Source organism: Streptomyces sp. NPDC026301, assembly GCF_055567935.1.
Window position 1 is genome coordinate 509,937 of sequence record NZ_JBVHPN010000001.1, and the last position, 57,671, is coordinate 567,607.

The 57,671-nt window shown below is 70.4% G+C and carries 45 protein-coding genes and 3 pseudogenes (2 of these 48 cut by a window edge); 15 read left to right on the plus strand and 33 right to left on the minus strand.

Features of this window, described 5'->3' with window-relative positions; all coding sequences use genetic code 11:
• From ACZ4MH_RS02250 to lnt, 3 genes are all read left to right on the plus strand, one after another.
• Positions 1-76 carry the end of an ABC transporter ATP-binding protein gene (locus tag ACZ4MH_RS02250; RefSeq protein ID WP_351602061.1) on the plus strand. Its footprint begins 1,817 nt before the window's first position, so the window shows 76 of its 1,893 coding nt (coding positions 1,818-1,893); the start codon falls outside the window, past its left edge; it ends in the stop codon at positions 74-76.
• Positions 77-138: 62 nt separating this feature from the next.
• On the plus strand, positions 139-630 hold the full coding sequence (locus tag ACZ4MH_RS02255; RefSeq protein ID WP_351602058.1) for a nuclear transport factor 2 family protein: 492 nt from the start codon (positions 139-141) through the stop codon (positions 628-630).
• 131 nt (positions 631-761) lie between these two features.
• Entirely contained in the window at positions 762-2,381 is a 1,620-nt protein-coding gene (gene lnt / locus ACZ4MH_RS02260) for an apolipoprotein N-acyltransferase (RefSeq protein ID WP_467753813.1), read from the plus strand.
• On the opposite strand, the gene ACZ4MH_RS02265 is transcribed toward lnt, so the two are convergent.
• Positions 2,353-3,258, minus strand: coding sequence for a Gfo/Idh/MocA family protein (locus tag ACZ4MH_RS02265; RefSeq protein ID WP_351586925.1), 906 nt, complete (start codon positions 3,256-3,258; stop codon positions 2,353-2,355). The genes lnt and ACZ4MH_RS02265 overlap by 29 nt on opposite strands.
• A gap of 98 nt (positions 3,259-3,356) precedes the next feature.
• Complete coding sequence (locus tag ACZ4MH_RS02270; RefSeq protein ID WP_351586927.1) at positions 3,357-4,601, minus strand: FAD-dependent monooxygenase; 1,245 nt, start codon at positions 4,599-4,601, stop codon at positions 3,357-3,359.
• Positions 4,602-4,707: 106 nt separating this feature from the next.
• On the opposite strand from ACZ4MH_RS02270, the gene ACZ4MH_RS02275 reads away from it, so the two are divergent.
• Positions 4,708-5,337, plus strand: coding sequence for a TetR/AcrR family transcriptional regulator (locus ACZ4MH_RS02275; protein WP_351586929.1), 630 nt, complete (start codon positions 4,708-4,710; stop codon positions 5,335-5,337).
• A 98-nt stretch (positions 5,338-5,435) separates the two neighbouring features.
• Positions 5,436-5,951: a DinB family protein gene (locus tag ACZ4MH_RS02280; RefSeq protein ID WP_351586931.1), complete on the plus strand. Its 516-nt coding sequence runs from the start codon at positions 5,436-5,438 to the stop codon at positions 5,949-5,951.
• Between the two features lie 110 nt (positions 5,952-6,061).
• Here ACZ4MH_RS02280 and ACZ4MH_RS02285 read toward each other — a convergent pair whose 3' ends face one another.
• The 6 genes from ACZ4MH_RS02285 to ACZ4MH_RS02310 all read right to left on the minus strand — a co-directional run bounded on the left by ACZ4MH_RS02285 (position 6,062) and on the right by ACZ4MH_RS02310 (position 10,955).
• Positions 6,062-6,547, minus strand: a complete 486-nt coding sequence (locus ACZ4MH_RS02285) for a hypothetical protein (protein ID WP_351586933.1) — start codon at positions 6,545-6,547, stop codon at positions 6,062-6,064.
• Positions 6,548-6,971: 424 nt separating this feature from the next.
• The gene (locus ACZ4MH_RS02290) at positions 6,972-7,649 is read right to left on the minus strand and encodes a uracil-DNA glycosylase (protein ID WP_030263453.1); all 678 of its coding nucleotides are present in this window, start codon (positions 7,647-7,649) and stop codon (positions 6,972-6,974) included.
• Positions 7,650-7,880: 231 nt separating this feature from the next.
• Positions 7,881-8,639 carry an SDR family oxidoreductase gene (locus ACZ4MH_RS02295; RefSeq protein ID WP_351586935.1) on the minus strand — a complete coding sequence of 253 codons (759 nt, stop codon included), beginning with the start codon at positions 8,637-8,639 and terminating at the stop codon, positions 7,881-7,883.
• Between the two features lie 73 nt (positions 8,640-8,712).
• Positions 8,713-9,474: a 3-oxoacyl-ACP reductase FabG gene (gene fabG, locus ACZ4MH_RS02300; RefSeq protein WP_351586937.1), complete on the minus strand. Its 762-nt coding sequence runs from the start codon at positions 9,472-9,474 to the stop codon at positions 8,713-8,715.
• Positions 9,475-9,738: 264 nt separating this feature from the next.
• Complete coding sequence (locus tag ACZ4MH_RS02305) at positions 9,739-10,134, minus strand: DUF3037 domain-containing protein (RefSeq protein ID WP_351586939.1); 396 nt, start codon at positions 10,132-10,134, stop codon at positions 9,739-9,741.
• Complete coding sequence (locus tag ACZ4MH_RS02310) at positions 10,131-10,955, minus strand: HipA family kinase (RefSeq protein WP_351586941.1); 825 nt, start codon at positions 10,953-10,955, stop codon at positions 10,131-10,133. The genes ACZ4MH_RS02305 and ACZ4MH_RS02310 overlap by 4 nt, the downstream gene beginning before the upstream one ends.
• 135 nt (positions 10,956-11,090) lie before the next feature.
• Here ACZ4MH_RS02310 and ACZ4MH_RS02315 point away from each other — a divergent pair, with 135 nt between their 5' ends.
• Positions 11,091-11,870, plus strand: coding sequence for an aminotransferase class IV family protein (locus ACZ4MH_RS02315; protein ID WP_351586943.1), 780 nt, complete (start codon positions 11,091-11,093; stop codon positions 11,868-11,870).
• A 36-nt stretch (positions 11,871-11,906) separates the two neighbouring features.
• On the opposite strand, the gene ACZ4MH_RS02320 is transcribed toward ACZ4MH_RS02315, so the two are convergent.
• From ACZ4MH_RS02320 to ACZ4MH_RS02330, 3 genes are all read right to left on the minus strand, one after another.
• Entirely contained in the window at positions 11,907-13,151 is a 1,245-nt protein-coding gene (locus tag ACZ4MH_RS02320; RefSeq protein ID WP_351586945.1) for an FAD-dependent monooxygenase, read from the minus strand.
• Positions 13,148-14,794 carry a (2,3-dihydroxybenzoyl)adenylate synthase gene (locus ACZ4MH_RS02325; RefSeq protein ID WP_351586947.1) on the minus strand — a complete coding sequence of 549 codons (1,647 nt, stop codon included), beginning with the start codon at positions 14,792-14,794 and terminating at the stop codon, positions 13,148-13,150. Before ACZ4MH_RS02325 ends, ACZ4MH_RS02320 begins: the two co-directional genes overlap by 4 nt.
• An 85-nt stretch (positions 14,795-14,879) precedes the next feature.
• The gene (locus ACZ4MH_RS02330; protein WP_351586949.1) at positions 14,880-15,329 is read right to left on the minus strand and encodes a hypothetical protein; all 450 of its coding nucleotides are present in this window, start codon (positions 15,327-15,329) and stop codon (positions 14,880-14,882) included.
• A 366-nt stretch (positions 15,330-15,695) separates the two neighbouring features.
• On the opposite strand from ACZ4MH_RS02330, the gene ACZ4MH_RS02335 reads away from it, so the two are divergent.
• The 3 genes from ACZ4MH_RS02335 (at position 15,696) to ACZ4MH_RS02345 (ending at position 18,623) form a co-directional block, all read left to right on the plus strand.
• A complete protein-coding gene (locus ACZ4MH_RS02335) occupies positions 15,696-16,400 on the plus strand; it encodes a methyltransferase (protein WP_351586951.1) in 705 nt (234 codons plus the stop codon).
• Between the two features lie 36 nt (positions 16,401-16,436).
• Positions 16,437-17,909 carry an AMP-binding protein gene (locus tag ACZ4MH_RS02340; RefSeq protein WP_351586953.1) on the plus strand — a complete coding sequence of 491 codons (1,473 nt, stop codon included), beginning with the start codon at positions 16,437-16,439 and terminating at the stop codon, positions 17,907-17,909.
• 99 nt (positions 17,910-18,008) lie between these two features.
• A complete protein-coding gene (locus ACZ4MH_RS02345; RefSeq protein WP_351586955.1) occupies positions 18,009-18,623 on the plus strand; it encodes a TetR/AcrR family transcriptional regulator in 615 nt (204 codons plus the stop codon).
• A gap of 54 nt (positions 18,624-18,677) precedes the next feature.
• On the opposite strand, the gene pabB is transcribed toward ACZ4MH_RS02345, so the two are convergent.
• The 8 genes and pseudogenes from pabB to ACZ4MH_RS02385 all read right to left on the minus strand — a co-directional run.
• Entirely contained in the window at positions 18,678-20,801 is a 2,124-nt protein-coding gene (pabB, locus tag ACZ4MH_RS02350; RefSeq protein WP_351586957.1) for an aminodeoxychorismate synthase component I, read from the minus strand.
• 40 nt (positions 20,802-20,841) lie between these two features.
• The gene (locus tag ACZ4MH_RS02355; protein ID WP_351586959.1) at positions 20,842-21,924 is read right to left on the minus strand and encodes a 3-deoxy-7-phosphoheptulonate synthase; all 1,083 of its coding nucleotides are present in this window, start codon (positions 21,922-21,924) and stop codon (positions 20,842-20,844) included.
• A gap of 6 nt (positions 21,925-21,930) precedes the next feature.
• Complete coding sequence (locus tag ACZ4MH_RS02360) at positions 21,931-23,019, minus strand: class I SAM-dependent methyltransferase (protein ID WP_351586961.1); 1,089 nt, start codon at positions 23,017-23,019, stop codon at positions 21,931-21,933.
• Positions 23,016-23,825: a thioesterase II family protein gene (locus ACZ4MH_RS02365; RefSeq protein ID WP_351586963.1), complete on the minus strand. Its 810-nt coding sequence runs from the start codon at positions 23,823-23,825 to the stop codon at positions 23,016-23,018. The genes ACZ4MH_RS02360 and ACZ4MH_RS02365 overlap by 4 nt, the downstream gene beginning before the upstream one ends.
• Entirely contained in the window at positions 23,818-24,972 is a 1,155-nt protein-coding gene (locus tag ACZ4MH_RS02370; RefSeq protein WP_351586965.1) for a Gfo/Idh/MocA family oxidoreductase, read from the minus strand. Before ACZ4MH_RS02370 ends, ACZ4MH_RS02365 begins: the two co-directional genes overlap by 8 nt.
• 52 nt (positions 24,973-25,024) lie before the next feature.
• A complete protein-coding gene (locus ACZ4MH_RS02375; protein ID WP_467753907.1) occupies positions 25,025-27,442 on the minus strand; it encodes a thioesterase domain-containing protein in 2,418 nt (805 codons plus the stop codon).
• A gap of 270 nt (positions 27,443-27,712) precedes the next feature.
• Positions 27,713-29,332: pseudogene (locus tag ACZ4MH_RS02380) on the minus strand (amino acid adenylation domain-containing protein); the annotation flags it as partial.
• Positions 29,321-30,526: pseudogene (locus tag ACZ4MH_RS02385) on the minus strand (condensation domain-containing protein); the annotation flags it as partial. The pseudogenes ACZ4MH_RS02380 and ACZ4MH_RS02385, both read right to left, overlap by 12 nt.
• Positions 30,527-30,785: 259 nt before the next feature.
• On the opposite strand from ACZ4MH_RS02385, the gene ACZ4MH_RS02390 reads away from it, so the two are divergent.
• Entirely contained in the window at positions 30,786-32,348 is a 1,563-nt protein-coding gene (locus ACZ4MH_RS02390) for an MFS transporter (protein WP_351586969.1), read from the plus strand.
• Positions 32,349-32,418: 70 nt separating this feature from the next.
• On the opposite strand, the gene ACZ4MH_RS02395 is transcribed toward ACZ4MH_RS02390, so the two are convergent.
• From ACZ4MH_RS02395 to ACZ4MH_RS02405, 3 genes and pseudogenes are all read right to left on the minus strand, one after another.
• The gene (locus ACZ4MH_RS02395) at positions 32,419-32,850 is read right to left on the minus strand and encodes an ester cyclase (protein WP_351586971.1); all 432 of its coding nucleotides are present in this window, start codon (positions 32,848-32,850) and stop codon (positions 32,419-32,421) included.
• A 59-nt stretch (positions 32,851-32,909) separates the two neighbouring features.
• On the minus strand, positions 32,910-39,650 hold the full coding sequence (locus tag ACZ4MH_RS02400; RefSeq protein WP_351586973.1) for an amino acid adenylation domain-containing protein: 6,741 nt from the start codon (positions 39,648-39,650) through the stop codon (positions 32,910-32,912).
• A gap of 1,267 nt (positions 39,651-40,917) precedes the next feature.
• Positions 40,918-41,031: pseudogene (locus ACZ4MH_RS02405) on the minus strand (HipA family kinase); the annotation flags it as partial.
• Positions 41,032-41,456: 425 nt separating this feature from the next.
• Here ACZ4MH_RS02405 and ACZ4MH_RS02410 point away from each other — a divergent pair.
• Positions 41,457-41,780, plus strand: coding sequence for a hypothetical protein (locus ACZ4MH_RS02410; protein WP_351586975.1), 324 nt, complete (start codon positions 41,457-41,459; stop codon positions 41,778-41,780).
• A gap of 162 nt (positions 41,781-41,942) precedes the next feature.
• Here ACZ4MH_RS02410 and ACZ4MH_RS02415 read toward each other — a convergent pair whose 3' ends face one another.
• Complete coding sequence (locus tag ACZ4MH_RS02415) at positions 41,943-42,602, minus strand: hypothetical protein (protein WP_351586977.1); 660 nt, start codon at positions 42,600-42,602, stop codon at positions 41,943-41,945.
• A gap of 1,101 nt (positions 42,603-43,703) precedes the next feature.
• Between ACZ4MH_RS02415 and ACZ4MH_RS02420 the strand changes: the two genes are divergently transcribed.
• On the plus strand, positions 43,704-44,921 hold the full coding sequence (locus ACZ4MH_RS02420; RefSeq protein ID WP_351586979.1) for a competence protein CoiA family protein: 1,218 nt from the start codon (positions 43,704-43,706) through the stop codon (positions 44,919-44,921).
• Positions 44,922-45,007: 86 nt separating this feature from the next.
• Here ACZ4MH_RS02420 and ACZ4MH_RS02425 read toward each other — a convergent pair whose 3' ends face one another.
• Together ACZ4MH_RS02425 and ACZ4MH_RS02430 are read right to left on the minus strand one after the other, a co-directional pair.
• On the minus strand, positions 45,008-45,502 hold the full coding sequence (locus ACZ4MH_RS02425; protein ID WP_351586981.1) for a hypothetical protein: 495 nt from the start codon (positions 45,500-45,502) through the stop codon (positions 45,008-45,010).
• 310 nt (positions 45,503-45,812) lie between these two features.
• On the minus strand, positions 45,813-46,253 hold the full coding sequence (locus ACZ4MH_RS02430; protein WP_351586983.1) for a recombination directionality factor: 441 nt from the start codon (positions 46,251-46,253) through the stop codon (positions 45,813-45,815).
• 263 nt (positions 46,254-46,516) lie between these two features.
• Here ACZ4MH_RS02430 and ACZ4MH_RS02435 point away from each other — a divergent pair, with 263 nt between their 5' ends.
• The gene (locus ACZ4MH_RS02435; protein ID WP_351586985.1) at positions 46,517-47,113 is read left to right on the plus strand and encodes a dihydrofolate reductase family protein; all 597 of its coding nucleotides are present in this window, start codon (positions 46,517-46,519) and stop codon (positions 47,111-47,113) included.
• A gap of 948 nt (positions 47,114-48,061) precedes the next feature.
• On the opposite strand, the gene ACZ4MH_RS02440 is transcribed toward ACZ4MH_RS02435, so the two are convergent.
• The 7 genes from ACZ4MH_RS02440 to ACZ4MH_RS02470 form a co-directional block, all read right to left on the minus strand.
• A complete protein-coding gene (locus ACZ4MH_RS02440) occupies positions 48,062-48,853 on the minus strand; it encodes an SDR family NAD(P)-dependent oxidoreductase (protein ID WP_351586989.1) in 792 nt (263 codons plus the stop codon).
• A complete protein-coding gene (locus ACZ4MH_RS02445) occupies positions 48,850-49,821 on the minus strand; it encodes a fumarylacetoacetate hydrolase family protein (RefSeq protein WP_351586991.1) in 972 nt (323 codons plus the stop codon). The genes ACZ4MH_RS02440 and ACZ4MH_RS02445 overlap by 4 nt, the downstream gene beginning before the upstream one ends.
• Positions 49,822-49,917: 96 nt before the next feature.
• A complete protein-coding gene (locus ACZ4MH_RS02450) occupies positions 49,918-50,856 on the minus strand; it encodes a VOC family protein (RefSeq protein ID WP_351586993.1) in 939 nt (312 codons plus the stop codon).
• 6 nt (positions 50,857-50,862) lie between these two features.
• Positions 50,863-51,879, minus strand: a complete 1,017-nt coding sequence (locus ACZ4MH_RS02455; RefSeq protein ID WP_351586995.1) for an amidohydrolase family protein — start codon at positions 51,877-51,879, stop codon at positions 50,863-50,865.
• Positions 51,876-53,006, minus strand: a complete 1,131-nt coding sequence (locus tag ACZ4MH_RS02460; protein WP_351586997.1) for an FAD-dependent oxidoreductase — start codon at positions 53,004-53,006, stop codon at positions 51,876-51,878. Before ACZ4MH_RS02460 ends, ACZ4MH_RS02455 begins: the two co-directional genes overlap by 4 nt.
• Before the next feature lie 29 nt (positions 53,007-53,035).
• Positions 53,036-53,992: a cyclase family protein gene (locus ACZ4MH_RS02465; protein WP_351587108.1), complete on the minus strand. Its 957-nt coding sequence runs from the start codon at positions 53,990-53,992 to the stop codon at positions 53,036-53,038.
• Between the two features lie 5 nt (positions 53,993-53,997).
• On the minus strand, positions 53,998-54,999 hold the full coding sequence (locus tag ACZ4MH_RS02470) for a fumarylacetoacetate hydrolase family protein (RefSeq protein ID WP_351586999.1): 1,002 nt from the start codon (positions 54,997-54,999) through the stop codon (positions 53,998-54,000).
• Between the two features lie 171 nt (positions 55,000-55,170).
• Here ACZ4MH_RS02470 and ACZ4MH_RS02475 point away from each other — a divergent pair, with 171 nt between their 5' ends.
• Complete coding sequence (locus tag ACZ4MH_RS02475; protein WP_351587001.1) at positions 55,171-56,082, plus strand: LysR family transcriptional regulator; 912 nt, start codon at positions 55,171-55,173, stop codon at positions 56,080-56,082.
• 362 nt (positions 56,083-56,444) lie between these two features.
• Here ACZ4MH_RS02475 and ACZ4MH_RS02480 read toward each other — a convergent pair whose 3' ends face one another.
• The gene (locus tag ACZ4MH_RS02480; protein ID WP_351587003.1) at positions 56,445-57,398 is read right to left on the minus strand and encodes a LysR family transcriptional regulator; all 954 of its coding nucleotides are present in this window, start codon (positions 57,396-57,398) and stop codon (positions 56,445-56,447) included.
• 169 nt (positions 57,399-57,567) lie between these two features.
• Here ACZ4MH_RS02480 and ACZ4MH_RS02485 point away from each other — a divergent pair, with 169 nt between their 5' ends.
• Positions 57,568-57,671: the 5' end (the start) of a PrpF domain-containing protein gene (locus ACZ4MH_RS02485; RefSeq protein WP_351587005.1), read on the plus strand. 1,018 nt of this gene lie beyond the right edge of the window; only the first 104 of its 1,122 coding nucleotides appear in the window; it begins with the start codon at positions 57,568-57,570; the stop codon falls past the right edge of the window.

Sequence of the window (57,671 nt, forward strand, 5' to 3'; positions counted from 1 at the left end):
CGGGCGTTACGAAGAGCTGTACCGCACCCAGTTCGACCAGTCCCCGGCCCCGCAGCAGGCGGCAACGGTCAACTGATTCGCCGTCACCGGCCGGTCCCGCCCCTTGGCGGCGACCGGCCGATGCCGAACACTCGGAGGGTGACTCAGCGCGCTGAACACTCGACCGTCATGGACCGCCTCGCGATCGACGACCTCATCACCTGTTACGCCCACGCCGTGGACGACGGCGACTGGCCCGCGTACCGGGAGCTCTTCACTAAGGACGGCCGGGCGGACTACCGCTCGGCCGGCGGCATCGAGGGCAGCGGCGAGGAGATCGCCGGCTGGCTCGCGGAGATGATGCGCCACTTCCCCGTCCGCCAGCATCTGATCGTCAACCGCCGGATCATCCAGGCCACCCGGGACGGCGCCCCCGGCGACACCGCCACCGTACGCGCCGACTACCTCAACCCGATGCGGCTCGCGGACCCGGCCGGCGCCGTCCCCGTCGACCACGGCGCGGTGGCACCGAACTACACCTGCGGCGGCCGTTACGCCTTCACCGTCCACCGCACCCCGGAGGGCTGGCGGCTGGCGGAGGTCGTCGTCCACGAGAAGTGGCGCCAGGTGGTGCCGAAGGGCAAGGAATGAGGCCCGGACGGGGACGTCCCCGGTGAGGTCTCCCCCGCACGGCTTGCTCCGGAGACCGCCTCGCCGCGCCCCCTGTGCATGATCGCCCTCGTGGCGCACACTGGGCGTCCGACCCGAGAGGGGGACACGGCATGCGCCGCCCGGCAGGCGAGAAGGACCCGAGCCCCGGCTCCCCCTGGTGGCGCGCCGTCGCCGCCGTGGTGGCCGGCGCGCTGCCGGCCCTGTGCTTCCCGGCGCCCGGGCTGTGGTGGCTCGCGTACGTCGTCCTGGTCCCCTGGCTGGCACTGCCGGCCACCGCCCGCACGCCCCGGCGCGCCGCCCTGGAGGGCTGGCTGGGCGGCACCGGCTTCATGCTGGCGGTGCACCACTGGCTGCTGCCGAGCCTGCACGTCTTCCTGCTCGTACTGGCCGCGCTGCTCGGCGCGCTGTGGGCGCCGTGGGGCGTGCTCGTCCGCGATCTGCTGCGCGGGCGGCCGGGACCCGCGCGGTGCGCGGCCGCGCTGCTGCTCGTGCCGTGCGGCTGGCTGCTGGTCGAACTGGTGCGGTCCTGGGAGTACTTGGGCGGGCCGTGGGGCGTGCTCGGCGCGAGCCAGTGGCAGGTGGCGCCCGCGCTGCGGCTCGCCTCGCTCGGCGGCGTCTGGCTGCTGACGCTGCTGCTCGTCGCCGTGAACACCGCGCTGACCGTGCTGCTGCTGTCCCCCGCCGCCCGCCGGGCCGCGCTCGGCGGGCTGCTGGCGATCGCCGTGGTCGCGGGCGCCGCCTGGGCGTGGGCGCCGCGCCCCGAGCCCGCCGGCACGGCCCGGATCGCGGTGGTACAGGCGGGCGTGGTGGCCGGTCCCGACGCCCGGTTCGCGCGGGGCGAGCGGCTGACCCGCACCCTCAAGGGCCGCGGCGTCGACCTGGTGGTCTGGGGTGAGAGCAGCGTCGGCACGGACCTGACCCGGCGCGCCGACCTGCGCGCCCGGCTGGCCGCGCTCTCCCGCGAGGTGGGCGCCGACCTGCTGGTGAACGTCGACGCGCGGCGCACCGGCCGCCCCGGCATCTACAAGTCGTCCGTACTGATCGGCCCGGACGGCCCGACCGGCGACCGCTACGACAAGATGCGGCTGGTGCCGTTCGGCGAGTACGTACCGGCCCGCGCGCTGCTCGGCTGGGCCACCAGCGTCGGCAAGGCCGCCACCGAGGACCGTCGGCGCGGTACCCGCCAGGTCGTGATGGAGACGGCCTCGGAGTCGTCACCGGGCCTGCGGTTCGGCCCGCTGGTCTGCTTCGAGACGGCGTTCCCCGACATGAGCCGACGGCTGGTCCGCGACGGCGCGGGGCTGCTGGTCGCGCAGTCCTCGACCTCGACCTTCCAGGACAGCTGGGCGCCCGGGCAGCACGCGTCGCTGGCCGCACTGCGCGCGGCGGAGACCTGGCGCCCGATGGTGCACGCGACGCTGACCGGGGTCAGCGCGGTGTACGGGCCGGACGGCGCACCGATCGGCGGGCAGCTGGCCACCGACCGGGCCACCGCCGCGGTCTACGAGCTGCCGCTGGCGCACGGCACCAGCCCGTACGTCCGCTTCGGTGACTGGCCGCTCTACGCGGCCCTCCTCGCGCTCGCCGCGTACTGCCTGCGGACCGGCGTACGGGCGCTGCGGCCGCCGTCGGCGCAGGCGCCGGACGACCGGAGCACCGAGCTGCCCGCCCACCAGCCCGTCACGCGCACGGTCCGGTTCCTCAGGCGGCCCCGCCCAGCACCTCGGTGAGCACCCGCTCGCACAGCTCGTGCGTAAGCAGCGCGTCCTCGGCGGTCAGCAACGTCCCGGCCCGTACCGCGTCCAGGAAGGCCAGCACCGCCTGCTCGATGCCGCGCTGCCGGGCGACCGGCACCCAGTCACCGCGCCGCCGCACGCTCGGCTGCCCCTTGTGGTCGATCACCTCGGAGAGGTTGACCACCTGGCGCTTGGTGTCCTGCCCGGAGACGTCGAGGATCTCCTCGGCCGAGCCGCTGAGCCGGTTCATCGTGCCGATCGCGGAGAACCCGTCGCCGGACAGATGCAGGACGACATGGTGCAGCAGCCCGTCCCGCATCCGCGCCCGTACATGCACGTCCTCGATGGTCCCCGGCGCCAGGAAGCGCAGCGTGTCGACGACGTGGATGAAGTCGTCCAGCACGAGGGTGCGCGGGTCCTCGGGCAGCCCGACCCGGTTCTTCTGCAGCAGGATCAGCTCGCGCGGGTGCTCCAGGCACTGCGCGTACCCGGGCGCGTAGCGGCGGTTGAACCCGACGGCCAGGCCGACCCCGCGGTCCGCCGCCCGCCGCACGAGCCGCTCGCTCTCGGCGTAGTGGTAAGAAATCGGCTTGTCGACATAGGTCGGCACGCCGGCTTCTATCAGGCGGCCGACGATCTCGGGGTGGGCGACGGTCGGCGCGTGCACGAACGCCGCGTCCAGCCCCGCCGCGAGCAGCGAGTCCAGGTCGGCGTGGCGCTGCCGCGCGGGCAGGTGGAGGGTGTCGGCGACCCGGTCGAGGGTGGCCGGAGTACGGGTCTGCACGTGCAGTTCGACTCCGGGCTGCACCCCGAGCACGGGGAGGTACGCCTTCCGCGCGATGTCGCCGAGGCCGATGCAGCCTACCTTCACGGGTGTCACCTCTGGTGTGTTGATCCAATGCCCCGTTCCGGCCCGTCGGGCGGCAGCGGGCGGGTGTGTACGAAAGGAGCGTACGTGGCCCTTCGGGGTTACGGGCGGCCGGGCGGGGACCAGTCGGCGATGCCGTCCAGGGCGCGCAGCGCCAGGTCGGGAGCGAGGCGGGCGGTGCCGGCGAGGAGCGCGGCCCGCAGCGCGCGGGCGGGGGCCGAACGCCAGGTCGTGAGGCGGGCGATGCGGGCGGAGCGGCGTACGACCTCCGTCGTACGGGGCAGCCGTACCCGGGTGTACTCGGCTAGCGCCGCCGCCAGGTCGGCATCCGGCCCGGCGAGCAGCCCGAGCACGATGGCGTCCTCGATGGCCTGGCCGCCGCCCTGGCCCAGATGGGGCGCCATCGGATGCACGGCGTCGCCGAGCAGCGCAACCCGGCCGCGGTGATAAGCGGGCAGCGGGCGGTCCACCGCGTACACGTCGTTGCGCAGCACGTCGGCGGGGGCCACGGCGGCGAGCAGGTCGGGCACGGGACGGTGCCAGCCGCCGAAACGGCGCAGCAGCTCGGCGCGTTCGTCGTCGGGCGCCCGGCCGCCGGCCGGCGCGACGGCGGCCGCGTACGCGTACACCCGCCCGTCGTGCAGCGGCTGACTCCCCCACAGCGCTCCCGGCCCCCACGTCTCGTGCGGGTCGACGCCGCAGGGCGCGGGCACGACGAAGCGCCAGGTGGTGAGGCCGACGTAACGGGGCGCGGGGTGACCGGGGAAGAGGGCGCGGCGGGCGGCGGAGTGGATGCCGTCGGCGGCGATGACGAGGTCGGTGGTCAGGTTGGTGGTCAGGTCGTCGGTCAGGTCCGTGGCCAGCTCGGCCGGGTGATCTTCCGAACCGATCAGGCGTACGCGCGCGGGGCGGTCCGGGTCGGCCGGGTCGCCCGGGTCGGTCACGGTGGCGGCGGTCGCGGTGCGGACGGCCCCGGCCGGCAGCCGGGCAGCGAGCAGGCCGATCAGATCGGCGCGGTGGGCGACCACGACGGGGCCGCCGAAGCGCCGCACGGCCGCGCGATCGTCCGTACGAGCCAGGACACGGCCGCCCGGGAGCCGCAACGCCCCCTCGGACTGCCAGGCGGCCATGGCCCGTACCGCGTCGCCCACCCCGATCGCGTCGAGCGCACGCTGCGCGTTGGGGGCCAGGGCGATGCCCGCGCCGACGGGTTCGAGCGCGGGGGCGCGCTCCAGGACGGTGACCCGCCACCCGGCCTGATGCAGCGCGACGGCCGCGGTGAGCCCGCCGATGCCGCCGCCGATGACGAGGGCGGTGGATTGATCACTCGTATCGCTGCTGCTCATGCCTACTCCTGCCGACCTACCGCCTGACTACCCCTGCACTACACCTGTAGTGGCGTACTCCTCACAAGCTACCACACCCGTAGTCCGGCCGGTAGGCTCACCTCCCATGAACGACCGCACTCCGGACCGCTCCTCCCGCCCCGCCGCCGCCCGCCGTCGCGAGCTGATCGCCGATACCGCGCTCGCCCTGCTCGCCGAGCGCGGCATGCGCGGGCTGACGCACCGCGCCGTCGACGAGACGGCCGGGCTGCCGCAGGGCTCCACGTCGAACCTGGCCCGCACCCGCGCGGCGCTGCTGGAGACGGCGGTCGGCCGGCTGGCGGAGCGGGAGGCCGCACTGCTCTCCCCGGCCGAGCCTGCCCCCGGTACGTCGACCCCGGACGCGTTGGCCGAACTGCTCGCGCTCGCCCTGCACCGCTCGCTGACCCGCCACCGCGAGCTGCTGATCGCCCGGTACGAACTGGCGCTGGAGGCCACCCGGCGGCCGGAGCTGCGGGCCGTCTACGACCGGGCGGGCAGCGCCTTCCGCGAGGCGCTGGCCGGCCTGCTCACGGCGGCCGGTTCGGCCGATCCGCAGCGGCACGCGCGCTCGCTGGTGGCGTGGTGCGACGGGGTGCTGTTCTCCGGTACGGCGGGCCAGTTGCAGGCCGCCGCCCCCAGCCGCGCGGAGCTGCGGACGGGCTGTGCCGAACTGCTCGGCGGCATGCTGGGCCCGGGCGCCGCCCAGCGCCCCTAGAACCCGCGCCCGCGCGCTATGGCGCAAAATTGCGGGCCATGCACACCGAACCGGGAAAAACCGGGTCGGCACGCGCCGCAACGGCCATGCTTGGCGGCATGACAACATCCGATCCAGCACGCACCATCCCCTCCGGCACCGGCGACGAACTCACGCAAATGGTGCGCTGGCTGGACTACCACCGCGCGACCCTGGCGACCAAGTGCGCGGGCCTCACCGAAGAAGAGCTGCGCACCGCCTCCGTACCGCCCTCCGAGCTGACCCTGCTCGGCCTGCTGCGCCACATGGCGGAGGTCGAGCGGCACTGGTTCCGGCGGATCATGACCGGCGAGGACCTCCCGTGGATCTACTGCGACGAGGAGGACTGGGACCGCGACTGGCACTTCGGCGAGGAGGACACCGCGGCAGAGGCGCTGGCCACCTGGCAGGCGGAGACGGAGCTGGCCGTCAAGGCCGCCGAGGGCCGCACGCTGGACGAGCCTGCGCCGGGGCGGCTGCCGGGCAAGGAACTGACGCTGCGCTGGATCTACCTGCACATGATCGAGGAGTACGCCCGGCACAACGGCCACGCGGACTTCCTGCGCGAGCGCCTGGACGGCGACACGGGCGCCTGACGCGCCACGTCCGGCACGAGCGCCTGACGCGCCACGTCCGACACGGGCGTCCGACGCGCCACGTCGCCCGTCAGGAGCGGTGGCCGCCCGCTGAGCGCGGTGACCGCCCCCTAGGAGCGGTGGCCGCCCGCGCGGTCCAGGCGTCGCTGGAGGCGTTCGATGTCGGCCCGGATGCCCTGGCGGTGCGGGTCGTCCTCCAGGGCGTCCAATGCCGTACGGGCCCGGCCCAGCTCCCAGCGGGCCTCGGAGTGCCGGGCGAGCCGGGCGTAATCGGCGGCGAGGTCGAGATGGAGCGCGGGCAGCAGCGCCCGCAGCTCGGTCCGGCCGGCCTCCGCGTGGCCCCGGCTGCCCTGAGCCGCACTCAGCGCCCGCAGGTCCCAGCGCAGTTCCTCCAAAGGGCTGTCCTGGGTGTCGGCCAGATAGTGCGCGAGCGTGCAGCGGTGATAGGCGTCGGCGCGCGGGCCGAGCTCCTGCCACAGGGCGGTCATCCGCCGGCGGGCCTCCTCGCGGTCGCCGCCGCGGTGCAGCATGACGGCCTGTCCGATCCTGGTCAGGACGCCGTGCCCGGCCGTCGCCCCGTGCCGCCTCTGTGCCACTGCGCTCTCCCGCGTCCGTACGCCGCCTCACCGCCTGCTCCCCCGACGCTAACCGCGCCCGCGGCACCCGGCACGGCGAGCCGCCCGGACGGCCCCGAGCCGCCCGCGACCCGCCGGAACCGCACCCACGACCGGCGAGGCCCCGCTCAGCCGAGGCCTTACTCGGTACGGGCCTCAGCTCGGCCGAGCTCGCACCCGGTACGGACCCCGACTCGGCCGAGCTCGCACCCAGTACGGGCGCCGGCTCACCCAAGACCGCACCCGCTACGGGCCCCGGCTCGGCCGAGCCCGCATCCAGTACATTCCCCGGCTCAGCCAAGGCCGCCCCCGATACGGGCCCTGGCTCGGCCAGCACCGCCCCTGGTCACCCGGTACAGGCCCGGCTCAGCCAGGACCGCCCCCGGTCACCCGGTACAGGCCCGACTCAGCCCAGGTCGGGAATGCGCCAGTCGATCGGCGTGTGCCCCTGGGCCGCGACCGCGTCGTTTATCTGCGTGAAGGGGCGCGAGCCGAAGAACTTCTTCGCGGACAGCGGCGACGGGTGCGCACCCTGCACGACCACGTGCCGCTGCCCGTCGATCAGCGGCAGCTTCTTCTTCGCGTAGTTCCCCCACAGCACGAACACCGCCGGGTCGGGCCGGCTCGCCACCGCCCTGATCACCGCGTCGGTGAACTTCTCCCAGCCCTTGCCCTTGTGGGAGTTGGCCTCACCGGCCCGCACGGTCAGTACGGCGTTCAACAGGAGCACGCCCTGCTGGGCCCAGGGCATCAGATAGCCGTTGTCGGGGATCGGAGTGCCGAGCTCGTCGTGCATCTCCTTGAAGATGTTGCGCAGGGAGGGCGGGGTCCTGACGCCGGGGCGCACCGAGAAGCACAGGCCGTGGCCCTGGCCCGCGCCGTGGTACGGATCCTGGCCGAGGACGAGCACCTTCACCTGGTCGTACGGCGTGGCGTCCAGCGCGGCGAAGACCTCCTCGCGCGGCGGGTAGACGGGCCCCCGGGCGCGCTCCTCCTCGACGAAGGCCGTCAGCTCCTGGAAATAGGGCTTGGTCAGCTCCTCGCCGAGTACGCCGCGCCAGGACTCGGGCAGCATGTCGGGCATCACGTCAACGACCTCCGGGTGGGTTCCGCATCTCTCACTGGAGAACCTACCGGCGACCACTGACAACGCCCCCCGCCGGGCCCCCGGCCTGTGGATAACCCGCCAAAGCCGGGAACAGAACTGCCGGTGGCGGCGGCCCCTCGGACCACCGCCACCGGCAGCAGAACTCACTCCGCGCCCGGCGGAGCGCAACGTACGGGCCCTCAGACCCCGACGTTCAGACCCCGACGTTCAGACCCCGGCGTTCAGGAAGCGCCCGCCGTCGATGACGAGGTTCTGCCCGGTGATCCAGCCGGCGTCGTCGGACAGCAGGAACGCCGCGGCGCCGCCGATGTCCTGCGGTACGCCCAGCCGCGCCATCGGGTACTGCGCCGCCGCCTCCGCCTCGCGGTCCTCGTACAGCGCGGCCGCGAACTTCGTCTTGATCACGGCGGGCGAGATGGAGTTCACCCGCACGACGGGCGCGAACTCGTGCGCGAGCTGCTGCGTGAGGTTGATCATCGCGGCCTTGCTCATGCCGTACGCGCCGATGAACGGCGAGGCCGAGACGCCCGCGATGGAGGCGATGTTGACGATCGCCCCGCCGTTGTCCTTCTGCCACGCCTTCCACGTCTGCTGGGCGAAGCCGAGCGCGGAGACCACGTTGGTCTCGTAGACCTTGCGGGCGACCGCGAGGTCCATCTCGGCCATCGGCCCGAACACCGGGTTCGTACCGGCGTTGTTGACGAGGTAGTCGACCCGGCCGAAGGCTTCCATGGCCTGCTCGACGGCGGCCGCCTGGTGGGCCTCGTCGTGCGCCTTCCCGGCCACGCCGATCACCCGGTCGGCGCCGAGCTTCTCGACGGCCTCCTTGAGGGCTTCCTCGTTGCGGCCGGTGATCACGGCGCGGTGGCCGCGCGCGAGCACGGCCTCGGCGACGCCGTACCCAATGCCGCGGCTGGCGCCCGTGATGAGGGTGACCTTGGCGTTGGCGTTGTCCTGCTCAGTCATGTGTGGTTTCCCGATCCTTGGCGTCGGTGGCGTCGATGGCGGCGGTGGGCGGTACCGGTCGGCCGGCGCCGCGTCAGTTGAGCGGGCCGCCGGCCACGTACATGACCTGGCCGGAGACGAAGCCGGCCTGCTCGCCGGTGAAGAAGGCGATGGCGTTGGCGATGTCCTCGGGCCTGCCGACGCGCTGGACGGGGATCTGGGTGGCGGCCGCGGCCTGGAAGTCCTCGAAGCCCATGCCGACCCGCTCGGCGGTCGCCGCGGTCATGTCGGTGACGATGAAGCCGGGGGCGACCGAGTTGGCGGTGATGCCGAACTTGCCGAGCTCCTTGGCGAGGGTCTTGGTGAAGCCCTGCAGGCCGGCCTTGGCGGCCGAGTAGTTGACCTGGCCGCGGTTGCCGAGCGCGGAGCTGGAGGAGAGGTTGACGATCCGGCCGAACTTGGCGTCCACCATGTGCTTCTGGCAGGCGCGGGACATCAGGAACGCGCCGCGCAGGTGCACATTCATGACCGTGTCCCAGTCGCTGTCGCTCATCTTGAACAGCAGGTTGTCGCGGAGCACGCCGGCGTTGTTGACCAGCACGGTCGGCGCACCCAGCTCGTCGGCGACGCGCGCGACGGCGGCCTCCACCTGCGCCGAGTCCGACACGTCGCAGCCCACGGCGATGGCCTTGCCGCCGGCCGCGGTGATCTTCTCGACGGTGTCCTTGCAGGCCGCCTCGTCCAGGTCGAGTACGGCGACGGCGCGGCCCTCGGCGGCCAGGCGCACGGCGGTGGCGGCGCCGATGCCGCGGGCGGCGCCGGTCACGATGGCTACGCGCTGCTCGGTGGTGGACATGCGGGGTTCTCCTCACCTCGAAAGCGGCTCACCGCTTCCGGAAGGCGGGTGAGCAACCGCTTAGTCGCTTCAGCAGAGCTGACGCTAGAAGCCGGGGCACTCCGTGTCAACGCCCCACAGCCCGCCGTTACACACCTCACCTGCGGCATCGAACGCCCACGGGCGAACACGCACAGCCCCGCGCCCGCCCGCACTCCCCCGTATGCGCGCCGCCATCGCCCCCTTATGCGCATCACCGCCGCCCCCGTGTGCGCATCACCGTCATCACCGCACCAACAGGTCCAGCAGTCGCTCCGCCTCCTTGGCGGGGTCGGCCGTCAGCCCGGTGTGCACGGGTCCCGGCTGCACGATCGTGCTGCGCGGCGCGATCAGCCAGCGGAAACGCCGGCCCACGTCGTCCCCCGCCGCCTGCCCGGCCCGCTCGCCGCCATGGCAGATTCCCTCGACGGCGCTCAGCGCCGCCCGTACGCCCTCCACGTCCACCGAAGGGTCCAGGGCCCGCAGCCGCGCCTCGTCCAGATGCGTACGCGCCTCCACGAAGCGCCGCGCGTGGCAGTAGACGACCACGCCCGCGTTGATCATCTCGCCGCGCTCGACCCGGGGCACGACCCGCAGCAGCGCGTACTCGAAGACGTCCCGTCCGTTGTGCAGTCCGCTCACTTCACTGCCCTCCGCGAAAGCCTGCCGGCCAGCCAGCCCGGCGCCTGCGAAGGCTTGTCCTCCGTGCGCTCACCGATCCTGATGTGGTCACTGATCACTCCGGCCCGTGCCAGCAGCGTCTTCACGTACGCCCGCCGTACTTCCTCGGCCGAATCGAACCCCGGCTCGTCCACCAGCCACTCGTCCGGCACATCCGCGACGACCTCGGTCAGCAGCTCCTCGGTCACCCGGGGCGCGAACTCCTCGGCCGCGGCCGCCACGTCCGGCCCGAACGTCGCCAGCACGTGATCGGAGGCGTCGTACGGCTTCAGCGCCGCCTTCTCCGCGCCCGCCCAGTTGTGCTGCCAGATCATCGTCGCACCGTGGTCGATGAGCCACAGCTCCCCGTGCCACACGAGCAGGTTCGGATTGCGCCAGGACCGGTCGACGTTGTTGATCAGCGCGTCGAACCACACCACGCGCCCGGCCTCGCGTGCACTCACCTCAAAGGCGAGCGGATCGAACCCCAGCGACCCGGGCAGGTAATCCATGCCCAGGTTCAGCCCCCCACTGGCCTTCAGCAGCTCCTGCACCTCCTGATCGGGCTCACCCAGCCCGATCACGGGATCCAGCTGCATCCGCACCAGCTCCGGCACCCGCAGCCCCAGCCGCCGCCCCAACTGCCCGCAGACAACCTCGGCAACAAGCGTCTTCCGCCCCTGCCCAGCACCGGTGAACTTCATGACATAAGTACCGAGGTCGTCCCCTTCAACGATCCCGGGGAGCGACCCACCCTCCCTCAAGGGAGTCACATAACGAGTCGCAATGACTTCTGTAAGCATTTGCCCAGGCTATCGGGCCTTCCCGCCTCCCCAGTGACTTTGGAACCACGATGGGCCGCCAAGCGTCCCCGCAGCCGCAGGTGCGTCGAGCGGCGCATTGCCGGAGGCAGGGCCGGTCGATGTCAGACTGCCGTGATGGACCTCCTCGATGGCAACCCGGTCGAAGCCGACAGCCTGAAGGCGCTCGCACTCACCAACTTCGGGCACTTCACCTCGCTGCGCGTCGACGACGGGCTGGTCAAAGGCCTGTCCCTGCACCTCGACCGCCTCGTCCGTGACTGCCGGACGGTGTTCGACGTGGAGTTGGACCGTGCCCGCGTCCTCTCGTATGTGAGACACGCCGCGGCGCGACAGGAGGGAACATTCATCGTCCGCGTGACGGTCTTCGACCCGGCGTTGGGGATGGCGCACCCCGGCGCCGACGCTCGGCCACAGGTCCTGGTCACCTGCCGACCGGTGGCGCACAGTCAGCCTCCTCTGCGCGTTTCGACGAGGGCATATCAGCGGGACATGCCGGAGGTGAAACACACCGGTCTTTTCGGTCAGTTGGCTGTCCGGCGTGCCGCGCAACGGGCGGGCTACGACGATGTACTGTTCACCGATCCGAAGACCGGGGTCATCTCCGAGGGCGGAACGTGGAACGTCGGCTTCGTCGATGACCAGGAACGTGTGGTGTGGCCCGAAGCCCGCGTGCTGCCGGGCGTGACCATGCATTTGCTGCAGGAGGTGCACGCATCGGTGAGCCGTCCTGTCACTCCCGACGACGTGCCGCAGATGCGCGCAGCATTCGCCGCCAACACGTCGGTCGGCGTCCGCCCCCTCTCCGCCATCGGTGACGTCCCGCTGGACGCGAAGCATCCCGTACTCGCCGACCTGAGGCAGCGGTACGAGAAGATTCCGGGAGACCGCGTCTGACACCGGAGGAGGCCGGGCCGGACGCGGACCCGGTGCTCAGTAGCCAGGGCCGGAGCGTCTCCGGTCGGTCGTGCGCGGCCCGTACGGGGCGCGCTCCAGCCACTCACCGAGGCGCGGGACCCAGGGCGCCAGGCGTCCGGCGGTTTCGAGTTTCGCCCGGGCGAGTTTCCCGGCAGGCCGCAGGTGTGAGAGGGCCGCACCGACCGCCGCACTGTTGTCGACAGCGGCGGCACGACGGTCACGCGCGTACGCTTCCACAGCGGCGCGCCCCCGTTCCGCGGATACCGCCGACAGAGCGAGCGCGAGCGCCGTGGCCGCAGCGTCGGCGTCGGCGATGCCGCTGTTCATCCCTCGCGCTCCGAACGGAGGGAAAAGGTGCGCCGCTTCGCCGGCCAGCAGGACACGGCCGGTGCCGTCGGTGAACCGGTCGGCCAGTACCTGCAGGAAGCGGTACTGGGAGACCCACATCAGGTCGCCGATCACCTCCGGGCAGCCGATCATCCTGGGCAGCCACCGCTGGAGCACATCCCGGTCGGTGAACTTCTCGACCGGGTCGTCCTCCTTGCACTGCAGGTCGACCTGGAATCCGCCCGTGAAAGGCACCGTCAGCACATGGCGGCCGCCCGCTCGCGGGTGTGCATAGTGCAACTCGCGGACCGCCGGCCGCTTTCGTGAACCGTCGGCCACATCGATGACGACGTGGAAGCCTTCGGCCCGGCTGCCGCCGAACTCGATGCCGGCGCAACGCCGGACCGCGGACCGCGCACCGTCGGCGGCAACGACGTACCGTGCCGTCCACTGTCGTCCGTCGGTGGCAGTGACCTGCACGGCCTCCGAGGAGGCGGCGACAGCACGGACTTCGGCGTTCCACTCGATGCGGGCGCCCGCGGATTCCGCGGCATCGCGGAGGAAGCGCTCGGTGTCGATCTGCCGCAGACTGGTGAACGGCGGCAGGCCGGGACCCGAAGCCGGTGGGTAGGTGCGTGCGTAGACCTCGCGCCCCCGGTAGAGGGTACGGCGGGCGTGCCAGACCGTTCCGTAGTCTGCCACTTCGCGCCCGAGGCCGGGGTGGGCCTGCTCCAGCAACCGCAGTGACGTGCGGTGCATGTACAGGGCACGGCTGCCCGGGCGCTGGGCGTCGCGAGGCCGGGCCTCCAGCACCGTCACCGGAATGTCCAGCGCGCGGAGCGCCAGTGCGGCGGCGAGGCCGACCGGGCCGGCCCCGACCACGAGGACGGGGGTGTCACGGGTGGCAGGGGGCGACTGTTCGTCCAGGTTCATCGGGTGCCTCCTCGGCCGCTGCGGGAAAGCCGGGTGGGCCGACGGGCCGCCACACGCGCGGCGCGAGCGCGCAGCTGTGCCTTGGCGGCCTTGCCCACGCCGGTCCTCGGCAGTTCCTCCAGTGCTTCCCAGCGGTCGGGTATTTTGTAGTCGGCGACGCCGCGCTCGTGCAGGAAGCCGGCCAGTTCCCCGAAGGCGCCCTCCCGTTGTCGCCCGCGGAACACCACGAAGGCGCAGGTGCGTTCGCCGAGCAGCGCATCCGGGGCGGCGACCACGCCGACATCGCGCACATCGGGATGTGCCAGCAGGTGGCCCTCCACCTCATCGGCCGACACCTTCTCGCCGCCGCGGTTGATGACGTCCTTCACCCTGCCCCGGACGATGAGGTGACCGGTCGGCGTGCGGCTGGCGAGGTCTCCGGTGATGAAGAAGCCGTCCTGGGTGAAGTCGCGTGCGTTGTGTTCGTCGGCACGGTAGTACCCCCGGAGGGTGTAGGGGCCGCGTACCAGGAGCAGCCCGGTCTCGCCCTCCGCTACGTCTCGGCCCGCGCTGTCGACCAGCCGCACCTCGTCATCGGGGGACAGCGGACGGCCCTGGGTACGGGTGACGATGTCTTCGGAGTCGCCGGGGGCCGTCTGGGCGAGGAGCCCCTCCGCCATGCCGAAGGACTGCTGCAGAACACAGCCGAACCGCTCCAGCATGCGGCGGGCCGCGACTGCTTCGAAGCGCGCTCCGCCGACCTGGAGCAGTTCCAGGCTGGACAGGTCGTACCGGGTGGTCGCCGCGGCATCCGTCCACACCAGTGCCAGTGGCGGCACCAGAGCGGAAACCGTGATCCGCTCCCGCTCGATGAGGGGGAAGGCGAGGTCGGGGTTGCCGCTGTCGGCGAGCACCACCTTCCCGCCGGCGCGCAGTGCGCCGAGGATGCCGGGGCAGCCGAAGGCGTAGTTGTGTGCCGCCGGCAGCACGGCCAGGTACGACGTGTCCTGGGTGAAGCGGGCGTTGTCGGCGCTCAGCCGGACGTTGTAAGCGTAGTCGCGGTGAGTGCGCGGGATCAGCTTCGGCAGACCGGTGGTGCCACCGGAGAGGAGGAAGAACGCGACGTCGCCGGGTTCGGGTTCGGGTTCGGGCAGTCGGCACGGTTCGACGTACAGCTCGCCGAGTCCCGTGAAGCGGCCCGGCCGGCCTGCCACCACCACCTCACGCAGGGAAGGCACCTCGGCCAGAACCCGCTCGGCGATCTTCCGGAAATCCGTCCCCTGGTGCTCATCGGGGATGACGTACGCGGTGGCCTCAGCGTATGTGCACAGATAACTGATCTCGGAGTGGCGGTGTGCGGGGAGCGCGAAGACCGGCAGGGCGCCGAGCCGGAAGAGCGCGAAGACCACCGCGACGAACTCGGCCGTGTTGGGAAGGTGGACGACGACGCGGTCGCCCGGCCCCAAGCCGAGGTTGCGGAAGCCTGCGGCCAAGCGGTCGGCGCGCTCGTCCAACTCCCGGTACGTCCACCGCTGCTCGCCGTCCACCAGGGCGGTCCGCTTGTCGTGCTGCCGCGCCCAGTCGCGCAGCAGTCCACCCAGACTCCGGGCTTCCCAATACCCCTTGGCAACGTATCGAGAGACGAATTCGTCTGGCCATTCCACACAACCCGCAAGCACTGACTCTCCTCTTCTCAGGGACACCCCGATGCACTTTCGCCAGCACCGGAAAGGGATTTTTCCGGTGCCGTCATGGCGTGCTGCGCACGACGCTCCACGCCTCCTCTCCGGGAGATTTCCCGAATCGGAAGCAGTCTGTCACGCCGTCGCCACTGCCCTGCTGGAACAGCATTTCCTCGACAGTGATCCGATAGCCTCCCCAGTAACCCGGGCGGGGTATCAACTGGCCGCTGAACCGGTCGGCGAAATCCGCTGCGGCCGTGACGGCGGCGGCCCGGGAGTGCCCTTCTTCCTGCATTCCCTCCGCCCAAACGGCCAACTGCTCCCGCTCCGTGAGCCGCCCGAAGAACGCATCCGAGTCGACTGCGGGCAGGCGGGCACAGCGGCCGGCGGCCAGCACGCTGCGTCGGCGCTCCGACCAGTCGAAGGCCAATGTCACCTCGGGGCAGGCGGCGAGCGCGGCTCCGATCCTGCCACGGTGGTGCAGGAAGCAGGCGAACCCGCCGGGCAGCGGCACCACGCGGGTGCACCACACCGCCGGTCGGGCGCCGCCCCCCGCGGTGGCCAACACGGCACGCACGCCCTGTACTCCTCGGTCACGAGGAATTTCTGCGTACCAGGAAGAATAGAGCTCGAAGGGGTCCCTGGGCAGCTCTTCATCGATTATCGGCACACCTCTGGACCGGTTTCCCGCAAGACCACCCGGCGCGCTCATCACATCACCTCGTCAACCCGTGAAACAGCGAAAAGCGGTATGACACACACAACGACTCCTGGGATCTTATCGGTTCGGGGTGTTGCCCTATGGCGACCGTACGGTACATTCTCTGGCCAGCGCCCCAGCAGTTCTCCATGACTTCCAGCACGGGGAAGGGAATTCTTGTCCATGGACTCGACAGCGTCCCAGGTGGCCCGGCAATTGCTGAACCAGCACGAAGGGATATCCGGTAGAACCACGTTCCGGCTGCTCGGCCGGGACTGGGACCTGCTGCCCGGCGTTTACGCACCCCACCTGACCCGCTCCGCCGCGCTGTACGCCGAGTGGATCCCCTACCCCGTCGGCGGCTCCTTCTGCGAGATCGGGTCCGGCACCGGCTATCTGGCGGTGACCGCCGCACTGCGTGGCTGCCGCCTGGTGCACGCCACCGACATCACCTCTGCCGCGGCCGAGAACATGGCCCTCAACGCGCGGCGCCACGGTGTTGCCGACCGGCTCTCGGTCCATCGGGGCGACCTGTTCGCAGCACTGCCGGCGGGCGAGCGCTACGACGTCGTCTTCTGGAACTCCAACTTCGTGGAGGACCCGGGCGAAGGGCCGAGCGCCCCCGCGGGCGGCGATCTGCGACTCGCCTTCTACGATCCCGACTACCGTGCGCACGACGCCTATCTGCGCGACGCCCCCGCGAGGCTCGCACCCGGTGGCCGACTGCTGCTGGGGTTCACCAGCCTCGGCAACACGGCCAAGCTGACGGAGTTGGCCCAGCAGTACGGCTGGCGCCCGCGACTGCTGCGTGCCGTCGGTTACGACTCGCCGTTCGGCGAGCGGATCCACTACCAGCTCGTCGAGTTCCTTCCGGCCCAGGGCCGTTGACCCGCCGCACTCCCCCACGCGCTGGAAGGAACCGCCATGAACATCGCCACCGAGCTCGCAGTCCGCGCCACACGTCATGGCTGGCGTGACAGGCCGGCGTACCTCACCGCATCCGACCGCGTCAGCCATGGCCAGGTGCACGACCTCGCCGCCCGTGCCGCCCAGGTCCTCGCCGGGCTCGGAGTGGAACCAGGCCGACGCGTGCTGCTGGCCATGCCTGACGGGCCCGAATGGATCATCACTTTCCTCGCGGCCGCCCGCCTGGGGGCGGTTCCGGTCCTCACCAACCCCGCTCTGCCCGCCGCGGACCACGCCCACCTGGTCCAGGAGTGCGAGGTGGCGCTGATCGTGGCGGAGGAACCTGTGCTGTCGCGATTCGCCGGCCGGACGACGATCGAGGCCGGACATCTCATGGCGCGGGCGGCGACGGCCTCCGTGGCGCGCGCGCACCCCGTTCCGCCGGACGCACCGTTGTACATCCAGTACACCTCCGGCACGACCGGCAGGCCCGCCGGCGTGGTGCACCGCCATGGCGATCTCGCACACCACCACCGTGCGGTGGCCCGCCACATGCTCCGCATCCGGGCGACCGACGTCAGCCTGTCCGTCTCGAAACTCTTCTTCGCCTACGGCCTGGGCAACTCCCTCGTGTACCCGCTGTACACCGGCTCGGCAGCGGTGCTGCTCGCGGACCGTCCCTCGCCCGCCCGCATCGAGGAGCTGGCCGACCGGTTCGCGGTCACCGTGCTGCATGCCGTGCCCTCCGCGCTGGCGCATCTGACGGCCGAGGCCTCCCCCGAGGCGTTCGACCGGGTCCGGGTCGCCGTCTCGGCCGGGGAGCCGCTGCGCTCCTCTCTGGCCGACAAGGCCCGTCGACTGCTCGGCGCGCCGGTACTGGACGAGCTGGGGTCCACGGAGGTCGGCGGCGCATTCTGCGCCCAGACGCTCGCACACGCCGTGCCCGGCACCGTGGGAAAGGCACTCCCCGGCTTCCGGGTGGAAGTGAGGGACGCCCAGAACCGGCGAGTCACCACCCCCGGTGTCGAGGGTGACCTGTGGGCATCCGGGCCGACGCTCATGGCGGGCTATCTCCAGCAGCCCGCGCGCACGGCCGATGTGCTGCGGGACGGCTGGCTGCGCACGGGGGACCGGGCGGCGCTGGACGAGCACGGGAACGTCCTGCACGCCGGACGGGCCGACGACCTTGAGATGGTCGGCGGCATCACCGTGTCCCCGTTGGAGATCGAGCGGGTGCTGGACGACCACGCCGCCGTACGCGAGTCCGCCGTGGCCGCAGTGCCGGACCAACGCGGTGCGACCAAGCTGCGGGCGTTCGTCGTCGCACTGGACCGGAGCGACCATGACGTGGTGGCCCGGGAGCTGCTCGCCGAGGCGCGGCAGCGGCTGGCGCCCTTCAAAGTACCTCGGTCGGTGGAGTTCGTTCCGGCCCTGCCCCGTACCGCCACCGGTAAGCTGCAGCGGTTCCTGCTGCGCACCGGCCGGCCGTAGGACCACCGTGGTCACACACCAGCCGAGGGATGCGAAACTTCTGCCATGAGCCCGCAGGATGTGCAACGCAATCGCGGGGGCCGGCCACCGCGTCTGGCCTTGAACGACATCGTCACTGTCAGCGAGAACATCGTGACGCACGAGGGTGTCCAGGCACTGACCATGCGACGCCTGGCCAAGGAGCTCGACACCTCTCCGATGGCCATGTACCGGCACGTGGCCGACAAGGACCAGCTGCTGGTGCTCGTCCTCGACCGGATCGTGGCCCGGATCGAACGGCCGGAGCTGCCCGAGGACCCCCGGCAGCGGCTCATCGTGCTGTGGTGCCTGCTGCACGGCGAGCTCAGCCGCCACCCCTGGGCCGTGGACGTCCTGGCCGCCGGGGACCTGATGGCGCCCTCGGTCCTGTGGCTGGTCGAGAGCATCCTCGGCGCGTTCGTCGACGCGGGTTTCGACCACCAGAAGGCCGCCACCGCCTACCGCGCCGTCTGGCACTACACCGTCGGTGAAATCATCGTGCGGACCTCGACGGACCGCCGTACCGCGGAGCTCGACCGTTCGCCGCTCTCCATCGTCATGGTGTCCGAGGTGGAGCAGGAGACCATGCCGCACCTCGCCCAACTGGCGAACGAGTGGACGGCCGCCCGCAAGGCCGACGCCTACGCGGTCGGCCTGGGCGCGCTGGTCGACGGGTTCATCGGCACCTCCGGCTGAGTGCGCGGTAGCCCCGCTGCCGGTCCTGTGCGACCTGCCGGCTCGGGTACGCGTTCATCGGCTCACGGTGTCGCCGCCGGGGAAAGGTTGACCGAACAGCCGCAGGAACGCCGCTGCCTTGACCTCCGTCTCCGTCAGCTCCTCCTGGGCGTCGGAGAGTGCAGTGATGGCTCCGCCCACTCCGATCTGCACCCTTCCGTGCTGTGCGACCAGCGTGCGGATCACAATGCTGTGGTCAGCGGCACCGTTCAGCGAGAAGTAACCGATCGCACCGGAGTAGATGCCGCGTGGCCCGCTCTCCAGTTCGTCGATGATGTGCATCGTCCGGATCTTGGGGGCGCCGGTCATGGAGCCGCCGGGGAAGGCCGCGCGGAAGCAGGACATGGCCGTGGCCCCTTCGTCCAGCCTGGCCCGGACGGTGCTCACCAGCTGATGGACGGTGGCGAAACTCTCCACGTCGAACAGCTTGTGCACCCAGACCGCCCCGGGAGCCGCGCACGACCCGAGGTCGTTGCGTACCAGATCCACGATCATCAGGTTCTCGGCGCGCTCCTTCTCGCTGGTCAACAGTTCATCGTGGAGCTGCTGGTCCTCGCGGGGATCGGCGGACCTCGGCCGCGTTCCCTTGATCGGCTTGGACTCCGCCACACCGTCGGCACCCACTTTCAGGAAGCGCTCGGGCGAGGTACTGAGCACCGACAGGTCCCCGAAGCGCAAGAACGCGGAGAACGGAGCGGGGCTGGTCTCCCTCAGAAAGCGATAGCTCTCCCACGGATCGAGGTCAGCGGTACCGGTGAGCATGTTGGTCAGGCAGACTTCATAGGTCTCGCCCGCCCTGATCTGACGCTGTGCGGCATCGATGAGATCGAGGTAACCCTTGGGGTGGTGACGTAGCGTCAGCCCGCTCGCGGTATTGGCGCCGTGCGGGATTCCGACGGGCCGGAGCGGAGTGGCCGGCAGCGTACGCAGCTGCTGCTCCGTCTCGTTCATCCAGCTCTGAGCGGCTTCGGTACCGGACGCGGCACTGGCGGCCGCGCCGACTTCCGCCAGTGCGAGCAGATGCACCTCACCGGAATGATGATCGAAAGCCAGGGCCCGGTCGGCGAAGAGCAGGGCGGCGTCGGGGTGTTCCGAGCGGTGGCTGCACGCACCTCCGCACTCGGCTTTGAGCTCGTAGCCGAGGTATCCCACCCAGCCCAGGGCGAAGTCGAAGGGCAGTTCCGGTGTCTCGACGGCCGGCCCGCGCAGGTCCGTGTCCAGCCACTGGAGGAAGGGCCCTGAGACCGTTGAGGTGGAGGGGCCGCTCTGTACCGTGGTGACGCCCCGCCACACGTCATGTTCCGCCACGCGCGCGAGCGGTCCGGAGGCGTCGCCCATGAAGGAGAAACGGCCGAGGGAGGAGTCGGCGCGACTGCTGTCCAGCCAGAAGGCGGTCCGGCTCGCGCCGTAGAGGTGCGCAAACACCTGTTCAGCCGGCGCCTCGGTGCGGATACGCCGTGCCAGTACCCGGTGGCTGAAGCCGTCGGACGTCGCCACGGGCGAGGACGGGACCGCGCCGGTGTTGCGAGGTGCGCGCCGAGGGAGGCGGGGTCTGCGACGCTGCTCGTGCTCCGTGAGCGTGGTGAAGTTCGCCAGCAGCCGACGGCCGTACTCGGTGCATATCGACTCAGGGTGGAACTGCACGCCCCACTGCGGACGGTGGCGGTGCCGGACGCCCATCAGGGTGCCGTCGCCGGCCCATGCCGTCGCTTCGAGTTCGTCGGGCAGGGACGTCACGGCCAGGGAGTGGTACCGCACCACGTCGAACGGCGTGGGAATCCCGGCGAACAGGTCCCGGCCGTCGTGCGTGACGGCCGAGAGCCGGCCGTGCCGCACCTCGGGAGCCGGGCCCACCGTTCCGCCGTACGCCTGGCACAGCCCCTGGTGCCCCAGGCACACCCCCAGGAGGGGGAGATCGCTGTCCCTGATCACCTCGGCGCAGACACCGAAATCCGTCGGCCGCTCGGGGCTGCCCGGGCCCGGGGAGATCACCACGTTGTCGAACTCCGACAGGTCCGCCATGCGGAAGCCGGAGTCGTCGTTGCGTACGACCTCACACGGTTCGCCGTTCACCTCGCCGATGTACTGCGCGAGATTGTGAGTGAAGGAGTCGTAGTTGTCGATGATCAACGTACGCATGCCGAGCCTTTCACCGATCCTGGTGCCGGGAGACGACCCGTCACAGGTGCTTGCTGAAGGTGTGGACGATATGCCGGGCCTGCTCGGGGTTCAGTCGCGGATCGCACGCCGACCGGTAGCCGCGAGGCCACCGGCCACCGGCCAGCTCTCGCTCGTCGTCAACGCATTCGTCGACGTCTTCGGGCGTCATCTCCAGATGCAGGCCACCGGGGAGCTGCCCCGACCGCGGGTCGCACAGCCACAGCACAGGGGCGCCCCGGCGGGCCACCTCGGAGATCAGCCCCGGCAGCAGGTCGTCCACGTGGGCCGCACCGAGCCGGACGATGAACGTCAGCCGGCCCGTCACCCCATGGGGGTTCAGGCGCCGGGAGAGTTCCGCAGCCTCTGACGGCGCAACGCCCGGACCGAGCTTCACGCCGATGGGGTTCGTCAGAGTGGCCGCGAGGCGAATGTGAGCGCCGTACGGCGAGCGGGTGCGGTCCCCGATCCACAGGAAGTGGCCGCTCGACCCGTATGGCCCTCGTCGCCCCGCCCTGATCAGCGGTTCCTCGTAGTCGAGCAGCAGTGCCTCGTGCGAGCACCACACACGGGGCTGCGACGGGTCGTCGGGCCAGGAGCGCCGGACGGTGTCGAGCACCGTTGCGGCGGCGTCATGAGCCAGCAGCAACCGTGCCGGATCCGCCGTCCGGGCGGTTTCGCGGTACGCCGCAGAGTTGACCGCGTCGCCGCGGTACACGGGGATGCTGCGGCCGTCGGCGAGACGCTCCCTTTCGCTGGAACGGGGTTTGGCGTACTGGCCCGCCAGGCGTCCGACGGGGTGGGTGGGCAGGCCGCTGGTGTACCGGATGGTTGCCGCCAGGGCCAGCAGTTGATCGGTCTTGGCCGATACGACGGACGGAGCGGCGTCGGCGAACCGTTCCGCGCAGTCACCTCCCTGGAGGACCACTGCTTCTCCCCTGCCGGCCTGTCCGAGCGAGGCCGTCAGGTGCCGGCATTCCTCCTCCGTGACCAGCCCGGCTCTGGCGGCGAGCGCACTCCGGACGACGGCCGCCGCCTCGGGCAACGGCCAGTCGGGCTGTTGCGGTGCGCGCCGCACCCCGGATGCTGTCGGAATCGTCGGCATGGCTGCTCAACCAGCCAGTCGGTAGAAGCGGTGGTACATGTCCTCCACGGGCAGCACCTGAGTACCGGCAAATCCTGCTTCCCTCGCGTAGGTGGCCACCGTCGCGGGGCGCATGGCCGTTCCCGTGGCTGCCGACGGCTCCTGGGACCGGCCCACGGGCAGACAGTGCAGCACACTGGCGGCGTACAGGAACCGTTCCACCTCTCCGGCAGGAGCGGTGAAGCGCTCGGCGACTTTCGCGTCCATGACGAGCAGTGGCGCGCCCGGAGCGAGCAGGGAGCGGCAGGAGCGCAGGACGTCGACCGGCCGGGCCATGTCGTGCAGTGCGTCGAAGACGCAGACCAGTTGGTAACGGCCGGGCCGCGGGGAGTCCGCGCAGTCGCGTACCTGGAAGTCGACCCGGTCGGCCACACCGTGTTCCTTGGCGTTGCGGCGGGCGTCGGCCACCGACTGCTCGTCGAGGTCGTAACCGTCGACCTGGATGTCCGGGTACGCGGTGGCCAGCGCGATGCTCGACCAGCCGGCACCGCAGCCGACGTCCGCAACCCGGCCGCCGATCAGAAGACGGTTGTGCACGTCCGGCAGCGCGGTGCGCACCCAATCGGCCAGGTGTCGGGTGAACAGCGCGCGATTGGAGCCCGCGTGCCCGTCCCGGGAGTCCTCGCCGTACGTGGTGTAGGGAATGCCGGCTCCGGTGCGGAAGGCGGTGAGCAGGTCGGGCAGGACGGGGCCGGTGGCTCCCATCGGGAGGACCGCGATGGGCGCCACCATGTAGGGGCTGTCCGGCGCGAGCAGCACCTCGGCGTGGCCAGGGGGAAGGGAGTAGCGGCGTTCCGCCGCGGGGCGGCCGGCGTCGTCGACGGTGAGGATTCCGGCGGCCGTCTGCTGCTCCAGCCACTCACGGGTGTAACGCTCGTCGGTGTCAGCGCGTTCGGCGAGTTCCGCCGAGGCCGCGGGCCCGTCCGTCAGGGCGTGGTACAGGCCGAGCTTCAGGCCGAGGTAGCAGGTGAACAGCTCCTGGGCGGCGACCGCCGAGGTGAAGAGGCGGATGGCGAACCCTCGCGCCGCGTTCTCCCGTTCCTGTTCCGGGTTCATCGCGCGAGCCCCCTTCCCCCGTGCAGTGGAGCCGGGTCCCGGCCGGTCACGTCGTCGAGCGCCCCGGTCACCGCGTCCACCACCCGCGCCTCTTGGTCGGCGAGGTAGAAATGGCCGCCGGGAAAGGTCCGCACGGCGAAGGCGCCACTGGTGGTACGGGACCAGGCGAGCGCTTCGGCGTGGGTCATCTCCGGGTCGTCCGCACCGCACAGGACGGTGACCGGGGTACGCAGCGGCGTACCAGGTGTCGGTGCGTACCGTTCGATCAGGCGGTAGTCGGCGCGCAGTGTGGGCAGGAACAGTTCACGCAGCGTGGGGTTGTCCAGGGCCTCGGGTGCGATGCCACCGAGGCGGCGTACGTCCTCGATGAGGCCGGTGTCGCTGCTCTCGTGAAGAGTGCCGGGACGCTGCATGTCCGGTGCGGGATGGCCGGAGACGAACAGGTGGGCGCACGTGGCGAACGGCTCGTCGGCCAGCCGCTGTGCCACCTCGTACGCGATGGCCGCCCCCATGCTGTGCCCGAGCAGGGCCAGCGGCCGGTCCAGGAGGGGACGCAGCGCAGCCGCCACGGCATCCGCCATGACCTCCATGTCGTCGATGTGCGGTTCTGCCGAGCGGTCCTGGCGTCCCGGGTACTGGACCGCGTACAGCTCGATGCCGTCGCCCAGCCGGCGGGGCCAGGTACGGAACGCGCTGGCCGCGCCGCCCGCGTGGGGGAAGCACACCAGGCTGGCCTTGCTGCCCGGAGCGGGCCGGAAACATCGCAGCCAGTCGGCACCGGGGGTGCGGTTCATTGTGTCAGTCACGCCAACCGTCCTTCGGGCCCACGGCCAGAGCGGCCTTCTCCAGGTCGTCCGCCGGGAGTACATCGGGGGCGTCCGACCGCGTGAGCTGCGTCGGGTAACCGAGCCGGGTCGTGAGGTCCTGCCACAGCCGGCAGAGCGTGAGGTAGTACTGCCCTTCCTTGAGCGGGTCGTCCCCGGCCACCGCCGCCCGGCGCAGGGCCCCCAGGGCGGTGCGTACGCCCCCTGGCCAGACCGAGCCGACGATCTCCCGGTAGTCGGGGCCCGTGACCGGGCCGAGCACCGAAGCACTGGGGTAGGTGAGGTGCACGGCATCCGTGTCGAAGAGGCGGACCGTGTGCCAGGCCTCTTCCGGCCCGTGCGGCCGGGGGCTCCACAGCACGGGGCCCTGAGTGTTGACGAGTGTGAGGTGCCCGCCGTCGGTGCCCACCGTGATGCGGTGGAAGAGATGGGTGTAGTTGTCCGGATCGCTCGACTTCATCTGGTTCTGCATGCGCAGTGTCATCGGCACACCGGCGAAGACACCGTTCACGGAGCGGTAGGGGAAGTCCAGCCCCGTGAGCGAGCGCAGCTCGTCCGGGATCGCCGGGATGTCGGCGAATCCCCACGGGCGCGCCCCGCCGAGGGCCCGGCCGAGGATGTCGAAGAGGGTGTAGGCGACCTGGATGGCACAGGTGGCGTCGATGAACTGGGGACGCTGCTTGGTGAACAACTCACGGGCAGCTGCGATGAATCTGCGCACCGGCTCGATGTGCGGGTAGTGGGTGTTGAGCCGGTACTGCACACCGTTCCTGCGGGCGGCCCGCAGGCAGGCGGCGAGCTCGTCGTGGTGCAGCGCGTGTTCCTGGAGCACGTGCATGCCACGGTCCATGAACGCCTGGGCGATCTCGGCCCCCCTGCCCCCCTGCACTCCCGCGCTGATGACCACACAGGCGATGTCCACGTCGTCGGGGACCTGCCGCACGTCGGTGTACAGCGGTACGTCGTAATACCGTGCGCACGCCTTGCTGCGGTCGCTGCCCTGTCCCACGATGCCGACGAGCTCGAAGGGGAAGTCCGGCTCCAGGAACGCCTGGAGGTAGACCCGTCCCCACCGTGTACCGCACACCACGACCTTCGGCCGGCGTCCGGTGTCCAGCGGCCTCACCATGAAAAATCCCTTCCCCGTTCTCTGTCCGCAGCTGTCAGCGGTACGTACGCGGTCACCTGGCCGCTCCGCCGCGCTGTGCGGCGGCCAGGATCTCCTTCGCCGTGGTCCCGACATGTGGGGCTTCCAGGCAGCTGAAGTGGTCGCCGGGCACCTCCGTCACCGTGAGGTCACCGAGACACGTCTCGCGCCAGTAGGCGGTCATGTCCGCCTGCAGCCCCGGCAGGAACTGGAGCGTGCCCCGCGGGTTCAGGAACGTCATGTCGCCGGCGTACAGGTCGGGCCGGTGCGAGGTCGCCGCCGCGAAGCTCTGCCGGAAAACGCCGTAGAGCTCGGTCACCTGCTGGGCCGAACCGATGGGAGAGCCCCGGTCGAGGAGGTGTGCGCTCAACGTGTCCAGCCGTTCCTGGGGGTCGCGTGCGCGCAACGCCTTGAAGCGCTCGGCGACCTCGGCCAGGCCCGGATCGCCGTCGAGGGCGTCGAAGGCCTCTTCGCCGACCGTGCCGGGGGTCGCGGCGAGCACGGTGCGCAGTGCCCGGCCCATCAGCTCCTCGTCCTTGTGGTAACCCATCGCGCCCAGATCGGCCGAGAGAACGCGGCCGAAGGCGTACTCGTAGAGCAGCTCGTCCTCGATCCGGTACGGGACGCGGTAGCTGCTCACCACGGTGAGGGAGGCAACGTCGGCGCCGGCTTCGGTGAGCCGGCCGGCCATCTCGGTCGCCAGCAGGCCGCCGAGGCAGTACCCGACGACGTGGAACCGCCGGTGGCCCTGGGCGAGCAGTTCTTCGGCGTAGTCGCCGGCGAGCCGTGAGATGAGGTGCTCGGCGTCCAGGGCCAGGTAGCCGCGCATGTCGTTGACGGCGAGACCGGCGAGCGGGCCGTGCTCGGCCAGTTCCCTGGCCAGCTTCCGGTACGGCGCCATCGTCCCGATGCCTTCGTGCACCAGCACCCGCAAGGGTCCCTCGGACTCGTCGTTGAGCGGAACGAGGGGCGAGAGCGCGGGAGCGCTGCCGGCGGCCTGTTCGGCGGGCCGGTACTGCCGGATGTAGTCGGCGAGTTCGGCGACGGTCGGCTGGTTGAGCAGCCGCCGCAGCAGACCGTCGAAGTAGAGCTCGGCGCATTCGGGGACCTGTTCGCGAATGCGGCCGACGAACTGGGCGACCAGCAGCGAGTCACCGCCGAGGTCGAAGAAGTTCTGCCGCCGGCCCACGGACGGCACACCGAGGACGTCGGCGGCGAGGGCCGCCAGTGTCTCTTCGAGGGCGTCGGTGACTTCTTCGTGCACCACGCTGTCCTCGGACCGTGTGGTGCACCGCAGCCGCTCCCGGAGCGCCTTGCGGTCGACCTTTCCGTTGTCGGTGAGCGGCAGCGCGTCGAGGACCTCGATCTCCGCGGGGATCATGTGCTCGGGCAGGCGCCGCCGGAGGTGCTCGGTCAGCGCCGGGCCGTGGACGCGCGCGTGCTCGGGCCGCAGCCGTACCGCGAAGACGTGCTGTCCCATACCGGAGAGTGCGTCGTCCTCCTCCGGCAGGCAGACGACCGCGTCGGCGCCCAGCCCGGCTGTCAGGTCCAGCCACTGCCGCCGGGTGACGAACGTGGTGTCCTGCTCCGCACGGAAGTCCTTGAACTCCTCCATCATGAACGCCTGCGAGACGCTGATCTCCAGGTGCTCGCGGGTCGCCTCGATGAAAATCAGCCAGCCGCCCGGTACGAGGAGTTCCTTGAGGTGGCGCAGCGTGCGTTCGGTGTGCCGGGCGTTGTTCAGCACTCCGCCGCACAGCACCACGTCGTAGGAGTTCGCGGCGAGACCCTGGGGCCGGTAGTCCGCGTTGAGGTCGTAGAGCTGGTACTCCATGTTCGTACGGTCGGCGAAGCGGGCGCGGGCTCCCTGCAGGAAGTACTGCGAGACGTCGGTGAAGGTGTAGTGGACGTCGTAGGGCGCCAGGGCGTCCACGGCATGCCGGGTGGTGCTGGCGATGCCGCCGCCGACCTCCAGCACGCGCAACGGCCCGTCGGCGGCCGTACGGGCCTCGGCGATGCAGCGCAGGGCCTGTGCCGCGATGCGGTTGTTGTGTTCGGCCGCCACGTTGTGGCTGTAGGTCGCCTCGGCGACGTCCTGGCGCCCTTCGGGGAAGAACATCCGGGAGGGGTTGGCCTCGCCGCGCAGCAGTGCCCGGAGGCTCTCCGCGCTGCCCCGGAAGTACGCCATGAGGGCGGTGGGGCAGATCCGTTCGGTCCGGGCCGCCTCGGCGCGTTCCCAGGCCCGGGTGCGGTCCGCGACATCGGCCGGCCGCAGGCCGTGGTGGCGTCCGTCGTCGTCGCGGCGCACCATTCCGGCTGCCGCCAGTTCGCGGAGCCAGCGCCGTACGAGGGAATGGTGTTCGGGCAGCGCGCCGAGCGCGGTGGCGAGGTCCGCTGCCGTCGCCGCACCACCGTCCGCGAACAGGCCGGTCTTGCCGAGCGTCTGGGCCATGGAGGTCAGCAGGGCGGCGTCCAGCTCACGGACGAAGTCGGCGATGCCCTCGCCGTCGATGTCGCCTTCGAGGTCGGCGCGGACCGCAGCCGCGGCGGTGGTCAGGGCGCGTACCACGTCGTCGGCGGGCTCGGGGTCCGTGTCGAGTGTCTTGCCTGTGACGAACGCGCACAGCTTCCGGTCGGCAGCACTCTCCCCCGTGACGACGGCGGCGGCCGCTCCGACCGAGGGGGCGGAGCACAGTCCTTCCTCGACCTCGGCCAGCTCGATCCGGTGCCCTCTGATCTTGACCTGGGCGTCCTCGCGGCCCAGGAATTCGATCGTGCCGTCCGGCAGGTAGCGCCCGAGGTCACCGGTGCGGTACAGCCGCTCGCCGGTGGCGGGGTGCCGGATGAACTTGGCGGCGGTGAGCGCGTCGTCGCCGAGGTATCCCTGGGCCACGCCCGCGCCGCCGATGTACAGCTCGCCCGCGACCAGTTCGGGGCGGTCGCGCAGGTCCTGGTCGAGGACGGCGAAAGTCTGGTTGGCCAGCGGGGTGCCGTACGGAATGCTGCGCAGGTCCTCCGCCACATCGTCCAGTGGGTGGTGGATCGACCAGATCGCGGCTTCGGTCGCTCCGCCGAGGCTCACAGCCCTGAGCCCGGGGAGCAGTTCGGCCAGCTCTCCCGGGAGCGTCACGGGTATCCAGTCCCCGGACAGCAGCGCCAGCCGCAGTGCGGAGAGCGCCCCGGCGGGTATGCGGTCGCGTTCCGCGTTGAGGTAGTGCGCGAGCATCTGCATCTGGGCCGGTACGGAGTTCCAGAGGGTCACGCCGTGGTCGGCGGCGGTGCGAGCCCAGTGGGAGGGGTCGGACCGGCCTTCGTGTCCGGGCAGCACAAGGGCGCCACCGACGGACAGCGGGCCGAAGACGTCGTAAACGGACAGATCGAAGCCCAGGTTGGCGAGTCCCAGGACGCGGTCGTCCGCGGTGACGGCGAACCGCCGGTTGATGTCCTCGATGGTGTTCAGGGCACTGCGGTGGCTGATCATCACCCCCTTGGGCCGCCCTGTGGAGCCCGAGGTGTAGATGACGTACGCAAGGTCGTCGGGGGCGGCCGACGGTTCGTCGGGGGTGGGGGCCGTGGTGACGGGGGCCAGGGTGTCGACGGGGACACGAGGGATGCTGGTGCCGTGAGCGGCGTCGGCCAGCCAGGACTGGGTGAGGACGCAGCGGACGGCTGCGTCCTGGAGTATCCGGTCGCGCCGCAGCTCCGGCTGGAGGGAGTCGACCGGCAGGTACGCGCGGCCGGCGAGGAGGATGCCGAGGACGGCCGCGGGCTGTTCCCAGCCCTTGTCCATCACCACGGCGACGAGTTCGCCGGGGTCGGTGCGGTCCCGCACCGCCTCGGCCACGGCCCGGGCGTGGTCCAGCAGCTCCCGGTAGGTCAGGGTGCGGCGGTCGCTGATGACGGCGGGCCGTTCGGGGGTGCGCCCGGCCTGGCGGACGAACTCCTCGTGCAACAGCCCCTCGGGGAGCGGGGCGGCCGTGTCGTTCACCGCTCGGCGGCGGTCACGCTGGTCGGCCGGCAGGGGTACGGGGGCGAGTTCGCGCCACGCTTCGTCGCCTTCGGCGAGGCGCAGCAGCAGGGTGCGATAGGCGTCGAACATGGCATCCAGGACGCGCTCCGGTACCACGCCTTCCCGTACGTCCCAGTTCGTGGCGAGGCCGCCGCGCCGCTCGATGTTCTGGCAGTCGATCCAGACCTGCGGTGTCTGGCTGATGCCGTGGCCGAGCTGTCCCCAGGCCTCCTCGCCGAGGCCGTCATCGGTACCGCCGACACCGATGGCGCTGGTGAAGACGACGGGCATCAGGGCGGCCTCCTGGCCGCGCCGCCGGGACAGCTCACGCATGACCTCGACGCCTGAGCACAGGCGGTGGTCCAGGTCCTCCCAGAGCCGGCCCTGGAGCGTGCTAGCCCGCTCGGCGAGCGGGACCCCGTGGTCCTGAGTGACCTCAAGCAGGTCGACGGAGGTGAAGTCACCGATGAGGCGAGGGACGTCGGGGTGCAGGGGCAGGCGGTTCAGCAGGGTGAGGTTCAGGGTGAACCGCGGGTGTCTGCTCCACGCGCCGATCACCTCGGTGTACGCGGCGAGCACGGCGGTCGACGCGGTGACGCCGTGCCGGCCCGCGCGTTCCCGCAGTGCGGACCATTGCGGCGGGGTGAGGCCGAAGGCGTACCGGCGGAAGTGGGGTTGCCCCTCGGCCCCGGCGTCCCGCTCCATCGGAAGCTCGGGGGCGGGCGGCAGTTCGTCGATCCGCTGCCACCAGTAGGCCCGGTCCTCCTCGTAGCGGGGACCTGTACGCAGTTCGCGCTCGGCGCGGAGGTAGTCGCGGAACTGGATGGTCAGCTCCGGCAGTTCGGCGTCGGGACACTCGTACAGCTGGCGGAGTTCGTCCAGCAGAAGCTGGATGCTGAGGAAGTCGGCGATGAGGAAGTCGACGGAGAAGTGCAGGATGTCCTTGCCGGGGCCGCGGGTCACTCGGAGGTCGAAGAGGGGCCACACCGTGCTGTCGTAGACCCGGTGGCCCATCTCCTCCCGTATCTCCTCCCTCCGGGCCGCGCGTTCTTCCGGGCTGTCCGAGGCCAGGTTCTCGACGGCGACGCGGTAGGCGGGCCGGGTCGGCGCCACCTGCTGAGTGCCGTCGTCGGCGACGGTGGCACGCAGCATGTCGTGCCGTTCGATCATCTTCTGCCAGGCGGCTTCCAGACGTGCCGGGTCGAGCGCGTCGAACTCCAGCTCACCGTAACCGTGGCAGGAGACTCCGCCATAGGCGAAGACGTCCCGGCGGCCGAGCAGGTATGCGGACTGCATGTCCGTGAGAGGGAAGGGGTCGTGACGGCTCTCCGGGTCCGGCTCGGCCGTCCGCCCGTCGGCGGTCCGGCGCAGCCGTTCAAGGACCTCGGATTTGCGACGCCGGAGCTCCTCGCGCAGCTCTTGGGTCAGGGCTCCGGCCGGCGACCGGTAATGCAGTCCGCCGTCCTCTTCCCAAAGCTGAATGCCCCGTCGTTCGAGTTCAGCGATGAGCAGTTCAGCAGCATTCATCCGAAGTCCTCCTGAAAGAGGGGCCGGCACGCAAAAGAACGCGCTCCCCCGTCGACAACCAACTGCGGACACCGGTCATACGCCTGGTCAAAGACGTCGGCACGCAGCAGAAACGTCGTACGCCACCTACTGATCAATCCGGACGGCCTAGAAGCTAACACCCGGTCAACTTCGGCCACAACCCTCTTCCGTGGTAGAGCGGCACCTGGTTTGATTACGCGTATACATGATCCGCTACGAGGAGACGAGGAACGCGCCGATGACGGAAAGCCCGACGACTGACCATCGCGAGGCGGCAGCGCAACCAGAACGCTGGACACAGGCTCAGAAACGGCTGCTGATCGTCGTCGCGGCCGCAGCGGGAATCTCCGGAATCGACACCACCATCGTCAATGTGGCGCTGCCGCACATCGGGACCGACCTGACGATCTCCCTGGCCGGACTCCAGTGGGTCGTGGACGCCTACAGCCTGCTGTACGGGGCCTTCCTGCTGACCGCCGGCGTACTGGCCGACCGCTGGGGGCACCGCCGGATGTTCGTCCTCGGCGTGCTCGCGTTCGCACTGACCTCCACGGTGATCGCCGTTTCGCAAGGGTCGGAAGTGCTGATCGCGGCGCGCGCCGCGCAGGGGGTCTCGGCGGCCGCCCTGACCTCCGCGGGACTGGCCCAGCTGACCGCCGGCTTCCCCGGCCGGGCCAGGGCCCGCGCACTGGGCCTCTACACCACCGTGGCGTCCTTGTCGTTCGTCGTCGGCCCGCTGCTGGGCGGAGTGCTCGTCGACTCGGCCGGATGGCGCTGGGCGTTCCTGATCAACCTGCCGCTGTGTCTGGCGGTCGTGGCCGGCTCCCGCGGCCTGCCCGGCGGCCACCGGTCCGCCGACCGGCCGCTGGACCCCGCCGGCCTGCTCCTCTCCGCCGCCGGCCTGATCGCGGTGACGTACGCGGTGATCGCGGCACCGGAACACGGCTGGGCCGGCACGACGACCCTCGGCTGCCTCGTCGCCGGCCTCCTTCTCCTCGCGCTGTTCGTCGTGGCCGAGCGGCGTGGCCGTCACCCCCTGCTCGACCTGAGCCTCCTGCGCGCCCCCGCCTACAGCGGCGCGCTGCTCACCCTCTTCACCATCGTGGCGTCGTTCTTCGGCCTCATGATGTTCCTGGCCATCTGGTTCCAGCAGGTGCGGGGCTACTCCGCATTGCAGGCGGGGGCCGCCCTGCTCCCCATCATCCTGCCGTTCATGGTGACGGCTCCCATGGGCGCCAAGCTGCTGAAGAAGTTCGGTACGGCGACCGTGACGGCGGTCGGCAGCGCCGTCACGGCCGTCGGCCTGCTCCCCCTGACCATGCTGAACACGGACAGCAGCTGGCTGCACCTCGCGCCGGCCCTGGTGGTCCTGGGCGCGGGTGGCGGAGTCGTCCAGGCCCCCGTCATGGCCGCGGCCCTCGGCGCGGTCCCCGTCGAGCGCGCGGGGCTGGCCAGCGGCCTCGCCAACAGCGTGCGCCCGCTGGGCATCGTGGTGGGCGTCGCGGCGCTCGGCACCGTCCTGGCCACGCAGGTCCGCAGCGCCCTGGAGGGGCCGCTCTCGGCGGCGCACGTCGGTACCGGCCGCGCCGAGGGAATCATCCACGCCGTCTCGGCGGGGCGCCTGGAGACCGTGCCCGGCGTCCCGTTCCGCGCTCTGCAGGACGCCTTCACCCATGGCCTGACCGCAGTGGCCTGGGGAAGCGTGGTACTCGCCGGGTGCTCGGCCGTGATCGCCGCGTGCACCCTCCGCACCGGGCCCGCCGCCCGCCCCGCGGGTGCCCCGGCGCCCCAGGAGGGCTGACTCGCCCCCATGACGAGAGGGGCCTCGGGTTCGCGGACCCGAGGCCCCTCTCGTGCGTGCCGGCGCACCGTCAGGGTTTCGGCGTGAATCCCAGCTGCTCCATGAACTGGAGACCGTCGGAACTCACCCAATACTCGGTGAACTTTCCGTCACGGCAGCGGAAGATATCCATACCCGCGAAGGAAACCTCGGTTCCCACGACGGCCGACGAACCGGGAAGTTCACCGTTGTACTTTCCCCGGAAAATCCACCTGCCGGACACCAGGTCGTTTTCCGCGAGCGGGCCGACGACGACGTCGACGTGCACCTCGGAAAAGAGCGAGACCCCGCGGCGGACCATTTCGGCCAGCTGAACGGGGCCGGACACGTCCTCGCCCGGCCAGTGGGCAACAAAGTCCGGCGCCGCGAGCTGCTCCGCGAGATCGTCCATCTTCTCCGGATCGGCATGCCAGAGCTCGTCGATCCATTTCCTGTAGAGCGACCTGTTCTGCTCCGCACTCATGCGCGTCTCCTCATACACCCGACGTTCGTGTACACGTACACATACTGTACCCCGCCCCATCAGATGCTGCCCTCGTCCATCGGCTCCGAAGCCGACGGGCGTCGGGACACGATCAGCTCGGCGAGCTGCCGCACGGTCGGTGCCGCGAGGAATTCGCGCAATGTCACCACCACGCCGGAGGACTTGCGGACGGACTCGGCGAGTCGGGTCGCGAGCAGGCTGTCCCCGCCGAGGACAAAGAAGCTCTGATCCCGGCCCAGCCGGTCGACGCCCAGCAGCTCCCGCCACTCCGCCGCGAGGGCGAGCTCCGTCTCTCCCCTCGGTGCTTCGAGGGTCTGCTCCTGCGGGCGCGCGCCGCGCAGCTGCCGGACGACCTCGGCACGGTCGACCTTGCCGTTCGCGGTCAGGGGGAGCGCCGCCACCTCGACCAGCAGCTCGGGGATCATGTAACCCGGCAGCCGGTCCGCGAGCCAGGTACGCCACGCATCCGGGGCCGGACCGCCGGCAGGCCCCGGTCGGCCCGACTCGGGCACCACCATCGCGGCGAGCCCGGTCGCCGGCTCCCCGACGGTCGCCACCACGCACTGGGCGATGTCCGGGTGAGCGGTGAGTGCGGTCTCCACCTCGCCCAGTTCGATGCGGTGCCCGCGCACCTTCACCTGATGATCAGCGCGCCCCAAGAACTCCAGCGTGCCATCCGGCCAGTACCGCCCCAGATCCCCGGTCCGGTACCACCGCACCCCCTCGCACTCCACGAACTGCCGCGCCGTCCGCTCGGCATCACCGCAATACCCCAGCGCGACCCCCGCACCACCGATCCACAACTCACCCGGCACCCAGTCAGGACAGTCCCGCCCCAGCTCATCCACCACCCGGAAGCGCTGGTTGGTGAGGGGCCTGCCGTACGGAACGGCGGACCAGCCAGGGTCGACCCGGTCGACCTCGAAGAAGTTCGACCACACCGCGGCTTCCGTGGCTCCACCGAGCGCGACGAGGCGGCAGCCGGGAGCCTCCCGCGCGAGCCGGCCGCGCAGGTCGAGGCCGACCCAGTCACCGGAGACCAACGCCACGTCCAGGGAGATCAGGGGCGGGCCGTCGTCCGCAGCGACGAGCAGCATGTCCAGCAGCGCGGGCACGGTGTTCCAGACCGTGACGTCCCGGCGTCGTACCAGTTCCGCCCAGCGCCGGGCCTCCCTGCGTTCGCCCTCCTCGATGAGGACGAGGGCGCCGCCGGCCGACAGCAGCCCGAAGATGTCGTACACCGACAGGTCGAAGTCCAGCGCCGACACCGCCAGCACCCGGTCCTCCGGACCCACCGCGAACCGCGCGTTCACATCCTCCAACGTGTTCACCGCCGCCGCATGACTGACCATCACCCCCTTCGGCTCCCCCGTCGAACCCGACGTGAAGATGATGTACGCCAACTCCTCCGCGTCCACCGCCACCGGCTCCGCCAACGGCTCCGCACCCCACGCCTCGTCCAGCACCGCCTCGGTGAGCACGACGGAGACTTCCGCCCGGGCGAGGATGCGCTCCGCGCGGCGCTCCGGCTGGTCCACCCCGATCGGGACGTACACGCCACCGGCCGCGAGGACCCCCATGACAGCCGCGATCTGGCCGGGGCCCTTCGGCAGGCGGATCGCCACCGCGTCGCCCGGCCGGACACCGGACGCGGTCAGATGGCCTGCCACCCGCAGCGCCCGCTCCGCGAGCCGGCCGTAGGACCAGATCGTGCCGTCACCGCAGATCAGTGCGGGTGCCTCGGGATCGGTCCCGGCGCGTGCGAAGAAAGCCTGGTGCAGCGGTGCCCGCCGTACCTCGGCGGTGGTCGCGTTGGCCTCGGCCCGGACGCTGCGCTGGGCTGCGGGCAGCGCGTCCGGCAGCGGCCGGGTCCAGTCCACGTCGGCGAGGGAGAGCACCAGCTCACGGTGGGCGTCGAACATCGCGTCCAGCACGCCCTCCGCGAACAGTTCCTCCACGGCGTCCCAGTTGAAGCGGACGCCGCCCGCGAAGTCCATGACCTGGTAGTCCAACCACACCTGCGGCGTCTGGGAGAGGCCCCAGACCTGCTCCGCGAACGGCGGCGCCGCCAGCTCCGCGCCCACACCGAGCGCACTGGTGAACACCACCGGCATCGCCCCCGTGGCCCGGTCGTCCGACCGCGCCATGTCCCGCAGCACCTCGATCGCCGAGACCGTACCGTGGTCGAGGTCCTCCCAGAGGCCGTCCTGGAACCTCCGGGCACGCTCCAGGAGCGACTCACCGCGTCGCGGCCGGTACCCGGCCAACAGCAGTGAGGTGAAGTCACCGACGACGGACCGGATCTCCGGGTGCACCTCCTGCCTGTCGAAGAGGGTGAGATTCAAGGTCACGTCCGCCCGGCTGGACCACCGGCCCAGCACCTCGGCGTAGCAGGTCGCCAACAGGGCCGCCGGCGTCAGGCCGTGGGCGCGCGCCTTGTCGCGGATCTTCTCCCACTGCTCCGGGGGGACGACGGCCTCGCGCCGTGTGAAGCGCGGCGCTGTGACCAGCTCGGGGTCGGTGCGCAGCGGAAGCTCGGGCGCGGGCGGCAGCTGGGCGGCGCGCTCGCGCCAGTACTGCCGGTCGGCCTCGCGGCGCTCCGGGTCCGGCCGGACGTTCAGCAGGTAGTCCCGGAACGACAGGGTCAGCGGCGCCGGCTCGGCGCCCGGGTCCCGGTAGCGGGTCCCCAGCTCCGAGAAGACGATCATGATGCTCAGCGCGTCCAGCACGAGCAGGTCGAGGCTGAACGCGATGCGGGTCGGCCCGCCTGCCACCCGGACCGCCCGGATGTCGAAGAGCGGCCAGCGCGTCGAGTCGAGCACCTGGTGGGAGAGGCTGTCGCGCATCCTCGTGAGGGCGGCCTCCCGCTCCCCCGCGGACACGTCGGTGACATCGATGCGGTACTCGGGGACGGCGGGCAGGATGCGCTGCGTTCCGTCCTCGCCGAACACCGCCCGCAGCATCTCGTGTCGTGCCACCACGCGGTTCCAGGCGTCCTCCAGCCGGCGCACGTCGAGGTTGTCGTCCTCGAACTCCCAGTACCAGTGGGACGCCACTCCACCGAGGGCGAAGTCCTCCGTCCTGCCGAACCAGTACGCCCGCTGCACGTCGGTCAGCGGGAACGGCTCGTAACGGCCCTCAAGATCCTCGACGATCGTGGCGGCCGGGGCTTCCGCTGTCGTGTTCGTGCTCAGGGAGGCCGCGAAATCCTTCAGCACCGGACGGGAGAGCAGGGTCCGGAGCTCCACGCCGGACAGGCCCGCGGCACGCAGCCGCCCCGCTGCCCTGGTGGCGAGCAGGCTGTCACCGCCCAGGGCGAAGAAGCCGTCGTCACGCGTGACCCGGTCGACGCCCAGCAGCTCCTTCCAGACCTCGGCCACCTGCTGCTCGGCTCCGGCCCGCGGCGGTTCGCCCGGCGTGCCGCCGGTGCGCGAGGCGTCCAGCAGGGCCGATATCCGCCTGCGGTCGATCTTCCCGTTGGCGTTCAGCGGCAGTTGTTCGAGTACCAGGATCCGCTCGGGGATCATGTACGAGGGGAGGTGTCCGGCGAGCCGGTCGCGCAGCTCGTCCGGGTCCGGTACGCGCCGTGCGGGCTGCACGGCCGCGGCCAGCTGCGGCGAGGTGCCGCCCGTCACCAGGACCACCGCTCGGGCGACATCTGGCTGCTTGTCGAGTGCGGTTTCCACCTCACCCAGCTCGATGCGGTGCCCGCGCACCTTCACCTGATGATCAGCCCGCCCCAAGAACTCCAGCGTGCCATCCGGCCAGTACCGCCCCAGATCCCCGGTCCGGTACCACCGCACCCCCTCACACTCCACGAACTGCCGCGCCGTCCGCTCGGCATCACCGCAATATCCCAGCGCGACCCCCGCACCACCGATCCACAACTCACCCGGCACCCAGTCAGGACAGTCCCGCCCCAGCTCATCCACCACCCGGCAGGTGACATTGGCGAGCGGCGTCCCGTAGGGCACGGAGCGCCAGTGCCCAGGGATGCCGGTCACCTCGCACACCGTGGAGTGGATGGCGGCCTCGGTGGTGCCGCCGAGGCCGGCGAGTCGACTGCCGGGCGCCCACCTTTGCAAGCGGCCCCAGAGGTCCACCGTGACCCAGTCACCGCCGAGCAGGGCGACACGGAGCGGCACGTGCTGTCCGCTCTCCTCCGCCGCGATGAGGAGCATGTCCAGCAGGGCCGGTACGGACTGCCAGACCGTCACCTGCTTGTGCCGCACGAGACCGACCCAGCTCAGGGCATCGCGTCGCTGGTCCTCCGAGACGAGGACGAGGGCGCCGCCGGCCGACAGCAGCCCGAAGATGTCGTACACCGACAAGTCGAAGTCCAGCGCCGACACCGCCAGCACCCGGTCCTCCGGACCCACCGCGAACCGCGCGTTCACATCCTCCAGCGTGTTCACCGCCGCCGCATGACTGACCATCACCCCCTTCGGCTCCCCCGTCGAACCCGACGTGAAGATGATGTACGCCAACTCCTCCGCGTCCACCATCACAGGCTCCGCGAGCGGACCGGCCCGCAGTGCCTCGTCGAGCAGGAGTGGCTCAAGGCCCTCGGGCCAACTCGGGTCCTCGCGCTCGTCCTTGTCGGTCAGGACGGTCCGGACGCCGGCCCGTCGGTAGATCTTCGCTCTGCGGGACGACGGCTGATCGGTCCCGATCGGTACATACGCGGCACCGGCGGCCAGTACGCCCAGGACGGCAGCGACCTGTCCTGGCCCCTTGGGCAGGGTGACGGCCACGGTGTCTCCTGGTACGACACCGCGCGCCCGCAGCGCTCCCGCGACCCGCAGCGCCCGCTCGGCCAGTTCATCGTAGGTCTGCTGCTCGTCGTCTCCCCACAACAGCGCCGGACGGCCGGGCGCCACGGCGGCCTGGTGGAAGAACTCCTCGTGCAGGAGCGAACCACTGCCCGCGGCGCGCGTGTCGTTGCAGACGGCGCGTACGGCACGCTGGTCATCCGGCAGCAGGTCGGGCAGCTGTCGGCCCCAGTCGTCATCGGGGCCGCCGAGCCACTCGATGATCCTGCGGTAGGCGCCGAACATGGCATCCAGAACACCTTCGCCGAACAACTCCTGTTCCGCATCCCAGTTGAGCAGCAGACCACCGTCATGCTCGGTGACCTGGTGGTCCAGCCATACTTGCGGTCCTTGCGAGATCATCCAGGAAGGTGCGCCGAAACATCGGCGCACCTCCTCGCTGAACAGCTCCCCCAAGCTGAGCCCACTGGTGAACACCACTGGCGCATACACCGGATCGCCGTTGTTGGCCCGGGTCAGGTCGCGCAGTACGTCGACGCCGGAATATTCGGTGTGCGCCATGTCGGCCTGCAATCGGCCATGCAGCTGCCGCGCCCGCTCCAGAAAAGTGCCCGCCTCGCTGAGGTCGACTTCGAGCAGCAGAAGATTGGTGAAGTCCCCACTGAGCCGGAAGACATCCGGGTGCACTGCTTCCCTGTCGAACAGCGGTAGGTTCAGCACGAAGTGCTTGCGCGAGCTCCACGCCGCCAGCACTTCGGCGAAAGCGGTGGCGAACACCGTGGAAAGCGTCACGCCGTGCGACCTGGCGCGCGCCGCGAGCCGATCCCGCTCGGGGCCGCTGAGCCAGTGGTGCCGACGGCTCGGTGAACGCCGTGTGAGGCGCTCCGGGTCCACTGCCAGCGGGAGTTCCGGGCCGCCGGGCAGCTCCGGCAGGCGCTCCTGCCAGTACGCCCTGTCCGCCTGGCGGCCTCGCTCGCGGCGACGCGTGCGGTGGGCCAGGTATTGCGGGTAGCTGTAGTCGATGGGCGGCAGCGATGCGTGCGGTGCGTCGTAGAGCGACGCCAGATCGGCCAGAACGATGCGGAAGCTCAGCGCGTCCGCCACGAGCATGTCGACATTGACGTGCACCCGGGTAGCACCGTCCGGGAGCAGTGAGAGCTGGACGTCGAAGACCTCGCCGCGTTCCACCGCCAGGCGTCGGCCCGAAAGCTCCCGGCGCAACCGCGCCAATCGCTCCTCGGCCTCGTCCATGCCGTGTTCCCGCAGGTCATGGATTGTCAGGCCGGGCCAAGCGCTCTGCTCGGCGATCCACTGCCGGCCGTCGTCGGTGAAGTGCGCCCGCAGCATCGCATGGCGCTGCGTGAGAGCACGGACAGCCTGTTCCAGCCGGTCGGGCTGCACGTCGCGGCCGGTGAACTCATTGTAGAAGTGTGCGGCGACGCCACCCAGCACCTGCTCGTCGCCGCGGCCGATCCAGTACGCATGCTGCATCAGGGCCAGATCGAACGGCTCCGTCCCGCTCGGGGCGGCTATCTCCTCCGCCGTCAGGCCCTGCTCCGCGCCGGCCTGCCCAGCTTCTCGCGCCGAGGTCACCGCGTCCCACCAGTCCTTCAGCACCGGGCGCGCGAACAGCTCGCCGAACGTGATACCCGCACCGTCCGCCTGCCACCGGTTGACCAATGTCATGATCATGATGGAGTCGAGCCCGAGCGCGGTGAGGTCGGCGTCGTCACGGACCCTGTCGAGTGGCTCGTCCAGGATCTCCGCGATGTCCTGACGCATCAGCTCCATGGAAAGCGGCTCGCCGCCCCCTCCGTCGCCGAGTTCGACAGCCTGCTCCACCTGCCCTCCCTCTTCGAAGAGAACGGCGGACTCGAACAACGTGGAGGAGCCGAAGAGGCCCCCCGCCGACTCATCCTCCGGGGCCACCACATCTTCCGTGCGGCGTTCCACGTGCAGGACGTCCAACGCTCCGCGTCGGTACAGCTGGAGAGCGTCGTGAGCCATCGGCTCCCCCTCCGGCGAACGCGGCAGGCTCGACGCCCCCACACAGACGATCTCTTCAGGAGGTGACTGGGACTCTTCGGTAAGTGCGGTACGCAGCATGCCGGCCACAGAGACAGGAGGGACATCCGCCGCCCCCTGGGCGCACTCGACGAACACCGTCGGCCCATCGTCGAGAGACTGCTGAATCAAGCAGATCCCGCCGCATCGCGCCTCGGCCAACCGCCGCCCCAGAGCCTCCGCGAGCTCCCGTTCCGTTAGGCGTCCTGTCCCTGACGTAATGCCCCGCTGCGCTTCCACCAGCCTGACCTCATTCAAGTCGGGAGTTTGTTTACTTGTACCCCAACCCTTCAACCCCTGTACAGGGAACGCGAGTTTCACTGCATACCCAGCACCACACCGTGCGCAGTACCCATCCCCGGGAACACCGTCCACTCCCGACCGCTGCGGCCTCACGCTGCGACCAGCCACAACAGAACGGCGACCGACACCACCCTCCGGGAACCGCAAACTCACGCCTCGAAGCTGATGGGCGCAGTCGACTCGACCGCGGCGCCGACCCCGGCGACGGGTTTCTGCGCCGAAGCCCGACATACCGCAGAGGCTGGAAGAACCCCCATCTCGCTCACGCACACCACCCGAAGCCCCGGTCGCACTCAATCACCAGGGACTGGCATCAAGCCTGCGCCGTGAGTACCACGATCTCCCATCCCGACAATTTCCGGCTTCCCCCGGCCGGCGTACCACGCCATGCGAGGGCCCCTCACTTCGCGCAGTGCAGCACCAAGCCGGTTCCTTCGAGGCGGGCGGCCGAAAACTCGAGCCACCCAAGGAGCACCGACGACGAGAAGAGCGGAATGGGCCCTTCGTGATCAAAAGACGGCGATACCGACCAGACACCTATGTGCAGGAGACCGACGTGACCGAGGACATGCTCGCAGGCGCCAAGGGTTCGCCGAATCGGTTCGCAAACCCCACGGCTTGCCTGCTCGCGGACACTGGGTAGGTCACGCCTCACTGCCCCGCGGTCCATGGCCACGCGCCCCTCTCGCCCAACCGGACGCGGGGCCGTCTCTGCAGCGCCCCCCGGATGAGGGCCACTCCCAACGGCCCCGGCCCTTTGGAGAGTTTCCGGGGAGAACGGCCCCCTCTGGGGAGTCCGTGGGGAGTTCCGGCCGCATAGACGCGCACGAACCTGAAAGCCTCCGCAAGAGGCATTGCCGCAGCTCAGCGGGCTGCTAACGGCCAGAACCGCAGGTCAGCGGCGTTGCCCGGGGAAGCACATAACATACGTCCCAAGATCGTCCCCTTCAACGATCCCGGGGAGCGACCCACCCTCCCTCAAGGGAGTCACATAACGAGTCGCAATGACTTCTGTCAGCATTTCCCCAGGCTATACGCCTACCTGGCCTTAGGAATCAAGACGGACCGACAAGTCCCTCCGACCTGGCGATCCGCCCTGAACCCCCTGGGGAATTCCTGGGGAGTTCCTGGGGAGTTTCGGCTGCGGGCGACCACGCCGCCCTCCCCACCACCGAACAGGATGTCGATGGCACCCCGTCCCCTGTTCCCTGCCTCCGGCATGAAGTGCGCGTAGTGGTCCAGCGTGATGGTCGGCGACGAGTCACAAGGCGCCCAAGAGCGGGGCGAAGGCCGCGGGGCCGGCGGCGACGGCCGGGGTGGAGTGGTGTAACACCGACTTCGAGAGCATCCTCGCTACCCGGTTCACCGAGTGCGATGTCAGGTCGGTGCCGATCTATATCCGCATGGACGGCGCGATCCAGGCCACTGCTCGCTGCCTCCGCCCTGGTGGACGCGGCCGACACGCTGAACTGTGACGAGTTCGCGTTCGCCTCCTCCTACAACAGCGGCGGCATGTCGTCCGCTGAGGGCGGCCTGAACCCCACCCTCCTCCCGGGCGGGACCACGCCGACGGGTGCGGCGTGTATTGGCACCTACGCCAAGAAGCACGACAGCATGGTCCACCTGTTCTCCTTGAACGGCACCGACCCCACGTTCAGCGAGGTGTGCGGCCGGTCGGCCATCTTCGGCATGCACAACCAGGAATCCATGGGCAACCACTTCGCGACGTTCATGCGGGACATGCGGATCATGGACAAGGATGCGTACTGACTGGACACGCGGATGGATGACGGCGGCATCTGCACGTACGGCATCGGCGGCGGTCAGCCGGTGCTCTACAAGCTAGCCGCGGAGTAACACCCCTGGCCGCAACGGCATTGGCCCCCACCCTGCAATCAGGGTCGGGGCCAGTCTCGGGTGCGCGGCAGACGGTCAGGCCGGGGCAATGAGGACGCCGGGAAGGTCACCGGCCTTCACGGCGTCCTGGTCGATGGCCACGCCCGTGTAGGCGCCCACTGCGGTGAACACCAGCTCGGGCAGGCGCCCGCCATGCTCCTCGAAGTACGCGACGACTTCGCCCTCACTGGCCTCAGGCATCGACGGGAACACCGCGCCCGCGGCGCTGAGGGAGGCATCGACGGCCGAGCCCTGCCCGGTGTCGGTGCCGAAGTCAGCCCGATACGCGCAGGCATCGGACGCATGGATGATCAGGGCCGGGGGGCTGAAACGGTTGGCGGTCAGGCAGAGGATCTCTTCGCCCTCGCAGGGAAGCATCGACTCGACCTTGCCTTGGTAGCCGGTCGCCCAGGTTGCCATGCCCCAGTCCTCCAGCACGTACGTCCACTCACCGCACGTGCCGTACATGGAGCGGTTGAGGTGGGGGGAGGGCTGGCCCGGCTGCCCTGCCGGTGCGCGCAGCTCCCTGCCCGGGGTGCGCGCGGCTAGCGCGTCGAGGTCGGCGCCCAGGTTGATGAGGAACTCGTCCGTCTCCACGCCTCGGGCCAGGGTCAGCGAGATGCCGCCGAGCATGCCGGGCACGGCCGATGAAGGGGTGTGATGGTGTGCGCCCATCCACGCTATGCCGTCACTCATGCCGGTCAGACTATTGGCCTGGCACTGGCGGTAGTCCGGGTGGTGGCAAGTGCCGGCACAAGCAGTGCGGCCGGTTGTGGTTCTGCGCACCGGCCGCAAGCGCGCCCGCATTGCCCGCTTTCATGACCCCATAAGCAGTTATGCAGGGTGTGAGTGGTGAGGAGTTGCCGTCGAGAAGCGCGCGGTCGTGGGTTCAGTTTCGGCCAGGGATCGAAGCTGCCGGCGGAACCGTTCTGGACCCGGTGTGGCAGCAACCCCCGCCAACTTCGCTCGGGACCGGGGCCTTTGCCGGGCGTGCGCGAGGGTGGACTTCTCGGAGCGGGCATGGGCGGCGTTCAAGGCGACGGTGGCTGAACTGGTCGGCGCTGTGCTGAAAGAGCCATGGCGCAGGTTGGACAAGCCGCATAGCGCCATGTACGGGGAGGCTCCACGCTGGAGAGTCCCAGCGCCTCGGCATCAACCCCCACGTGGTGGCGATCGCCGTCCGGCGCCAACTCATGAAAGTCGAGCATGGTTCTCCCTGTCAGTGGGGTGAAGTGTCCAACCACATGATGCAGGGGCCAGCACGAGACGGATGCTGCTTGTGACGGAGACGGCGGTTGTCCGGCAGGTAGGCGTCCCGGCGCGGCCTCGGGGCGTTCCCGGCGCGTGCTGGGGGAATGGGACAGCGACGCGTACCAGTTCGTCGGCACGCCGACCTTGCTGCCGCCCAGTCGTGGATGAACGAGCGGGCGCTCGATGACGCTACCGCGGCGTAGGCGGACCTGAACGCGGCTGGCGGCGGGACGGCGTCCGGCCGATGCTGCCCCCGCCCGGCCCGGTCCACCGACCGCCGCCTGATGCGTTGTCAGGGGCCTGCGGCACACTGGGCACCTCACCGTTGGAGCAGGGGGGCTGATGGCGTTCCGGGCCGTGCACGCGCAGTGGGGGACCGTTTTCGCGCATCTGCCCGATCTCGGTTGCGGACGTACCTGGGAAGCGGTGTGGAAGACCCGGCCGCCCGCGCCGCTGACATGCGACGAGTGCGGCCACGCAATGCACGCGAAGACCTCCCGCACGGGGTTACGGTTTTTCGCCCACGCACCGGGCGCTCCGACCTGCATGCTCGCTCTGGAGTCGGTCGCCCACCACCTGCTCAAGCTGGAGCTGGCGAACGCCGCGAGAGACGCCGGCGCACACGCCGAGCTCGAAGCCCGCGGTCCCAACGGCGCCTGGCGCGCGGACGTGCTGGCCAGCGCCCCCGTCGGAACGTGGAAAACGGCGCTCGAAGCCCAGCTCGCGCCGATCACCGACACCGACGTCACCGCCCGCGCCCAGAAGATGCGCGCCGACGGCGTCACCTCGATCTGGTTCAGCGACCGGCCCCGCCCGTCGTGGCTCGGCGCCGTCCCCTCTGTGCGTCTGACCCGGCCGGACGGCGCGGATCACCTCGCCGTCGCCGAGGGCCTGGTGCGGTTCGACGAGCGCGGCTGGGAAGCAGTCCCAGCTACCCTGACCCAGTTCCTGACCTGGGCGTTCACTCACAGGATCGTTCTCCACACGCCGCGGACCCCGCTGCGGTACCCGCAACGTGCGCTGGCCGTGGTGTGGACGGCGCCGCATTACATCACGGCCGAAGACACCCACCTCGCCGAGGAGGAACAGCGGCGACACCTCGACGAGCTCCGCCTGGCCGCGCTGGAACGGGAGAAGGAGAAGAAGCGGGAGAAGATCAGGGCCAGGAACGCCGTCACCCGAGCCAGGGCCCTGGAGGAGGCCACCGAGGCCGAGCACGCTGCCCGCGCCCTCCAGGCCGGCAGGCTGCGGGAGATCGCCATCGGGTTCCGCCGCGGTGTCAACCAGGCCCTGGTGAAACTGGCCGACGAGCACAATGTCACCGCGACCGTGGGCTGGAGCACTGGCGACCCCCGGTATGCCGGCGGCGTCCCCCACGTCGACGAGAGCGGCGTCCCAGTCGCCGTCTTTGACCCGGCGCCGGAACGCGTCCAGGGCGAGGCATTCCTTCTCCTGGCCGGGCTCCTTCTGATCTTCCCCAGCAAGACTGACCAGCGGCGGTTCGAGAACGCGGTGAACACGAAGAAGAGGCACCGGCCGATCGACGGCTACCGGACCGCCTTCGTCGAGGCCCCGGCCGCCCGTGCCTGCACCTGTGCCGTCCCACGGCTCGTCGCGAAGATCCACAACGCCGCATACCCTGCCGAACCGAGCGACCGGATGGGTCCGGGCGCCGGCCTGTTCCGGGCCGAGTGCCGCAGCTGCGGCAGGCAGTACAACAAACCATGGCGCCGGATCGGCAGCACCCCCATGCCCCGGGCGTGAAGCGAAGGCGCTCGATAGCTGCTGTCTCGTTCCTATGCCGGTCCGGCCGGTCCGTTGGGCCCCAACAAAGTTTGCATACTTCTCGTTCAGCTGCAGAAGATGCAGCCGTTCCACATGGGCAACGCGCTCAGGACTCTGTGGCGCACGCACGAGGCGATCGCGGCGTGCGGCCAGTCGTCGTCCTCGCAGGGAAACAGCGAGTCCGGACGAGGTTCTGCAGGCGGTGTGAACGAGGCCATCATGTCGATGAACCGCCGAAGGTAGCCCTCCGCGTACGGCGGGTCGTAGTCCAGCTCGTACCACCGGTGACGGGTCAGTGCGAGGTTGGCGGCGCGCAGGACGAATTGCTTGGACCGGGCGCGCTGCTGGGGTGTCGCTCCCCAGTCGATGTCCCGAAGGTCGAAGCCGACGCCCCCACGACCCATGACGTTCTGATCCTGGAGTGATAGCAGTCCCGCGAAGCGATAGTCCCACGGGTCCTCGACGAGGTCGGAGACAGCGAGCGTCAGGACGTCGATGAATACTTTGGTGCCGCCGTTGGTCAGATCGAGGTCTTTGTCACCGGCCTTGAACAGGTTCACTCCGCCACCGTACGGCGCGCGCGTGAACGGCCCGGCGCACGAGAGGCTACGACACCACCACAGGCGGGCCCGTCGCTGCCTTGCCCAGGGTCTTCGGGCAGAGCCGTGTAAGGAGGTGTCGCCCTCCGCGGACAGAAGCTAGCCCGGAGAATCCGCCGCAGATGCGTCTGCCTCTCCAGATGTGAGCCGACGATCCCGGCGTACTGTCCCTCGGACGTCATCCGAGGGGCAGCTGTCGGAGCAGCCTCGAACGCACGGTATCCAGTCCGCGACGCGCTTCAACAGCCTTCTGAAACAGCATCGCAGGCCGTCAATAGCTCACTTCGACTCCTGAAGAGGGAGCGAATTCGATCAGGTCCATGCGAAGCGTGAATCGTGCTGCCCCCGTACGCAACACGGCCAGCACGGAGGGCAATTCTGCGACAAACTCCCACGACGAGGAAGCTAGAGCAAATACGCCTAACTCGGGGGCGTCAGAGAGCGAGAACATCAGGAGAACGTCCGGCCGTGGCCCACGGCCGGCTTTCGCCTTCGCCTTCCGCCCGGAGAGCGGACCTGTGCATCCACACGCCTTTCCCTCCGATGCTTCGGGCTCCAAAAACTCCGTGCCGTCGCAGACATGGAAGTTCTCCCCCCTGACCTCATATAGCTCGAACTCCCTTCCGAACAACCTGGTCAGGGCCGCAGCAACCCCTCGGTCGTTTGTCGACACCCGCCAAGATGAAAGCGCCGCTATGAGTCGTCGGCTCACCTCCGTTTGAGCGGAGGTGAGCCGAACGGATCCGCCTCCGCCGTCCTGCCCCTGGCTTTGTCCACTGCAAGTGGCAGCGTTTGTCGGCTGGTTCGGGCAGCAGGTGAGCCCTGGCCCGCGGACGAATGTTTCACGAAATTTGACGGTACGGTGCTCGCGTCGGTCGGACGGCTGCCATGATCACTCAGCGGCCTCGCACCTTGGCACACCACCCGGCGGCCCGGGTCGCACCGCGACAGCGTGACCAACGGAAGGGATCCGGCGTGCGCAGACTCGTCCACTACATCGCTACCACCCTCGATGGCTTCATCGCGGGCCCGGACGGCGGGGACCCCACCGGTCCCAACGGCTTCTGGCCCATACCGGAGGACTACATCCAGCACCTCGTGGCCGAGTACCCGGAGACGCTGCCCGTCCAGGCCCGGCAGGCACTGTCCGTCACGGCGGAGGGCACGCACTTCGACACTGTGCTGGAGGGGCGGCGCAGCTACGAGATCGGTCTTGCGGCCGGCATCACCGACGCCTATCCCCACCTGCGTCACCTGGTATTTTCCCGGACCCTGACCGAGAGCCCGGACCCGGCCGTCGAATTGGTCGCCGACGACCCGGTGGCGACCGTGCGCGAACTCAAGCAACAGGACGGCAAGGACATCTGGCTACTGGGCGGCGCCGATCTCGCGGGCTCCCTGTACGCCGAGATCGACACGCTCATCCTCAAAGTCGGCCCGCTGACCATCGGCGACGGGATCCCGCTGTTCTCCCGCAAGGCCGCCTTCGACCCACGCACCTGGACACTCGCAGACCACACCGTCCTCAAAAGCGGCGCGGTGTTCCTCACCTACACGCGCGTCGGCAGCTGAACGCTCCGGGCGGGCGGCGCTTGTGCGAGGGGCCAGGCGCGCGGGCGCGCTCAGAGGGTCACGCAGGCGCCGCCGTGCCGCATGCCAGGGCCGTGGACGGCTGCAACGCCAGATGAGTACGGCGGGGGCGACCCAAGCCGGCCACGTGCGGCGCGACCTTCGGCATCTGCGGCATGACCAGGACCTTCCCCCGAGAACACCGCGACGTTGTCCTGGCAAGCACCCCACCGCCGTCAAAACTCGTGAACACGGACCGACAGTGGATCTGGGTGCCTCCCAAGCCGATGAACAACTGACTTCACGACTCACGAACAAAGCCAAGCCCCGCACCGTGCTCTCCGCGCGAGGGGAAGTGAGCCGGTGCGGGCGACCTCTGGGCGACCTCGGAGGCCCAGTACCTGCTGGCGCTCCAGATCACGGCCGTCGCAGCAAGGACGGCGTCGCACTCGTTGGCTGCGGAGCCGGCCGAATAAACACCTCCGGGTGTTGATTGTCCCTTCCCAGTGAGCGCGGTGCAGTCGGGGAGAAACATGAGCAGCCTGAAGGTCTTCCGGGTCAGATGCGGCCGGGCCACAGAGATACCGGGTGCGTCGGTGGCGGTGGAGGGGGAGCTGCAGTCGCTGGTCGAGGCTGTACCGGGCCGCCGACCTCCTGCAGCGCAGCGTCGCAGCGGCCTGAGCTGCACAACGTTCAAGGGCGATGCCTTCCCCGAGGGGAGGCACTGCCCTTTTCCGTTTGAGTCCCTGATCGCGCTGTTCGACCAGGCCGACGGCGCGCAGGACCGAGAAGTGGGGGCTGAGCGCGGCTTTGCCGACAGGGACGCCGGAGGTGCCGCAGCCGCGCGTCCAGTCGGCGGAGGCTTGAGGCGTCCGGGCTGGGGGCGAGAGACCGGCTTGCGTCAGGAGGCGATGCCACGCCAGATGCAGCTGACAGCCTGCGGCCTACGGCCTACGACGGCCTGCCGGGCATCGGTGCTGGTGCGGCCTCCGCTGTTGTGTGATGCCGGAGGGCGTCGGAGACGGATTTGGCGCCGGCGTGCGTGGTGTATCCGCCGTCGACCGGGATGTCGGCTCCCGTGATGAAGGAGGCGTCGTCGCTCAGCAGGAAGGTGACGAGTGGTGTGATGTCGTCGACGGTTCCGGTACGGCCCAGTGGTGTCTCGCGGAGGTTGGCCTCCCGGAAGGCGGGGGCGGCCGACGCGGTCATCTCGGTCTCGATGAAGCCGGGATGGATGGTGTTGACGCGGATGCCGCGCGGCCCGAGTTCCATCGATGCGGTTTTCGCCAGGCCCCGCAGGGCCCATTTGCTGGCGGTGTAGGCGACCGGATAGTGGGCGGTCAGCGCGGCGGACGAACCGATGTTCACGATCGAGGCGCCCGCGGGCATCAGGGGCGAGAGGTGCTGGATGCCGAGGAGGGGGCCGATGACGTTGACCGCGTGGACGCGGGCCATGTCCTCGGCGCGCACGTCGTCGAGCCGGGCCCGCCAGGTGATGCCCGCGTTGTTGACGAGCCCGTGCACGTGTCCGTGGGTGTCTCGCAGGTGGTCGGCGAGTTCCGCCCAGGCCCGCTCGCTGGTGACGTCGAGTGGCCGGCAGCCGGGCGCCTCGGTCACATCGGTGGCGATCACCCGGGCGCCCTGGCGGGTCAGTGCCTCGGCCTCGGCGGCGCCCTGGCCGCGGGCCGCGCCGGTGACCACGATCACCTTGCCGAGCAGCCGCTCGGGGGACGGCTCACTCATGGCCGCTCCCGGGAACGCCGCCGGGCGGCGGGGATGTTCACCGGCTCCGGCCCGGGCACCACGGTGCTGGAGACGGTGCCGATCCCCTCGACGGTGAGCGTGACGGTGTCGCCGGGCTTCAGCGGCGGCGGGGTCTGCTCGCCGTGTACGCCCCAGAGTTCGGCGAGGCAGCCGCCGTTGCCGCAGGTGCCGGAGCCGAGTACGTCGCCGGGGACGACGCGGGTGCCTCGGGAGGCGTAGGCGGTCATCTCCTCGAAGGTCCAGCTCATGTTGGACAGCAGGTCCGTGCCGACCACCTCGCCGTTGATCTCGGCGGTCAGGGCCAGGCGCAGGAAGCCGTCGGTGTCCCGGTACGGCTCCAGTTCGTCGGCGGTCACGAGATACGGGCCGAGCGTGGTGGCAGTGTCCTTGCCCTTGCACGGGCCGAGGCCGACCTTCATCTCCGCGGACTGCAGGTCGCGGGCGGACCAGTCGTTGAAGATCGTGTAGCCGATGATGTGGTTACGGGCCTGCTCGGGGGTGAGGTCGCGGCCCTCTCGGCCGATCACCGCGCCCACTTCGAGCTCGAAGTCCAGCACCTGCGACCCGGGCGGCATGGGAATCCCGTCGTGCGGGCCGTAGATCGCGTGGGGGTTGGTGAAGTAGAAGGTCGGCGCCTCGTACCACTGCTCGGGTACGCCGACGGCGCCGTCCACGGAGCGGCGCACGCCCTCGACGTGTTCCTCGAAGGTGACGAAGTCCCGTACGGATGTGGGGCGCAGGGGTGGCAGCAGCCGCACCTGCGAGACGTGGGGGCCGGGCGGTACGTCGAGTGCGGCGGCACCCCGGACGAGCAGTGACCGCAGCCCGTCGCCGGAGGCGATCAGTTCGGTGAGCGATCCGACGCCCGGTACGGGGTAGAGGGTGCCGTCCTCTTCGACGACGCCGACGCGGGGCTGGTGCTGGTGTTCGTAGGCTGCGAAACGCATGGGTGTGTTCTCCTGGCACGGAGGGTGACCGGGGGCGCGGATGGCTGCGTCAGGGCATGGGCAGGGCCGCCGCGCCCCCGGAGCTCAGGGCGGGGGTCAGACCGGCGGGGCGACGAACACGCCGCGGTCCGGATCGTTGAAGGACTCCTTGGCGATCAGCTCGTTCATGGGGTTGGCGGTGCCCCACTGGTCGGTGACCTCGGGCTGGGAGAAGTCGTAGACGTGCGGGTGCCAGGTGTCCTCGTCCAGCTCCTCCAGCTCGGTGGTGTACTCGATGGTGTTGCCGTGCGGGTCGAGGAAGTACGTGAAGGTGTTGTCGCCCGCCATGTGGCGACCCGGGCCCCAGATCTTGCGGTACCCGGCCCGCATGACGCGCCCTGAGCCGCGCATGTACTCGTCCAGGCCGCGCATCTCGAAGGAGACGTGGTGCAGGGCGGTGTGCGGGCCCTGCGCGATCGCCATCGAGTGGTGCTGGTTGGAGATCCGCATGAAGTGCATGACCTCGCCCATGTGCGGTGAGGACAGGGTGTCGGAGAGGGCGAAGCCGAGGTGGCGCTCGTACCACTCCCGAGTACGGTTCAGGTCCGGGGAGTTGAGGACGACGTGGGAGAGCTTGACCGGGATGGCCTCCTTCTCCTCGATCTTGCGGTGCCGGCGGACCTCGACGTCGGCGGAGACCTCGATGGTGCGGCCGTCGACATCGAAGAAACGGAAGCCGTAGCCGCCGCCGGGGGTGTCCACCGTCCCCGGCCGCGATATCAACTGCACTCCGCCCGCGAGGAGTTGCTCGGCGAGCGTGTCCACGTCGGCGGGGGACGCGGCGCCGTACGAGACGAGGTCGAGGCGCTTCTCGTCGGCCTTGCGCAGCCGTACGACGTACTGCTCCGGGGAGCCCTCGGCGGCCAGGAAGGAGATGCCGGAGTCCTCGGCGACCTTGGTGAGGCCCCAGACGCCGGAGTAGAAGTCGAGTTGCTTGTCGTAGTCGGGCACGGCCAGGTCGACGTGCCGGAGGTGGGTGAGCAGGCGTCCGCTCATGGTGGATCAGTCCTTCCTCAGGAGGGCGGCCGCGTTGCCGCCGCGTACGGCGTCGAAGTCGGCCTCGGGCAGGCGCGCGGCGCGCAGCGCGCCGAGCGGGTCCTCGGCGCCCATGTCGAAGGGAAAGTCGGAGCCGAGCAGCACCCGGTCCGCGCCCGCGACCCGCACCAACTCCCGTAGTACATACGGGTCGTGGACCAGCGAGTCGAAGTACAGCCGCTTGAGGTAGCTGCTGGGCAGGTGCGCGCAGCCGGCGCCCGCGTCGGAGCGGGTGGACCAGGCGTGGTCGGAGCGGCCGATGTGGGTGGGCAGATAGCCGCCGCCGTGCGCCGCGATCACCTTCAGCCCGGGGTGCCGGTCGAGAACCCCGGAGAAGATGAGATGCGAGAGCGCGACGGCGTTCTCGGTGGGCTGGCCGACGGTGTTGGACAGGTACCACTGGTCGAGGCGCTCGTCCAGGGTGCAGCCGAAGGGGTGCAGGAAGACGAGCGCGCCTGTGGCCTCGGCCCGCGTCCAGAAGGGCTCGTAGGCGGGGTCGGACAGTTCCCGGTCCGGGGCGTGGCTGGAGACCTCGACCCCGATCAGGCCCTGCGCCAGGGCGTGTTCGAGGGCGCGTACCGTCTGCCCGGGGTGCTGGAGCGGGACGAATCCCAAGCCGCGAAGCCGGTCGGGAGCGGCCGAACAGTGCGCGGCGGTCGCCTCGTTGGCCAGTCGGTACAGCTTCTCGGCCGTCTCCTCGTCCGCCCAGTAGTGGTAGTGCGACGGGGACGGGCTGACCAGCTGGATGTCGACGCCCTGGGCGTCCATCGCGGCGAGACGCACGCCGGTGTCGGTGAGCCGGGGAATGCGCTCGCGCACCATGGCGCCGTTGACGGCGAGAGCCGCGGGCCCGTTGCGCCGGGCGTCGAGCGCCCGCGCCTCGGCCAGCCCCGGCAGGCCGTCCACCAGCGCCTCCACCTCGGGCAGCAGCACGTGCGCGTGCACGTCGATCGTGGGCGTGGTGGAGGTGGTGGGCGTACTCACGGCAGCTCCCGCAGCATCGTCATCGTGCGCCCCATCAGGCCGGGCACGTCGGCGTCGCGCACTCCGTCGAGCTGCCACTGCCCGATCCGCACGGACGCCTCCACGACCGGGCGGACGCGGGCGATCCGCCGCTCGTAGTACGTCTCGAAGAGGGCGTCGTCCCAGACCTCGGTACCGGTCAGCAACTGCGCGAGCACCCACGCGTCCTCCAGGGACAGGGCGGCGCCCTGGGCCAGGGTGGGCGGACAGCAGTGGGCGGCGTCGCCGACGAGGACAACCCGGCCGCGGTGCCAGGAGCCCTCCACCAGCATCCGGTCGAACCAGGTGTAGTTGACCTCCGCCGGGTCGGTGATGTGCGTGGTGATCTCCGGCCAGAAGCCACCGTAGGCGGCGGCGAGGCGCCGCATCTCGTCGGCGTACGTGTCCGGTGGGATCGACGCGCGGTCGCGGTTGGCCTCGACGACGTACGCGTACACCGTGGTCTCGCTGGTGGGGCAGTAGCCGGCGATGTACGCCGGGCCGCCGTAGGAGAGGTCGGTGCGGGTCACACCGGCCGGACGAGGGGCGGCGATGCGCCAGATGGCCATGCCGGTCGGCTCGGGCTTGGTGGTGATGCCGATCGCGGCCCGGGTGGTGGAGCCGAGGCCGTCGGCGGCGATCACCAGGTCGTAGCGCCCCTCGGTGCCGTCGCTGAAGCGCACGGTCACACCGTCGGCGTCCTGCTCCAAGGACTCGGCCCGGGTGCCCAGACGTACCCGGGCCCCGCTCGCGCGGACCGCGTCGATCAGGATGCGCTGGAGCTGCGGGCGCTGCATGCCGACGGTGGCGGGCAGGTCGTCGCCGCCGGTACGCAGGTCCTCGGCGACGTGCAGGACGGTGCCGTCGGGCGCGGTGATGCCGACGGAGCCGAAGCCGTAGCCGGATGCCTCCACCTGCTCCCACACGCCGAGTTCGCGCAGTACGCGCAGGGCGTTGCCCTGGAGGGTGATGCCGGACCCGGCCGTGGCGTTCCAGTCGTCCTTCGCCTCGATCAGATCCACTGCGAGGCCGGCGCGGCGCAGCAGGACCGTGACGGCGTTGCCGGCCGCGCCGCCGCCGACGACGAGGACGGTAGGGGCATGTGTCATGGGGTAACTCAACTCCCTTGTTCCTCGGGCTACTTGACGGCGATCGGATTGACGGGAGAGCCGACGGCACCGGTGATGGGGAGGGGCGCGGCGGTGAGCCAGAACTCGTACCTGCCGTCGGCCGCGCAGTCGGCGGCGAGTGCGTCGAGGTCCCACATCTCGCCGATGAGCAGGCCCATGTTGGGGATGGCGACCTGGTGCAGGGGCTGGAAGGCGTGCTCGAACTCGTTGGGCCGCACTTCGAAGCCCCAGGTGTCGGTGGCGATCGCGGCGATCTCGGTGCGGTGCAGCCATCCGGCCGAGGTGAAGGAGAGTCCGGGCGCGGGGCCGCCCGCGTAATCGCCCCAGCCCTCGCGCCGGGCGCGCGTCAGCTGCCCGGTGCGGACCACGACGATGTCCCCGCGTCCGATGCGCACGCCGTGCGCCTCGATCGTCGCGGCCAGGTGTTCCTCGGTGATGGCGAACGCGTCGGGGAGTTCGCCGTTCTCCCCCACGATCCGGCCGACATCCAGCAGCACCCCGCGCCCGGCGACGTGCGGGGCCATGTGCTCGATGCCGGTGACCAGGTCGCCTTCGGAGGTGACGACCTTCTCGGCGGACCGTCCGTTCCAGGCCCTGCCGTGGTCGAAGATGTGCCCGAGCCCGTCCCACTGCGTCGAGCACTGCAACGGCATGGCGATCACGTCGTCGGCGCCACCGAGGCCGTGCGGGAAGCCCTGGTTGCCGAGTGCGGCGTCCGTACCGGTGTCCAGCATGGTGTGCACCGGATTGGTGCGCCGCCGCCAGCCCTGCTGCGGACCGTCCATGTCGAACCGCTGGGAGAGGGAGAAGCTGACGCCTCGTCGTACGAGCGCGGCCCCCTCCCTGCGCTTGGCCTCGTCGAGGAAGTTCAGAGTGCCCAGAACGTCGCCCTCGCCCCAACGGCCCCAGTTGGAGTACGCCTTGGCGGCCCGGGCGATCGAGCCTTCCGGGTCGGTGCGGTCCAGGGCGGTCACGACGCCGCCTCCGCCACACAGCGAGTGCGCTGCGCACCGAGCCCGGTGATCGACCCGTCCATGACGTCGCCGTCGCGCAGCAGGCGCCCCCAGTGCATGCCGTTGCCCGCGGGGCTTCCGGTCAACACCAGGTCACCGGGCAGCAGTTGGGCTGTCTGCGAGGCGTACGACACCATGCGCGCGGCCTTGAAGATCATGTCCTTGGTGGACTCGTCCTGCATGGTCTCGCCGTTGAGCTTGAGCGTGAGGTGCAGGTCATCGGGGTTCGGGATGGACTCGGTGGGCACGATCCAGGGGCCGAGCGGGGTGAAGCCCGGCGCGTTCTTGCTGCGCAGCCAGTCGGTGCCGATCTGCGGCATGTCCCGGCGGAAGACGGTCGCCCGGTCGGTGAGGTCGTTGGCGATCGTGTATCCGGCGATGTACTCCGGAGCCTCCTCCGCCGATATCCGATGGGCGGTCCGGCCGATCACCACCGCCAACTCCAGCTCCCAGTCCGGCTTTTCGGCCCAGGCGGGCAGGGTCACGTCGTCGTACGGACCCGTGATCGCGCTCGGCAGCCCGATGAACACGTAGGGCAGATCCTCGGCCGCCCGCCGGTCCATGATCTCGGCGGCCTCGGCGCGCCGCTCCTCCTCGGGCCGGTCGTCGCCGGGGGCGCGGTGGGCCACATGCAGGTCGATGACGTGCTGGCGGTAGTTGGCGCCCGACTGGAATACCTGGCGGGGCTGGACCGGTGCGTGCACGCGAAGTTCCGTGAGCGGCGTGCGGCCGAGGCCGGCGTCGGCCGCCAGCATGCGCAGCCGGGGCAGGGTCGTCTCCCAGTGGTCCAGCAGGCCGCGGACGGTCAGCCGGTCGTCGCCGAAGGCGGCCCGGAGATCGAGAGCCTGGCTGTCGGGCGTGACGAGGGCGGGGAAGGCAGGCCCGTCCGGGGCCGAGAGAGTCGCGAGGGCGAAGGGTCCGGCGAAGAGCGCGGACGTGGGTTCAGGTTTCACGGACATGTCCTCCTGCTTGCGGTGTGACTACTCTGGACTCCGCGTCCGCGATCATGGAAATTGATTCCATGGATGAGAGTCATCCACCCCGCGAATAGCACCTGGATGTGCGCCGTACCGAAACTGGGCTTGCGCCGTACTGATACTGGATCTGCGCCGTACTGCAAGAGGAGTCCCGTGAACCTGGCCCGCCTCGACCTCAACCTCGTCGTCGCGCTCCGCGCCCTGCTGGAGGAGCGCAACGTTACGTACGCCGGGCAGCGCGTCGGCCTCAGCCAGCCCGCCATGAGTGCCGCCCTGGCCCGGCTGCGTCGCCACTTCGACGACGACCTGCTGGCCCGGGTCGGCGGTCACTACGAGCTCACGGCCCTCGGTCAGGTCCTTCTGGACCGCACGTCCACCGCCTACGACGTGCTCGAACGCCTCTTCGCCAGCCAGGCCGACTTCGACCCGGCAAAGGAAAGCCGCGAGTTCAAGCTGGTGGCGTCCGACTACGCCGTGGCGGTCTTCGGCACCGAGCTGGCCCGTGTGGTGCACGAGGAGGCCCCCGGCATCCGGCTGCGCTTCACCCAGACCCCGCCGGCCGTGGTGGACGACACCGCCACACTGCTGAGTGCCACCGACGGCCTGTTCATGCCGCACGGCGTCATCAGCGACTTCCCCGTCACCGACCTCTACGACGATCGCTGGGTGTTCCTGGTGGCGACGGACCACCCGAGCATCGACGACCGGCTCACCCAGCAGGACCTGGCCCGGCTGCCCTGGGTGACATACCAGCGGACGTATGACGCACCCGCGGTCCGCCAGCTCGGCATGCTCGGCATCGAACCACGCGTCGAGGTCTCCGTCGACAGCTTCCAGCTGCTGCCCCTCCTCGTCGCCGGCACCCGGCGGATCGCCATGGTCCAGGCCCGCCTGGCCTGCCTGCTCGCCTCGGTCGCCGCCGTCCGGGTGGTGGAGCCGCCCTACGAAGCCGTACCCCTGCGGGAAGCACTGTGGTGGCACCCCGTTCACACCCATGACGCTGCCCACATCTGGCTGCGCGAGACCGCCGCCCGGGTCGGAGCACGCATGCCGCACCAGGACTGAGCGGGCACCGCTCAGAGCGTGGCGCCCGTCTCTTCGGCCACCGTTCGTAGGAGTAGGAGGTGGTCCGGGAACGCCTGAGCCGGCCGGGGTGGCCGTGCGTACCGACACCTTCGGCTGCTCGCCGGTCTCCGCCGTGACAGAGGCCCCAGGCGATTGCCGAAACGGGCGCCGCATGAGCCTCACGCTGCCGAAGGTCAGGCGGAGGGGCGTCAGCGCGAGGGCAATGATCGGAGACGCAGAACGGCATTGCCCAGAGCCGCATCGCCTACGGCTGGGCCGCAAGGGAGAGCACAAGGGCCGGCTGATCCCTGACGAAGCCGACCTCGTCGTCCGCAGTTACCACGACCGCGGTGTGGACCCCTTCAGCCCCGGCGGACCGCTCCGAGCTGCGCGCGGTGCAGGCCCGAGGAGGCGAACCGCTGCGCCACGACACGCAGGACGCGGACCATCGCCTGGGCGGGCGGAGTGATGGGCCTGGCCTGGGCGTGAGCGAGCAGGATGCGGCGCGTGGGCGCCGGCACGTCGGACGCGAAGGGCAGCAGGCGGACGTCGCTGCGGCGGCTGGTGAGGGCGAGCCGGGGCGCGAGCGCGATGCCGAGCCCGGCGGCCACCATGGCCTGAGCCTCTTGGTAGTCGTGCGAAGCGTAGGCGATGCGCGGCTCGAACCCGGCCTGGCGGCAACTGCGGCGCAGTACGTCGGCGACAGGGTGGTTGTCGGCTCGGATGATCCATTCCTGGTCGGCGAGGTCGCTCAGGCGCACGGAAGGATGGGCGCGCAGGGGTGAGTCCGCCGGGACGACCAGCACCGTGGGGTCGTCGAGCAGATGGGTGAGGGCCAGCGCCGGGTCTTCGATGCGGTTCCAGCCGTAGTCCCACAGCAGCGCCTGCTCCACCTCGCCGGTGTGCAGCATCTCGCACAGCTCGGCCAGGACCCCCGCGCGCACCTCGATGCGGACCCCGGAATGACTGCGGCGGAAACGGGTGAGTGCGAGCGGCAGGAGCGAAGCACTCGCGGTGGGGAACGAACCGAGCCGCAGTGTGCCCTGGTCGAGGTCGGCGAACGATTCCAGATCGGCCTGGGCGGCGCGCAGCTCGCGGCGGATGGCCTGCCCGCGTTCGGCCAGTGCGGCGCCGGCCGGGGTGGGACGGATACCACGGGACAGCCGCTCTATCAGTGGCTGCCCGGCCGCCCGCTCCAGCAGGGACATCTGCTGGGAGGCCGCGGAGGTGGTCATGCCCATCGCCTCCGCCGCGGCGGTGAGAGAGCCGCGTTCGGCAGCCTCGGTGAGCAGGAGGAGATGGCGCACGTTCAACATGGCACTGACTTTAGCTCAGCTAAACCTGAGTGAAGTTGACTGCCATTGTGCCCAAGTCACACCTCTGCGAAGGTCTTCGCATTCGCCGGAGCGGTTCACCGTTTGGCAACACGCCCGCAACCGTTCTCCGGCCCTTTTTCCCCGCGTTGATCGAGAAAGAGCCTCAGACGTGCACACTCCCGCGACCCTGGTCCGCGGCGGCACCAGTAAGTGCTGGCTGTTCCACCAGGTCCATGTCCCCGCCGAGCTCGGCGAACTGGAGAAACTGCTGGT

Coding starts and splice junctions, on each gene's coding strand:
- lnt (WP_467753813.1), top strand. CDS start 762: ATGCGCCGCCCGGCAGGCGAGAAGGACCCGAGCCCCGGCTCCCCCTGG.
- ACZ4MH_RS02270 (WP_351586927.1), bottom strand. CDS start 4,601: ATGAGCAGCAGCGATACGAGTGATCAATCCACCGCCCTCGTCATCGGC.
- ACZ4MH_RS02275 (WP_351586929.1), top strand. CDS start 4,708: ATGAACGACCGCACTCCGGACCGCTCCTCCCGCCCCGCCGCCGCCCGC.
- ACZ4MH_RS02280 (WP_351586931.1), top strand. CDS start 5,436: ATGACAACATCCGATCCAGCACGCACCATCCCCTCCGGCACCGGCGAC.
- ACZ4MH_RS02290 (WP_030263453.1), bottom strand. CDS start 7,649: ATGCCCGACATGCTGCCCGAGTCCTGGCGCGGCGTACTCGGCGAGGAG.
- ACZ4MH_RS02295 (WP_351586935.1), bottom strand. CDS start 8,639: ATGACTGAGCAGGACAACGCCAACGCCAAGGTCACCCTCATCACGGGC.
- fabG (WP_351586937.1), bottom strand. CDS start 9,474: ATGTCCACCACCGAGCAGCGCGTAGCCATCGTGACCGGCGCCGCCCGC.
- ACZ4MH_RS02310 (WP_351586941.1), bottom strand. CDS start 10,955: ATGCTTACAGAAGTCATTGCGACTCGTTATGTGACTCCCTTGAGGGAG.
- ACZ4MH_RS02315 (WP_351586943.1), top strand. CDS start 11,091: ATGGACCTCCTCGATGGCAACCCGGTCGAAGCCGACAGCCTGAAGGCG.
- ACZ4MH_RS02320 (WP_351586945.1), bottom strand. CDS start 13,151: ATGAACCTGGACGAACAGTCGCCCCCTGCCACCCGTGACACCCCCGTC.
- ACZ4MH_RS02335 (WP_351586951.1), top strand. CDS start 15,696: ATGGACTCGACAGCGTCCCAGGTGGCCCGGCAATTGCTGAACCAGCAC.
- ACZ4MH_RS02340 (WP_351586953.1), top strand. CDS start 16,437: ATGAACATCGCCACCGAGCTCGCAGTCCGCGCCACACGTCATGGCTGG.
- pabB (WP_351586957.1), bottom strand. CDS start 20,801: ATGCGTACGTTGATCATCGACAACTACGACTCCTTCACTCACAATCTC.
- ACZ4MH_RS02355 (WP_351586959.1), bottom strand. CDS start 21,924: ATGCCGACGATTCCGACAGCATCCGGGGTGCGGCGCGCACCGCAACAG.
- ACZ4MH_RS02360 (WP_351586961.1), bottom strand. CDS start 23,019: ATGAACCCGGAACAGGAACGGGAGAACGCGGCGCGAGGGTTCGCCATC.
- ACZ4MH_RS02370 (WP_351586965.1), bottom strand. CDS start 24,972: ATGGTGAGGCCGCTGGACACCGGACGCCGGCCGAAGGTCGTGGTGTGC.
- ACZ4MH_RS02375 (WP_467753907.1), bottom strand. CDS start 27,442: ATGGCCCAGACGCTCGGCAAGACCGGCCTGTTCGCGGACGGTGGTGCG.
- ACZ4MH_RS02390 (WP_351586969.1), top strand. CDS start 30,786: ATGACGGAAAGCCCGACGACTGACCATCGCGAGGCGGCAGCGCAACCA.
- ACZ4MH_RS02395 (WP_351586971.1), bottom strand. CDS start 32,850: ATGAGTGCGGAGCAGAACAGGTCGCTCTACAGGAAATGGATCGACGAG.
- ACZ4MH_RS02400 (WP_351586973.1), bottom strand. CDS start 39,650: ATGGCTCACGACGCTCTCCAGCTGTACCGACGCGGAGCGTTGGACGTC.
- ACZ4MH_RS02415 (WP_351586977.1), bottom strand. CDS start 42,602: ATGAGTGACGGCATAGCGTGGATGGGCGCACACCATCACACCCCTTCA.
- ACZ4MH_RS02420 (WP_351586979.1), top strand. CDS start 43,704: ATGCTCGCTCTGGAGTCGGTCGCCCACCACCTGCTCAAGCTGGAGCTG.
- ACZ4MH_RS02440 (WP_351586989.1), bottom strand. CDS start 48,853: ATGAGTGAGCCGTCCCCCGAGCGGCTGCTCGGCAAGGTGATCGTGGTC.
- ACZ4MH_RS02445 (WP_351586991.1), bottom strand. CDS start 49,821: ATGCGTTTCGCAGCCTACGAACACCAGCACCAGCCCCGCGTCGGCGTC.
- ACZ4MH_RS02450 (WP_351586993.1), bottom strand. CDS start 50,856: ATGAGCGGACGCCTGCTCACCCACCTCCGGCACGTCGACCTGGCCGTG.
- ACZ4MH_RS02460 (WP_351586997.1), bottom strand. CDS start 53,006: ATGACACATGCCCCTACCGTCCTCGTCGTCGGCGGCGGCGCGGCCGGC.
- ACZ4MH_RS02470 (WP_351586999.1), bottom strand. CDS start 54,999: ATGTCCGTGAAACCTGAACCCACGTCCGCGCTCTTCGCCGGACCCTTC.
- ACZ4MH_RS02480 (WP_351587003.1), bottom strand. CDS start 57,398: ATGTTGAACGTGCGCCATCTCCTCCTGCTCACCGAGGCTGCCGAACGC.